The sequence below is a fragment of the Pseudobacter sp. genome (assembly GCF_051955275.1).
Lineage (GTDB): Bacteria > Bacteroidota > Bacteroidia > Chitinophagales > Chitinophagaceae > Pseudobacter.
In genome coordinates this window covers 1-45,252 of the sequence record NZ_JBQCGW010000107.1, presented here as the reverse complement: position 1 = coordinate 45,252, position 45,252 = coordinate 1, and the positions used below count along the sequence as shown (strand labels likewise).

Annotated in this window: 45 protein-coding genes; 29 read left to right on the top strand and 16 right to left on the bottom strand. The window is 49.3% G+C overall.

The window, feature by feature from the left end; translation table 11 throughout:
• The 20 genes from hisD to ACTHMC_RS09015 all read left to right on the top strand — a co-directional run.
• On the top strand, nt 1-1,081 hold a 1,081-nt coding region (hisD, locus tag ACTHMC_RS09110; protein WP_440412741.1), incomplete at its 5' end, for a histidinol dehydrogenase.
• A 24-nt stretch (nt 1,082-1,105) separates the two neighbouring features.
• Nucleotides 1,106-2,158: a histidinol-phosphate transaminase gene (gene hisC / locus ACTHMC_RS09105; protein WP_440412740.1), complete on the top strand. Its 1,053-nt coding sequence runs from the start codon at nt 1,106-1,108 to the stop codon at nt 2,156-2,158.
• A 60-nt stretch (nt 2,159-2,218) separates the two neighbouring features.
• Entirely contained in the window at nt 2,219-3,496 is a 1,278-nt protein-coding gene (locus ACTHMC_RS09100) for a PQQ-dependent sugar dehydrogenase (protein WP_440412738.1), read from the top strand.
• Nucleotides 3,497-3,506: 10 nt separating this feature from the next.
• A complete protein-coding gene (locus ACTHMC_RS09095) occupies nt 3,507-3,974 on the top strand; it encodes a c-type cytochrome (protein WP_440412736.1) in 468 nt (155 codons plus the stop codon).
• Between the two features lie 17 nt (nt 3,975-3,991).
• A complete protein-coding gene (gene hisB, locus ACTHMC_RS09090) occupies nt 3,992-5,131 on the top strand; it encodes a bifunctional histidinol-phosphatase/imidazoleglycerol-phosphate dehydratase HisB (protein WP_440412735.1) in 1,140 nt (379 codons plus the stop codon).
• Nucleotides 5,132-5,361: 230 nt separating this feature from the next.
• Nucleotides 5,362-6,780: an anthranilate synthase component I family protein gene (locus ACTHMC_RS09085; RefSeq protein WP_440412734.1), complete on the top strand. Its 1,419-nt coding sequence runs from the start codon at nt 5,362-5,364 to the stop codon at nt 6,778-6,780.
• A 22-nt stretch (nt 6,781-6,802) separates the two neighbouring features.
• Nucleotides 6,803-7,375 carry an anthranilate synthase component II gene (locus tag ACTHMC_RS09080; protein WP_440412733.1) on the top strand — a complete coding sequence of 191 codons (573 nt, stop codon included), beginning with the start codon at nt 6,803-6,805 and terminating at the stop codon, nt 7,373-7,375.
• A 41-nt stretch (nt 7,376-7,416) separates the two neighbouring features.
• On the top strand, nt 7,417-8,409 hold the full coding sequence (gene trpD / locus ACTHMC_RS09075) for an anthranilate phosphoribosyltransferase (protein WP_440412731.1): 993 nt from the start codon (nt 7,417-7,419) through the stop codon (nt 8,407-8,409).
• A 10-nt stretch (nt 8,410-8,419) separates the two neighbouring features.
• Nucleotides 8,420-9,211, top strand: a complete 792-nt coding sequence (gene trpC / locus ACTHMC_RS09070; RefSeq protein WP_440412730.1) for an indole-3-glycerol phosphate synthase TrpC — start codon at nt 8,420-8,422, stop codon at nt 9,209-9,211.
• Nucleotides 9,212-9,258: 47 nt separating this feature from the next.
• Nucleotides 9,259-9,888 carry a phosphoribosylanthranilate isomerase gene (locus ACTHMC_RS09065; protein WP_440412729.1) on the top strand — a complete coding sequence of 210 codons (630 nt, stop codon included), beginning with the start codon at nt 9,259-9,261 and terminating at the stop codon, nt 9,886-9,888.
• Between the two features lie 30 nt (nt 9,889-9,918).
• Nucleotides 9,919-11,112: a tryptophan synthase subunit beta gene (gene trpB / locus ACTHMC_RS09060; protein ID WP_440412728.1), complete on the top strand. Its 1,194-nt coding sequence runs from the start codon at nt 9,919-9,921 to the stop codon at nt 11,110-11,112.
• Between the two features lie 82 nt (nt 11,113-11,194).
• Nucleotides 11,195-11,962, top strand: a complete 768-nt coding sequence (trpA, locus tag ACTHMC_RS09055; RefSeq protein ID WP_440412727.1) for a tryptophan synthase subunit alpha — start codon at nt 11,195-11,197, stop codon at nt 11,960-11,962.
• A 34-nt stretch (nt 11,963-11,996) separates the two neighbouring features.
• Nucleotides 11,997-12,596 carry an imidazole glycerol phosphate synthase subunit HisH gene (gene hisH / locus ACTHMC_RS09050; protein ID WP_440412725.1) on the top strand — a complete coding sequence of 200 codons (600 nt, stop codon included), beginning with the start codon at nt 11,997-11,999 and terminating at the stop codon, nt 12,594-12,596.
• An 8-nt stretch (nt 12,597-12,604) separates the two neighbouring features.
• A complete protein-coding gene (gene hisA / locus ACTHMC_RS09045) occupies nt 12,605-13,330 on the top strand; it encodes a 1-(5-phosphoribosyl)-5-[(5-phosphoribosylamino)methylideneamino]imidazole-4-carboxamide isomerase (RefSeq protein WP_440412724.1) in 726 nt (241 codons plus the stop codon).
• A 47-nt stretch (nt 13,331-13,377) separates the two neighbouring features.
• A complete protein-coding gene (gene hisF, locus ACTHMC_RS09040; protein ID WP_440412723.1) occupies nt 13,378-14,139 on the top strand; it encodes an imidazole glycerol phosphate synthase subunit HisF in 762 nt (253 codons plus the stop codon).
• 38 nt (nt 14,140-14,177) lie between these two features.
• Nucleotides 14,178-14,348, top strand: a complete 171-nt coding sequence (locus ACTHMC_RS09035; protein WP_440412722.1) for a hypothetical protein — start codon at nt 14,178-14,180, stop codon at nt 14,346-14,348.
• A gap of 11 nt (nt 14,349-14,359) precedes the next feature.
• A complete protein-coding gene (gene hisIE / locus ACTHMC_RS09030) occupies nt 14,360-14,956 on the top strand; it encodes a bifunctional phosphoribosyl-AMP cyclohydrolase/phosphoribosyl-ATP diphosphatase HisIE (RefSeq protein WP_440412721.1) in 597 nt (198 codons plus the stop codon).
• Between the two features lie 2 nt (nt 14,957-14,958).
• The gene (locus ACTHMC_RS09025; RefSeq protein WP_440412720.1) at nt 14,959-16,047 is read left to right on the top strand and encodes a redoxin domain-containing protein; all 1,089 of its coding nucleotides are present in this window, start codon (nt 14,959-14,961) and stop codon (nt 16,045-16,047) included.
• 4 nt (nt 16,048-16,051) lie between these two features.
• Nucleotides 16,052-16,954: an SDR family oxidoreductase gene (locus ACTHMC_RS09020; RefSeq protein WP_440412719.1), complete on the top strand. Its 903-nt coding sequence runs from the start codon at nt 16,052-16,054 to the stop codon at nt 16,952-16,954.
• A 62-nt stretch (nt 16,955-17,016) separates the two neighbouring features.
• On the top strand, nt 17,017-17,724 hold the full coding sequence (locus ACTHMC_RS09015; protein ID WP_440412718.1) for a hypothetical protein: 708 nt from the start codon (nt 17,017-17,019) through the stop codon (nt 17,722-17,724).
• Here the strand turns inward: ACTHMC_RS09015 and ACTHMC_RS09010 are convergent, their stop codons facing one another.
• Nucleotides 17,725-18,672, bottom strand: coding sequence for an arginase (locus tag ACTHMC_RS09010; protein ID WP_440412717.1), 948 nt, complete (start codon nt 18,670-18,672; stop codon nt 17,725-17,727).
• Nucleotides 18,673-18,953: 281 nt separating this feature from the next.
• On the opposite strand from ACTHMC_RS09010, the gene ACTHMC_RS09005 reads away from it, so the two are divergent.
• The 3 genes from ACTHMC_RS09005 (at nt 18,954) to ACTHMC_RS08995 (ending at nt 22,788) form a co-directional block, all read left to right on the top strand.
• Nucleotides 18,954-20,108 (top strand): acyl-CoA dehydrogenase, encoded by a 1,155-nt coding sequence (locus ACTHMC_RS09005; RefSeq protein WP_440412716.1) that lies wholly within the window; start codon nt 18,954-18,956, stop codon nt 20,106-20,108.
• Between the two features lie 87 nt (nt 20,109-20,195).
• Nucleotides 20,196-20,861, top strand: coding sequence for a YggS family pyridoxal phosphate-dependent enzyme (locus tag ACTHMC_RS09000; RefSeq protein WP_440412715.1), 666 nt, complete (start codon nt 20,196-20,198; stop codon nt 20,859-20,861).
• Between the two features lie 247 nt (nt 20,862-21,108).
• The gene (locus ACTHMC_RS08995) at nt 21,109-22,788 is read left to right on the top strand and encodes a glutamine--tRNA ligase/YqeY domain fusion protein (protein WP_440412714.1); all 1,680 of its coding nucleotides are present in this window, start codon (nt 21,109-21,111) and stop codon (nt 22,786-22,788) included.
• Nucleotides 22,789-22,963: 175 nt separating this feature from the next.
• On the opposite strand, the gene ACTHMC_RS08990 is transcribed toward ACTHMC_RS08995, so the two are convergent.
• The 5 genes from ACTHMC_RS08990 to ACTHMC_RS08970 are packed head-to-tail and all read right to left on the bottom strand — an operon-like array spanning nt 22,964 to nt 27,687.
• A complete protein-coding gene (locus tag ACTHMC_RS08990) occupies nt 22,964-24,280 on the bottom strand; it encodes an amidohydrolase (protein WP_440412713.1) in 1,317 nt (438 codons plus the stop codon).
• A 43-nt stretch (nt 24,281-24,323) separates the two neighbouring features.
• Nucleotides 24,324-24,878, bottom strand: coding sequence for a GNAT family N-acetyltransferase (locus ACTHMC_RS08985; protein WP_440412712.1), 555 nt, complete (start codon nt 24,876-24,878; stop codon nt 24,324-24,326).
• A gap of 49 nt (nt 24,879-24,927) precedes the next feature.
• Complete coding sequence (locus ACTHMC_RS08980) at nt 24,928-25,503, bottom strand: hypothetical protein (RefSeq protein ID WP_440412711.1); 576 nt, start codon at nt 25,501-25,503, stop codon at nt 24,928-24,930.
• A 60-nt stretch (nt 25,504-25,563) separates the two neighbouring features.
• Nucleotides 25,564-27,120: an acyl-CoA mutase large subunit family protein gene (locus tag ACTHMC_RS08975; protein WP_440412710.1), complete on the bottom strand. Its 1,557-nt coding sequence runs from the start codon at nt 27,118-27,120 to the stop codon at nt 25,564-25,566.
• A gap of 21 nt (nt 27,121-27,141) precedes the next feature.
• On the bottom strand, nt 27,142-27,687 hold the full coding sequence (locus ACTHMC_RS08970) for a DUF7935 family protein (protein WP_440412709.1): 546 nt from the start codon (nt 27,685-27,687) through the stop codon (nt 27,142-27,144).
• Between the two features lie 63 nt (nt 27,688-27,750).
• On the opposite strand from ACTHMC_RS08970, the gene ACTHMC_RS08965 reads away from it, so the two are divergent.
• Complete coding sequence (locus ACTHMC_RS08965) at nt 27,751-28,095, top strand: HesB/IscA family protein (RefSeq protein WP_440412708.1); 345 nt, start codon at nt 27,751-27,753, stop codon at nt 28,093-28,095.
• Between the two features lie 6 nt (nt 28,096-28,101).
• Here the strand turns inward: ACTHMC_RS08965 and ACTHMC_RS08960 are convergent, their stop codons facing one another.
• The 3 genes from ACTHMC_RS08960 to ACTHMC_RS08950 all read right to left on the bottom strand — a co-directional run bounded on the left by ACTHMC_RS08960 (nt 28,102) and on the right by ACTHMC_RS08950 (nt 30,858).
• Nucleotides 28,102-28,812, bottom strand: a complete 711-nt coding sequence (locus ACTHMC_RS08960; RefSeq protein WP_440412706.1) for a DNA alkylation repair protein — start codon at nt 28,810-28,812, stop codon at nt 28,102-28,104.
• Nucleotides 28,813-28,885: 73 nt separating this feature from the next.
• On the bottom strand, nt 28,886-29,584 hold the full coding sequence (locus ACTHMC_RS08955) for a response regulator transcription factor (RefSeq protein ID WP_440412705.1): 699 nt from the start codon (nt 29,582-29,584) through the stop codon (nt 28,886-28,888).
• Nucleotides 29,585-29,595: 11 nt separating this feature from the next.
• Nucleotides 29,596-30,858, bottom strand: a complete 1,263-nt coding sequence (locus ACTHMC_RS08950) for a sensor histidine kinase (protein WP_440412703.1) — start codon at nt 30,856-30,858, stop codon at nt 29,596-29,598.
• Nucleotides 30,859-31,148: 290 nt separating this feature from the next.
• Between ACTHMC_RS08950 and ACTHMC_RS08945 the strand changes: the two genes are divergently transcribed.
• Entirely contained in the window at nt 31,149-31,475 is a 327-nt protein-coding gene (locus ACTHMC_RS08945) for a hypothetical protein (RefSeq protein WP_440412702.1), read from the top strand.
• Nucleotides 31,476-31,492: 17 nt separating this feature from the next.
• On the opposite strand, the gene ACTHMC_RS08940 is transcribed toward ACTHMC_RS08945, so the two are convergent.
• Nucleotides 31,493-32,098, bottom strand: a complete 606-nt coding sequence (locus tag ACTHMC_RS08940) for a DUF1003 domain-containing protein (protein WP_440412701.1) — start codon at nt 32,096-32,098, stop codon at nt 31,493-31,495.
• Between the two features lie 184 nt (nt 32,099-32,282).
• Here ACTHMC_RS08940 and ACTHMC_RS08935 point away from each other — a divergent pair, with 184 nt between their 5' ends.
• Nucleotides 32,283-32,447 (top strand): hypothetical protein, encoded by a 165-nt coding sequence (locus ACTHMC_RS08935; RefSeq protein ID WP_440412699.1) that lies wholly within the window; start codon nt 32,283-32,285, stop codon nt 32,445-32,447.
• An 872-nt stretch (nt 32,448-33,319) separates the two neighbouring features.
• Here the strand turns inward: ACTHMC_RS08935 and secDF are convergent.
• Nucleotides 33,320-36,385 (bottom strand): protein translocase subunit SecDF, encoded by a 3,066-nt coding sequence (secDF, locus tag ACTHMC_RS08930; RefSeq protein ID WP_440412698.1) that lies wholly within the window; start codon nt 36,383-36,385, stop codon nt 33,320-33,322.
• 19 nt (nt 36,386-36,404) lie between these two features.
• Nucleotides 36,405-36,629: a hypothetical protein gene (locus ACTHMC_RS08925; RefSeq protein ID WP_440412697.1), complete on the bottom strand. Its 225-nt coding sequence runs from the start codon at nt 36,627-36,629 to the stop codon at nt 36,405-36,407.
• Between ACTHMC_RS08925 and ACTHMC_RS08920 the strand changes: the two genes are divergently transcribed.
• The 3 genes from ACTHMC_RS08920 to ACTHMC_RS08910 all read left to right on the top strand — a co-directional run bounded on the left by ACTHMC_RS08920 (nt 36,623) and on the right by ACTHMC_RS08910 (nt 40,315).
• Nucleotides 36,623-37,909: a serine hydrolase gene (locus ACTHMC_RS08920; protein WP_440412696.1), complete on the top strand. Its 1,287-nt coding sequence runs from the start codon at nt 36,623-36,625 to the stop codon at nt 37,907-37,909. The two genes, ACTHMC_RS08925 and ACTHMC_RS08920, sit on opposite strands and share 7 nt — an antisense overlap.
• A 72-nt stretch (nt 37,910-37,981) precedes the next feature.
• A complete protein-coding gene (locus ACTHMC_RS08915) occupies nt 37,982-39,172 on the top strand; it encodes a pyridoxal phosphate-dependent aminotransferase (protein WP_440412695.1) in 1,191 nt (396 codons plus the stop codon).
• 129 nt (nt 39,173-39,301) lie between these two features.
• The gene (locus tag ACTHMC_RS08910; protein WP_440412693.1) at nt 39,302-40,315 is read left to right on the top strand and encodes a type IV toxin-antitoxin system AbiEi family antitoxin; all 1,014 of its coding nucleotides are present in this window, start codon (nt 39,302-39,304) and stop codon (nt 40,313-40,315) included.
• 23 nt (nt 40,316-40,338) lie between these two features.
• Here the strand turns inward: ACTHMC_RS08910 and ACTHMC_RS08905 are convergent, their stop codons facing one another.
• The 4 genes from ACTHMC_RS08905 to coaE all read right to left on the bottom strand — a co-directional run bounded on the left by ACTHMC_RS08905 (nt 40,339) and on the right by coaE (nt 45,022).
• Complete coding sequence (locus ACTHMC_RS08905; protein ID WP_440412692.1) at nt 40,339-40,929, bottom strand: hypothetical protein; 591 nt, start codon at nt 40,927-40,929, stop codon at nt 40,339-40,341.
• Nucleotides 40,930-40,945: 16 nt separating this feature from the next.
• Nucleotides 40,946-42,694, bottom strand: a complete 1,749-nt coding sequence (locus ACTHMC_RS08900; RefSeq protein ID WP_440412691.1) for a M14 family metallopeptidase — start codon at nt 42,692-42,694, stop codon at nt 40,946-40,948.
• A gap of 22 nt (nt 42,695-42,716) precedes the next feature.
• A complete protein-coding gene (locus tag ACTHMC_RS08895) occupies nt 42,717-44,357 on the bottom strand; it encodes a M14 family metallopeptidase (RefSeq protein ID WP_440412689.1) in 1,641 nt (546 codons plus the stop codon).
• Nucleotides 44,358-44,425: 68 nt separating this feature from the next.
• A complete protein-coding gene (gene coaE / locus ACTHMC_RS08890; protein ID WP_440412688.1) occupies nt 44,426-45,022 on the bottom strand; it encodes a dephospho-CoA kinase in 597 nt (198 codons plus the stop codon).
• Nucleotides 45,023-45,252: the final 230 nt, after the last annotated feature.

Sequence of the window (45,252 nt, the reverse complement as noted above, 5' to 3'; positions counted from 1 at the left end):
TGATTTTGAAGAAGCGGAGAATTTATTGCCCGCAGAACTGAAGCAGGCCATCCACACTGCCAGAGAAAATATCACCCGCTTTCACGAAAAGCAATTATCCGCTCCCGAGATCATCGAAACCATGCCCGGCATCCGCTGCTGGCGCAAAAGTGTGGGTATCGAGAAGGTGGGACTTTATATTCCCGGTGGCTCCGCGCCGCTCTTCTCTACCATCCTGATGCTGGGAGTACCTGCTTCGCTGGCAGGTTGCCGTGAGATCGTCCTTTGTTCTCCTCCCGATGCAAAGGGAAAACTGCATCCTGCCATCCTGTTCGCTGCAAAATCTGTAGGCGTTACAAAAGTATTCCGCATCGGCGGGGTACAGGCCATCGGCGCCATGACCTACGGTACCGCGTCCGTTCCCAAAGTGTACAAAATCTTTGGTCCGGGTAACCAGTACGTCACCTGCGCCAAACAACTGGTACAGCAGGAAGGATTGGCCATCGATATGCCTGCGGGCCCCAGCGAAGTGGCCGTTTACGCCGATGAAACAGCGCCACCCGCTTATATTGCAGCCGATCTGCTCAGCCAGGCTGAACACGGCGCAGACAGCCAGGTATTGCTGGTGACCTGCTCTGATAAAGTATTGAAAGATGTGGAAGCGGCCGTGGCCGAACAACTGGCTGCACTGCCCCGCAAAGACATAGCAGCAAAAGCACTGGAGAACAGCAAGTTGATCCTCATGCGTAATGAATCGGACGCTATGGACCTGCTTAATGAATATGCTGCTGAGCACCTGATCCTCAGTTGCGAAAATGCAGAAGCACTGTCCACACAGGTTATCAATGCAGGTTCCGTGTTCATCGGCAACTATTCCCCCGAAAGTGTTGGAGATTATGCCAGCGGCACCAATCACACCCTGCCAACCAATGGCTACGCAAGGGCTTACAGCGGAGTGAGTGTAGACAGCTTTGTACGCAAGATCACTTTCCAGCAATTGACCAGTGAAGGCCTGCATCGCATAGGCAATACCGTTATAGAGATGGCAGAAGCAGAAGGCCTGCAGGCCCACGCCAATGCCGTACGCGTTCGATTATCATAAATTTCAGCTCCTCAATTTTAATATATGAGTTTCAATCTCGATGATCTGTTAAGACCGAATATAAAGAACCTGGTGCCTTATTCATCCGCCCGCGATGAGTTTAAAGGCGAAGCCAGCATATTCCTGGACGCCAATGAGAATAGCTACGGTTCTCCGCTTACCAAATGGTACAACCGCTACCCGGACCCGTTGCAGCATAAAGTGAAAGACAAGCTCAGTGAAGTGAAAGGCGTTCCTGCTTCCAATATCTTTATCGGTAACGGCAGTGATGAATGTATCGATATCCTCATCCGCGCTTTCTGCGAGCCGGGGAAAGACAATATCATTATTTGTCCGCCTACCTACGGTATGTACGAAGTAAGCGCCAATATCAACGACGTTTACATCAAGAAAGTGCCGCTCACTGCCGAGTTCCAGCTCGATCTTCCTGCTATCGAAGAAGCGGTGGACGATAATACCAAGATCATTTTTATCTGTTCTCCCAATAACCCTACCGGCAACACGCTCAACCGCGAAGACGTTGAAGTGGTGCTCAACAATTACTGGGGCATTGTGGCTATTGATGAAGCCTATATCAATTTCTCGCGCTTCCGTTCATTCACACAGGAAATGGAGGATTATCCCAACCTGGTGGTGATGCAGACCCTGAGCAAAGCCTGGGGACTGGCGGCCCTCCGCATCGGACTGGGCTTCGCTTCCGAAGCCATCATCAATGTGATGAACAAAGTAAAGCCACCGTACAATATCAACCAGGCATCGCAGGATCTGGCGCTGAAAGCGCTGGAAGAAGTGGGCATGGTGAACGATATGATCAAAGAGATAGTAGCACAGCGTGGCATGCTGGAAGCTGAACTGGCAAAGCTGCCTGTTGTGCAGAAGATCTATCCGTCAGATGCCAATTTCCTGCTGGTGCGCGTAACGGATGCCAAAGCGATTTACAACTACCTGCTGGGTAAGGGAGTAGTGGTGAGAGACAGAAGTTCGGTAACTCTTTGCGAAGGCTGTCTGCGTATTACCGTAGGTACCGAAGCAGAAAATAAAGCTGTATTGGCATATTTACAAAGCTATCTGGCATAAATCGTGTTGTCTGGCCAAAACATTTAATTTTAAGACATTCAATCAATAAAGTCTCAACAAATGAATGCGATCTTAAAAATGCTGCCGGTAGCCCTGCTGATTTCCGTGCAGGTTTTGGCCAGCGACTCCACCCGCGTAAAACGTAAAACGGCACGGGAAGAGAATGGGGGCATCACTTTACCCAAAGGCTTTAAAGCCGTGGTGGTGGCCGATAACCTCGGAACTGTCCGTCATATCGTTGCACAAACAAATGGTGATATTTATGCCAAGCTCGACCGTGTGAAGAATGGCAAAGGCATCCTTCGCTTACGTGATACCAATAAAGACGGAATAGCTGATGAGATCACCGGCTGGGGTAACTACAGCGGAACGGGTATCACCATCAATAATGGTTATCTGTATGCATCGTCCAACACAGATGTGTATCGATATAAACTGAATGAGAAAGGAGATGTGATCGATACTTCCAATGCAGAAAATATTGTAACGGGATTGATCAATCGAAGAACGCACAACACCAAATCCATTGTACTGGACAATGATGGAAATATTTATGTGAATATCGGTGCTCCATCCAATGCCTGTCAGATCACTGACCGTACGGTTGGTTCGCCTTCCTCCGATCCCTGTCCTTTGCTGGATTCAACAGGGGGGATCTGGCAGTTCAAAGCTGATCTGTTGGGGCAATCCTATCATAATGGAGTGAAGTATGCAACCGGCATCCGCAATGTGGTGGGGCTGGATTGGAACCAGGCGAACAACCAGCTCTACGCCATGCAGCATGGCAGGGATATGCTGAACACGTTATTCCCTGATATGTACAATGAAGAGCAGAGTGCGGAGCTGCCTGCTGAAGAATTATTGCGCATCAGCAAGGGCGATGACTATGGTTGGCCTTATTGTTACTATGATCAATTTCAGAATAAGCGCGTGCTGGCGCCTGAATATGGAGGTGATGGAAAGAAGCAGGGACGTTGTGAAGATAAGAGCAAACCTGTGTTTGCATTTCCAGGCCACTGGGCCCCGAATGCACTGATGTTCTATACAGGAAATCAATTTCCTGAGCGATATAAAAACGGCGTCTTTGTTGCCTTCCATGGTTCATGGAACAGGGCGCCCAGGCCGCAGACAGGCTATTTTGTAGTTTTCCTGCCCATGAAGAATGGAATGCCTGACGGTAACTATGAGATCTTCGCCGATGGATTTGCCGGAGAAAAGATCGACCCGAAAAATGCACGCTTCCGTCCATGCGGACTGGCACAGGGGCCTGATGGTTCACTGTACATTTCCGACGACAAAAAGGGAAGGATCTGGAAAGTAACATATAACAAAAATTAGATCCGATACCATGAAGAAAGTATTTTTCGCCGCAATAGCGGGCATCGGACTGGTAGTTCTGATGGCCGCGCAAACAAAACCCGCGCAGTCTAAACCCGGGCAGACAAAGCCTGTGGCCAAAGTGGCGCAAACGGGCATCAGCAAGAAAATAATGACGGATGGGAAGAAGGTGTACGATAGTTATTGCCTCGCCTGTCACCAGGCCGATGGCGGCGGCGTACCCCGGCTCAACCCTCCTTTGCAACGCACCGGTTTTGTACTGGGCGATAAAAAGAAACTCATCGAAATAGTGCTGAAAGGGATGAATGAAGAAATAGAGATCGATGGGGAAGTGTATGATAACAATATGTCGGCCCACAGCTTTTTGTCTGATCAGCAGGTGTCCGATGTGCTTACTTACGTACGGAACAGCTTCACCAACAAGGCAAGTGCTGTTACACCTGCCGAAGTAAAGGCTGTACGAAGTAAGCTGAAGTAAGTATTTTTGAATTCGATATGAAAAGGATTTTATTTATAGACCGCGATGGCACGCTCATCAATGAGGCGCCCCCCACTTATCAGCTGGATTCGTTCGATAAACTGACCTTCTACCCCAAAATGTTTGAATACATGGGGAAGATCGCTAAGGAACTGGATTATGAACTGGTGATGGTCACCAACCAGGATGGCCTGGGTACAGCCGCGTTCCCGGAAGATACATTCTGGCCCCTGCACAACCTGGTGATGAAGAGCCTCGAAGGGGAGGGGATCCACTTCAGCGCCGTGCATATCGACCGATCTTTCCCGGCCGACAACCTGCCTACCCGCAAGCCAGGTACTGGGATGCTCACGCAGTACCTCAACAACCCGGCTTATGATATCGAAAATTCTTTCGTGATCGGAGACCGCATCACGGATGTGCAGCTCGCCAAGAACCTGGGCTGCAAAGCCATCTGGTTGAACGGGGACGCCAGTCTGGGTGCCGCCGAGATCAGCGACCAGGTGGCTGCCCTCCAACCGGTGATTGCCCTGGAGAGCATCGACTGGGCGGAGATCTATTCCTTCCTCAAACTGGGACTGCGCCAGGTAGTGCATGAGCGCAATACCAATGAAACGCAGATCAAGATAGAGCTCAATCTCGATGGCAAAGGCAAGAGCCAGATCTTTACGGGACTGGGTTTCTTTGATCATATGCTGGATCAGATCGCCCGCCACGGTAAAATGGACCTGACCATCCGTGCCAACGGGGATCTGCATATCGACGAACATCATACCATCGAGGATACCGGCATTGCGCTGGGAGAGGCTTTTGCCCTGGCCCTGGCAGACAAGCGCGGTATGGAGCGTTATGGTTTTGCATTACCCATGGATGAGGCAGAGGCCAAAGTGCTGATCGATTTCGGTGGCCGCGCATGGACGGTCTGGAATGCTGAATTCAAGCGCGAAAGGATCGGGGAGATGCCCACTGAAATGTTCTTCCATTTCTTCAAATCCTTCTCCGATGCGGCCCGCTGCAACCTGCAGGTGGAGTGTCATGGAGATAATGAGCACCATAAGATCGAGGCTATTTTCAAGGCATTTGCGAAGGCGATCAGGATGGCCGTAAAGCGTGATCCGATGAGCAATCACCTGCCGAGCACAAAGGGAGTGCTGTAAATACTCAGGGTGTGCTGCGAAACTATTGGGCACAGGGAAATAAATTTGGTCAATCCGTTTTTGTACCTATTTTTGTGATTCATGATTAAGCAAATACAAAATATTCAGTGGTGGTGGCATACAAACTCTAAACGGGGATTGTAACTACTACTGTTGTATACTTATAACAATATTAAGGGCCCCGATTTTACATCGGGGCCCTTTCTTTTTTCACTACCGGAAGTCTCAATATGAAACAAATCACAGTACAAACGAAATGCAAGAAAATGCTGGCGGACGTGTTCACGCCGGTGGGGATCTACCTCAGGCTGAGAGACAGGTTCCGTGATACCGTTCTTCTCGAAAGCACGGATCACCATTCCTCTGAGAACAGCTACTCCTTCATTTGTATCAATGCCATCGCAGGCATGGAAATCAGCTCCACCAAAGAGCTGGAACTCAAATGGCCGGGTCAGGCGCCCGAAAAGCAGCCGATCAGAAATGTACAGGATGTACCCAATATTCTCTGGGACTTCATGAAGCGTTTCAAAATGGAAGCCACGGAGATCAAGGAAGCGAAGTATGCACAGGGACTTTACGGTTACACCACTTTCGATGCCGTGCAGTTCTTCGATACCCTGCAGCTGAAGTCGGCTAAACAAACGCCTGCCATTCCCTTCATGCGCTATCGTTTGTACCAGTATGTGATCGCCATCAACCACCACAAGGATGAGCTCTTCCTCTGTGAGAACCAGGTAGAAGGACTGGATAGTGATGTAAACGCAGTGGAATCCCTCATCCGCAGTAAAGATGTGCCGGTATATCCTTTCAAGGCGGTGGGAGAGGAATCCTCCAATATGGATGATGAGACCTACCGTAATATGGTGAAAGAAGGCATCCAGCACTGTTTCCGCGGCGATGTTTTCCAGATTGTGCTCAGCCGCCGTTTTGAACAGCAGTTCACCGGTGATGAATTCAATGTATACCGCGCTCTCCGCTCCATCAACCCTTCTCCCTATCTCTTCTTCTTCGACTACGGTGATTATAAATTGTTAGGCTCTTCTCCCGAATCCCAGATCCTCATTCAGAACGGCAAAGCCATTGTTCATCCCATCGCAGGTACTTTCAAACGTACCGGTGATGATGAAACTGATCAACGCGCTGCCACCGAATTGCTCAAAGACGCCAAAGAGAATGCAGAGCACGTGATGCTGGTTGATCTCGCCAGAAATGACCTCAGCAGGGTTTGTGATGATGTTTCGGTTGTTCATTACCGTCAGGTACAGTATTACAGTCATGTTATCCACCTCGTAAGCGAAGTGAGTGGCATGACCCGCGAACATGCCAATCCTTTCGAGCTCATGGCCAAGACCTTCCCCGCAGGCACCCTTAGCGGAGCACCCAAGTTCAAAGCCATCGAACTGATCGACGGCCTGGAGCCCACAGCCCGCAGCTATTACGGCGGAGCCATCGGTTTCATGGGCTTTGATGGCACCTGCATCCACGCCATCATGATCCGTACTTTCTTCAGCAAGAACAATACCCTCATTTACCAGGCCGGCGCCGGCGTGGTAGCCGCCAGCAAACCTGAAAGCGAATTGCAGGAAGTGAACAACAAACTGGGTGCGCTTAAAAAAGCCATCCTGTTTGCAGAAGAGATCGCCCAATAAAATAACCAGTAAAACATTCCTTGTGAAAATATTAGTGTTCGATAATTACGATTCTTTCACCTACAACCTGGTGCACCTGGTAGAGAAGATCCTGCATCAGCGCGTAGATGTGGTGCGCAACGATCAGCTGCCGCTGGAAAAGGTGAAAGATTATGATAAGATCATCCTGAGCCCCGGCCCTGGTATCCCCGAAGAAGCCGGACTGCTCCTGCCCCTGATCAAAGAATATGCTGCCAGCAAATCCATACTGGGCGTATGTCTTGGTCACCAGGCAATCGGTGAGGCATTTGGCGGAAAACTGGTGAATTTAAGCACCGTGTATCATGGAGTGGCCACGCCGGTGAATATTCTGAAAAGAACCGAAAAGGATCTTTATGAAGGACTGCCGGATACTTTTGAAGTGGGCCGCTACCATAGCTGGGTGATCAGCGAAGAAGGCTTCCCTGAAGATATTACCATCACGGCGCGTGATGCCAGCAATTATATCATGGGACTGCAGCACAACAAGTACGATGTACGGGGCGTGCAGTTCCACCCCGAGAGCGTGCTCACACCACTCGGAGAAACTATACTGAGGAACTGGTTGAAACAGTAATGAACATTCAACCAATTTTTTGAATCAGTAAAATGTTAATTATGAAAAAGATCTTAGAACAATTATTCGCACATAAATCCCTCAACAGGGCTTCTGCCAAAGAAGCACTGGTAGGGATCGGAAAAGGCCTTTACAATGAACATGAAGTGACCGCCTTCATGACCGTTTACCTCATGCGCAGCATTACCATCGAGGAGCTCCAGGGTTTCCGCGATGCCCTGCTGGAGCTCTGTGTACCCATCGATCTCAATGGATATGAAACCATCGATATCGTAGGAACCGGCGGTGATGGAAAGAACACTTTCAATATCTCCACTCTAAGTTGCTTCATTGTAGCTGGTACCGGTCAGAAAGTAGCCAAGCATGGTAACTACGGGGCCAGCAGCATCAGCGGCGCCAGCAACGTGATGGAGCAATTGGGGTACAAATTCAAGAACGATAAGGACAGATTGAAAAAGGAAGTGGAAGACACCAATATCTGCTTCCTGCATGCGCCCATGTTCCACCCTGCACTGAAGACCGTTGGTCCGATCCGCAAGAACCTGGGCATGCGCACTTTCTTCAATATGCTCGGACCCATGGTGAACCCTGCTTCTCCGAAATTCCAGCTGGTAGGGGTATACAACCTGGAGATGGCGCGCGTGTACAATTACCTGCTTCAACAGGGAACCAGCGCTTTCACCATCATTCACAGTCTGGATGGGTATGATGAGATCTCCCTCACCAACGATACCAAAGTGATCACCAACCAGGGTGAGCGCATTATGACCCCGGAACAACTCGGAAAACGCGCCGTAACGCCAGCAGATATCTATGGAGGAAGCTCCGTGGATGAAGCGGCTAAGCTCTTCACTAAGATCTTGAAAGGAGAAGGCAGCTGGGCGCAGAATGCCGTAGTGCTCGCCAATGCCGCCATGGCGCTGCATTGCACAGGAAATCACAAGACCTACGAGCAGGCTTATGCCGCTGCCGTGGAAAGCCTGGAAAGCGGCAAGGCCAATGCTGCCTTTAAAAAACTGATTGCACTGCAATAAAAAGCAATACATGAATATTCTCGATACGATCATTGCGCACAAAAGAACGGATGTGGCGGCACGAAAAGCAGCAATACCTGCTTCAGCGCTGGAGAAAGAGGTGATGTTCAGCAGAAAGGTGCTGAGCCTGAAAGAATTCCTGCTGGATGAAAACCGTACAGGTATCATCGCGGAATTCAAAAGGAGATCGCCCTCAAAAGGACTGATCAATGGAACGGCGGATGTGGTGGAAGTGACTTCGGCCTATGCAAAGCATGCTTCCGGCCTGAGCGTGCTCACCGATGAAAATTTTTTTGGGGGCAGTACGGCCGACCTGAAAGCGGCCCGCGTGAACCAGGTTCCCATACTGCGTAAGGATTTCATCGTGGATGAATACCAGATCATGGAGGCCCGTGCCATGGGCGCCGATGTTATTTTACTCATTGCCGCCTGTTTAACGCCCGCAGAAGTGAAACGGTTGGCTACCTTTGCCACTCAGCTCGGACTTGAAGTGCTGCTGGAACTGCACGACGAGGAAGAACTGGAGCATATCTGCGATGAAACCGTGCTGGTAGGGATCAATAACAGAGACCTCCGCACCTTTAAAGTGGATATTGAAAGGAGCCTGGCCATGGCCCGCAAAATCCCGGATAACAGGATCAGAATTGCCGAAAGCGGTATCAATGCCGTCAACAATATCCTGCTCTTCCGTGATAACGGGTTCAGAGGTTTTCTCATCGGAGAGAATTTCATGAAAGCGGAGAACCCCGCCAAAGCCTTCGAAGACTTTGTGCAGGAGCTCAACGCTGCCAAGGCCCGATGAAAACAGATCGCTTGCCGGATACACTTAACACTTAAAATCTGAAATATATGCGAGTAAAAGTATGCGGCATGACACAGCCAGATCAGGTGACAGCTCTGGCAGACATGGGAGTATCTTTTGCAGGATTCATTTTCTATCCGAAAAGCCCGAGGTATGTGTTCAAACACATGACCACCACCCAGATCAGGAAGGAGAACAATATCAACAAAGTGGGCGTATTTGTAAATGCCTCCATTGAAGAAGTGCTCCACATGGTAGACGAATGCAGGCTTCACCTGGTGCAGCTGCATGGGGATGAAAATCCCAAATACTGCGAGAAGATCGCAGATTACGTGTCGGTTGTAAAAGCCTTCCGGTTAAGCGACAACGATAGCGTGGAATGGATGATTCGTCCTTATATGGACTGCTGCGATATGTTCATGTTCGATACCATGGGGGCAGGGTACGGAGGCACCGGAAAGAAGTTCGACTGGAGCGTGCTCCAGGGAACCGAAGTAGGAAAACCATTCTTCCTCAGTGGAGGAATAGAGCCCGGCGATGAAGACAGACTGCATGAGTTCCAGAAAGAACCCGCAGCCAAAGGACTCTTTGCCGTGGACATCAACAGTAAATTCGAAACCAGTCCGGGTTACAAAGACCTCAACCTGGTGCGCGATTTTGTAGACAAAATGAAATAACAAAACCATCTGACAAAATATTGGTCAATCATGGCAACAACAATCTACCAGAAGCCGGATGCACAGGGTTACTATGGACAGTTCGGCGGCGCTTACATCCCCGAAATGCTCCATCGCAATGTAGAAGAGCTGCGCAACCAGTATAAAGCCATCATCACAGGCAAGGATTTCCGCGATGAATACGACACATTGCTGCGCGATTATGTGGGAAGACCCACGCCGCTGTATCACGCAGCGAGGCTGAGCGCGCAGTTCAATACCAATATCTATCTCAAGCGGGAAGATCTTTGCCATACCGGTTCGCACAAGCTCAATAATGCGCTCGGGCAGATCCTCCTGGCATTGAGGCTGGGCAAAAAGCGCATCATTGCAGAAACCGGCGCTGGTCAGCATGGTGTTGCCACGGCCACGGTATGCGCCCTCAAAGGCATCGAGTGCATCGTGTACATGGGAGAGAAAGATATCCAGCGGCAGGCGCCCAATGTGGCCCGCATGAAGATGCTGGGAGCCACTGTGATCCCCGCCACCAGCGGCAGCAAAACGCTGAAAGACGCTACCAATGAAGCTATCCGCGACTGGATCAATAATCCCAACGACACACATTATATCATAGGCTCCGTAGTTGGCCCGCATCCTTACCCGGATATGGTAGCCAGTTTCCAGAGCGTGATCAGCCAGGAGATTCGTAAACAACTTAAAGACAAGACCGGCAGTGAACTGCCCACGCATGTGTTCGCCTGTGTAGGCGGAGGCAGCAATGCAGCTGGCGCTTTCTATCATTTCACGGAAGAGCAGGCGGTGCAACTGGTGGCAGTGGAAGCGGCAGGTCATGGTGTGGAAAGCGGTCTCAGTGCGGCTACCACCAGGCTGGGAAAACCCGGCGTCCTGCATGGCAGCAAGAGCCTGGTGATGCAGACGGAAGACGGTCAGGTTGTAGAACCACACAGCATTTCAGCCGGACTGGATTATCCCGGTATCGGTCCCATGCATGCGAACCTCTTTGCAAGCGGCCGTGGTACCTTCCTCAGTGCTACAGATGAAGAAGCGGTAAGGGCAGCCTTCAATCTTACACAGCAGGAAGGCATCATTCCGGCACTGGAAAGTTCCCATGCACTCGCAGGCCTGAACCAGGTGCCTTTCAAAAAGGAGGATGTGGTGGTGCTCTGCCTGAGCGGCAGGGGCGACAAGGATATGGCCACTTACATGCAGGCGATGGGCGTATAAATCAGCGTGCTGCCGGTCGCTCGCCTCCCGGCGAGTGACTTCTATTCCGTCGCCTCTGGCGACACACTGAAAAATATTTTACATGAGCAGAATTCAGGAATTATTTAAAGAGAAAAATAAAGAGGTACTCAACGTATACGTAACGGCCGGTTACCCGCAGCTGAACAGTACGCTCACCATCATGCAGTCGCTGGAAAAAAGCGGTGCTGATCTCATCGAACTGGGCATGCCTTACAGTGATCCGCTGGCCGATGGCCCTGTGATCCAGGCCAGCAGCAGCATTGCCCTGCAGAATGGCATGACCATCAAAAAACTGTTTGAACAGCTGAATGGATTCAGGAATACCATTTCCGTTCCCGTGATACTGATGGGATACATGAACCCTATCCTGCAATATGGCTTCGAGAAATTCTGTGCCGATGCAGCCGCTGTGGGAGTGGACGGGTTGATCCTTCCGGACCTTCCTGAATTTGAGTTTGAGAACGAATACGGCCCCATCATCAAAAAACACAAACTGGATTTTGTATTCCTGGTAACTCCGGAAACAACCCCGGAGCGGATCAAAAGACTGGATGCCTTGTCAACCGGTTTCCTCTACGCTGTTTCCTCCAGTTCTACCACAGGCAAGGACCAGAACATGGATGGCGTGAGCGCCTACCTGCAACGCTTGCAGGGCATGGGCTTGAAGAACCCTGTGCTGGTGGGCTTCGGCATAAAGGATAAGGCCAGCTTCCAGGCGGCATCGCAATATGCCAATGGCGCCATCATCGGAACCGCCTTTATCAAGGCGCTGGAAGGCGCTGCCGATGTAGCAGCCAGCACAGAACAGTTCATCAGGTCTGTGAAATGATTTATCTTTCGCGTTTTCAGTAAAAAAAGCAATTGTGGAATTAGCCATCGTAAAATACAATGCAGGAAATATCCAGTCGGTACTCTACGCGCTGGAAAGGATCGGAGCAACAGCAACAGTTACGGATGATCATGAGTTATTGCGTAAAGCAGACAAAGTGATCTTCCCTGGCGTGGGTGAGGCCAGCAGCGCCATGCGTTACCTGCAGGCCCATGGATTGGATACTGTATTGAAGGAATTGCAGCAGCCTGTACTCGGCATCTGCCTGGGTATGCAACTCATGTGCGCTTACAGCGAAGAGAATGATACCAACTGTCTCGGTATCTTTGAAGAGAAGGTAAAACTCTTTCCTGCCGCCACAACTGCCGATGGCCCGATCAAGATCCCGCAGATCGGCTGGAACAATATCTATTCGCTCAAAACTGATCTCTTCAAGGCTGTTCCGGAGAACAGCTATTGTTATTTTGTGCATGGCTATTACGCTTCACTGGGTGAGCATACCATTGCCACCACGGAGTACGGGCAGGCCTACAGTTCCGCCCTGCACACAAAGAATTTCTATGGTGTGCAGTTCCATCCTGAAAAGAGTGCCGCCACCGGAGAGACCATCCTTAAAAATTTCCTGAATATTTAATTGAATACATGCAGATCATCCCGGCCATCGACATCATAGAGGGTAAATGTGTAAGACTTACCCAGGGCGATTACGAACAGAAGAAGATCTATAACGAACATCCGCTGGAAGTAGCGAAGCAATTTGAAGATGCCGGCCTGCAGCGCCTGCACCTGGTTGACCTCGATGGCGCCAAAGCGGGCACCGTGAAGAACTGGAAAGTGCTGGAGACCATTGCCGGCAAAACCAGTCTGGTAGTGGACTTTGGAGGAGGTATCAAGAAGAAGGAAGATGTTGATATCGTTTTCAATTCCGGTGCAGCCCTGGCAACCATTGGCAGTCTGGCAGTGAAAGATGAAACCACATTTGTACAATGGCTCAAAGAATATGGCGCAGCCAGATTCCTGCTGGGTGCTGATGTGAAAAAAGAGAAGATCGCTGTGGCGGGATGGCTGGAAACTACCGATATCTGGATCTACGATTTCATTGAAAAATACCTGGAGCATGGTGTGCAGCAGATCTTCTGCACGGATGTGAGTAAAGATGGATTGCTGCAGGGCCCTTCCACTGAATTATACAAAAGCATCCTTGCTAAATTTTCCGGATTGCATTTCATAGCCAGTGGTGGTGTAAGCGCTGTGGCTGATCTGGATGCACTGCGAAATATCGGTTGTGCCGGTGTGATAGTAGGAAAGGCTTTTTATGAAGGAAGGATCTCGCTGGATGAACTGGTGAGGTTCAATGAAGGAAGATAAAATCTGGAAAACATTTCCGGCATTGCCGGTTCTTATAATTGTCAATCATGCTTTGTAAAAGAATTGTTCCCTGTCTGGATATCAAAGACGGCCGCACCGTGAAAGGCACCAATTTCGTGGATCTCCGCGATGCGGGTGACCCGGTGGAGCTGGGCGCCCTCTACGCCAGGGAAGGCGCAGATGAGCTGGTATTCCTGGATATCACGGCCACTGTTGAAAAAAGAAAAACATTACGCGAGCTGGTGAACCGGATCTCGCACAATATCAATATTCCTTTCACTGTGGGTGGTGGCATCAGCAGTGTGGAAGATGTGTACGCTTTGCTGCAGAATGGCGCTGATAAGATCTCTGTGAATACAGCTGCTTTCAAAAATCCGGGCCTGGTGAATGAACTGGCAAAGGAATTCGGAAGTCAGTGTGTGGTGCTTGCCATCGATACCAAGAAGGAAGAAGACGGCGAATGGTACGTGTACCTCAATGGCGGCCGTGTAAAAACAGACACAAAGTGTACCGACTGGGCGAAACAGGCAGTTGACCTGGGTGCCGGAGAAATTCTGCTGACCAGCATGAACCATGATGGGACCAAGGCAGGCTTTGCCATTGACATCACCAGGGAACTGGCCACTACGCTGCCTGTACCGGTGATTGCCAGTGGTGGCGGCGGCACCATGGAGCATTTTGTGGATGTGTTCAATAATGCCAAAGCAGATGCGGCCCTGGCTGCCAGCATTTTCCATTTCAAGGAGATCGGCATTCCGGAATTAAAAGGATATTTGCAGGAGAAAAAGATTCATATTCGTCCAATATAGGATCAGGATAAAAAACAAAAGAGTAATTCATGGTCTTGATGGTCCTTCTCTTGCTCGCAGCTACCCTCACCCTTGCTATTTACCTCCGTAATAAGCAAGCCGACCGCAGCCGTCATAACCGTGAAAGGTATGAAGACAAACAGGACGAATTACTGGAAATGCTTCGCCGTAAAAAAGAAAAAGAAAATAAAGAGGATAACGTATCCTAAATAAATCAACAATGAAAGTCGATTACTCCAAATACGCAGATGGCCTGGTACCCGCCATTGTTCAGGATTTCAACACACACAAAGTGCTCATGCTCGGCTTCATGAATGAAGAGGCTGTGAACAAAACCCTGGCTGAGGGTAAGGTCACTTTTTACAGCCGCAGCAAGCAGCGTCTCTGGACGAAAGGCGAGGAGAGCGGCAATCACCTGATGGTGAAGGAAGTGCTCAGTGACTGCGACAATGACACCCTGCTCATCAAGGCGTTGCCCCTGGGACCAACCTGCCATACAGGAGCCGACACCTGCTGGAGTGAACGCAATCATTCCGAAGACTTCCTGTACTACCTCCAGGATATCATCAATCTCCGCAAACAGAGCACAGACGGGAAATCCTATGTGCGAGACCTCTTTGGCCGCGGGATCAACAAAATAGCCCAGAAAGTGGGAGAGGAAGCCGTGGAACTGGTGATAGAATCCAAGGACGATAACACCGATCTTTTCCTCAATGAGGCCGCCGATCTCATGTTCCATTATTTGATTTTACTTAACGCAAAAGGGCATAAATTGCAGGATGTCGTGGACATTCTAAAAGCGCGGCACTCCAAATAGATATGAAAAGATTTTTAGCGCTGTTCCTCCTCCTTCCTGCCGGCCTGTTTGCCCAGCAGAAGGGTTTTGTAGTAACAGGAACGCTTACCGGCCTGGCAGATGGATCCGTGGTTACCCTCAGCGATGCGAACAATACGCAGGACACGCTGGCAAGGGCAGTGGTTGCCAAAAATCAGTTTGTACTGAAAGGCAGTGTTGCTGAACCGAATATATTTTTCCTCAACTTTCATGGCCCACAGAAGAAATCATTCATTTTTATCGGCAATGAAAATGTGACGGTAAGTGGTGATGTGGCCCAGCTTACCAATCTGCAGGTGAAGGGTTCCGCCATTCACGATGATTACAATGTCTACGCAAAACAATTCAATCCGCTCTTCGAGCAGCTTACCAATCTCACCAAACAGATCAACAGCAATCCGAATGTGCAGCCTGGCGACAGCCTCCTGCTGAAACATGAGGCCCTGATTGCCCTGTTATCCGGCAAGATCGATTCTTACGTGGAAGCCCGCAGCGGCTCACCCGTAGCTCCCTTTCTGCTGGTGGTTACGGCACAGCTCGATCCGGAAATGGTAAATACGGAAAAAAGATTCTCATTGCTGAAGCCCGCCGTGCAGCAGGGTTTCTATGGCAAGATCATCAAGGACCGCCTGGATAAGAGCAAGATCGGACAGATCGGATCACAGGCCATCGAGTTCTCCCAGGCCGATACTTCCGGTAAAGAAATTGCGCTTGCATCCTTCCGCGGTAAATATGTACTGCTGGATTTCTGGGCAAGCTGGTGCAAGCCCTGCCGTATGGAAAATCCCAATGTGGTGGCCAATTTCAACGAATTCAAATCAAAGAACTTTACGGTGCTGGGTGTATCACTCGACCGCGATAAAGATTCCTGGATCGCAGCAATAAAAGAAGATAAACTCAACTGGACGCATGTGAGCGATCTGCAGTTCTGGAACAATGCCGTTGCCCGACTTTATGGCATTGAAGGCATCCCTGCCAACCTGCTGCTGGATCCGAATGGAAAAATAGTGGGAAAGAACCTGCGCGGGGACCAACTGAAAGCTAAACTCAGCCAATTATTAGGTAGCAATTGATCTTATGAAAGTCCTGATCACCGGAGCCAATGGTTTACTTGGGCAGCACCTCGTTCAGAAGTTGCTGCAACAGCAGTTTTCAGTGGTGGCCACCAGTAAAGGCCCTAATCGCCTGCCTTTTGACGAATCGGAACATTTCAGATACCGTTCCATGGATATCACCGACGAGCTCACTATCGAGCAGGTGATGGAACAGGAGAAGCCTGATGTGGTGGTACATTCCGCCGCCATGACGCAGGTGGACGAATGTGAAAAGAATCCCGAGCTCTGCGAAAAGGTCAACGTATACGGCACCACGCAGTTACTGGTGGATGCCGAAGCACATAGTAAATACATCATTTATCTTTCTACTGATTTCGTCTTCGACGGCCTCAACGGCATGTACCGCGAAGACGATGATCTTCGTCCCATCAATTTTTACGGTTTTACTAAAATGCAGGCAGAGGCCATCATGCATACCAGTGAAATTCCCTGGGCCATTGTGCGCACCTGCCTGGTGTATGGTAATCCTCTCCAGGGTACCCGCTCCAATATCGTGAACTGGGTCCGCGAGAACCTGCAGGAAGGCAAGCCCATCAAAGTAGTGTCTGACCAGCTTCGCACACCCACCTATGTGGGCGACCTGGCGCAGGGTATTGTGGAAATGATCAAACGTACATCCACGGGCATTTTCCATCTCTCCGGAAAAGAGCAATTGACGCCTCTCCAGATGGCGCTCAGGACTGCTGATCATTTCAGCCTGGATAAAAGCCTGATCACGGAAGTGACGGCGGATACCTTTACGCAGCCGGCAAAACGTCCTCCAAAAACCGGCTTCGATATCAGCAAGGCTGAGAAAGAGCTGGATTTTAAGCCCGGAAGTTTTGAAGAAGGACTGGCTGCAATGGGGGAAACGGGCGTAGCGTAATATCCGTCTTCCTTTCCTGCAATAAATTGAGTAACTTTCTCATAAGTCACAACCTTTCACTTATGAGAAAAATCTACCTGCTGCTATGCAGCTTAACCTCCCTGGCTGCTACCTACAGCCAGATCAACAATCAACTCCCTCAACTTCCAAACGGAACCGTTTCCTTTGTTCTTGAAGACCGCCCCATTCACGAACGCATGCATCCGTCCATTGTGGGATCACCACTTCTGCAGAACGACTGGACCGCAGGTGCTGTTACCATGGCCGACGGGCGTCACTTTTACGATGTTCATCTTCTGTACAACCTCTATGATAATATCCTTTATTTCAGGAGAGGAGAAAAAGAAATGTGTGAGTTCGTTGAGCCCGTGCAGGAATTCGTGTTCCGCTATCTGAAAGGCGCTGACTCGGCTACAGCCCTTTACCGGAGCGGCTTTCCGCCTACAGGAAAGAACACTGAAAAGAGTTTTTATGAAGTGATGACAGATGGAAAATTCCAGTTGCTCAACTATCGTTACAAAAGCCTGGTGCGCGTAAAAGGGGATTATGTGAGAAAAGATGAATACAATAAGTTTGAAGACAGGAGTCAGCTCTATCTCTTCGATACTCAACAAAAGAGACTCACCAGGCTCAACACCTATTCTGATCTATCTATAGCAATAGGACCGCAGGCCGATTCCGTGGCGCGCATCATGGGAAAGCCGAAGATCAGACTCAATAATGAAACGGATGTGAAGCTGCTGATAACAGCGCTCAATCACCTGAAATAGCTAGTTCATCATCAGCACGTTCACGCTTCGCTGCAGAATGTTGAAAGCGATCTCGCTCATCAGGTTTTCCCGGTCGAGCGTGGGGTTCACTTCCGTAACTTCGAAGCAGCAGATCTTCCGGTTCTGCATGAACTTGCTGATCAGGTCTTCGGCTTCGCGCTCGCGAAGGCCGTTGCCTACAGGCGTACCGGTGCCTTTGGAAAGGCTGGAATCAAGGCTGTCCACATCAAAACTGATATAAATATCCGTACAGTCGGCCAGGTAGCGGATCACGCTGCGGACTACGTTCTCAGGACCTTTCCGGCGCACTTCACTGGTGGAGATCACCTTCATGCCGTATTTATCGATCAGGTATTTTTCTTCTTTTTCATAATCGCGCAACGAGATGAACACTACATCTTCGGGCAATACTTTGGGAGCGATCTTGCCAATTGTTTTCAGCGCATTCCACTGCTTTTTGGTTTCTTCATCCAGTTCATGCATGGCCATATCATCATTGTCTTCATTGATGCTCAGCGCCATTGGCATGCCATGCATATTCCCGGAAGGAGTTGTGTACGGGGTATGCAGATCGGCATGTGCATCGATCCAGATCACGCCCAGTCTTGATTTGGGCTTTGCCATCCGGATCCCTGCAATGGTGGCCCCGGCCATACTGTGATCCCCACTGAGAACCAGCGGAAAGAAATTATTCCGGATGGTATCATTAACGGCCTTGCTTACGCGATCGTACATGGTGGCAATGCCTTTGATGCGTTTGGCGTAAGGGCTTTCGATGGGTTCGTGCAGCAGCTTGTTCTCGTGGGGGACTTTCTCAGATGGAAAGTGGATGAAAAAATTACTCATGAAATCCAGGGCGGCAATCTTGATGGCATCGATACCCAGACTGGCGCCTCTTGTTCCGGCTCCTATTTCAGATGGCACTTCAATCAGCTTAATATTTTTCATAAATGCGAGCGTTTATTAAACAATCAGGTTGACTGGCTAATTCGGGAAATCAGTAAATTGAGTGGGAGAAACGCTAAACTGGAATGTAGTAGTTCACCGGCAGCAGGAGCTGGGCGAATGGGAGAATCACCTGGGGTTTTCTGGTTTTGGAAGACATGACAGTAGCGTATACTACCTAAAGATAACAAGACTTTCCTGAAAAAAACGAACAATTGTTAGTAGATTAACCCATCTCTACTATATTTGTGCTCCGTCATTAAAAACAAAGACAAAGAGACACTATGCAGTTTCAATTATCAGAAGAGCAACAGATGATCCGTCAGGCTGCGCGTGATTTTGCGCAGCAGGAATGTTTACCCGGCGTTATCGAGCGGGATGAGCACCAGAAATTCCCTTACGATCAGGTTTACAAACTGGCCGAATTAGGTTTTATGGGAATGATGGTTGATCCCAAATACGGTGGTTCCGGTCTGGATACCGTTAGCTATGTACTGGCCATGGAAGAGATCAGTAAGATCGACGCCAGCGTCAGCGTATGTATGAGCGTAAACAACAGCCTGGTATCCTGGGGCCTGGAAGCTTATGGTAATGAAGAGCAGAAACAAAAATACCTCACCCCACTGGCACAGGGCCGTAAAGATGGAAAACTCTATATCGGGGCCTTTCTGCTGAGTGAGCCGGAAGCTGGCAGCGACGCCACTTCACAACGCACTACTGCGGAAGACATGGGGGATCACTATCTTCTCAATGGAACAAAGAACTGGATCACCAACGGTTCTTCTGCATCCGTTTACCTGGTAATGGCGCAGACAGATGTTGCCAAAGGCAGTAAGGGTATCAACTGCTTCATTGTTGAAAAGAACTGGCCCGGCGTTGTGGTAGCAGCCAAAGAAAATAAACTCGGTATCCGCGGAAGCGACACCCATACCATCATGTTCAATGATGTGAAAGTTCCCAAAGAGAACCGCATCGGTGAAGATGGGTTCGGATTCACTTTTGCCATGAAGACATTGTCCGGAGGCCGCATTGGTATTGCCTCCCAGGCTCTTGGTATTGCCAGCGGCGCCTATGAGCTGAGCCTGAAATATGCCAAAGAAAGAAAGGCTTTCGGCAAGGAGATCATGCATCACCAGGCTATCCAGTTCAAGCTCGCCGATATGGCAACCCGTATTGAGGCAGCCAGACTGCTTTGCCTGCGCGCTGCCTGGGATAAGGACCAGCACCAGGGTTATGCACTCAGCTCTTCAATGGCCAAAGTATTTGCCAGTGAAACAGCTATGTGGACCACCGTTGAAGCCGTTCAGATCCATGGTGGCTACGGTTATGTAAAAGAATATCATGTGGAGCGCCTCATGCGCGATGCCAAGATCACCCAGATCTATGAAGGTACTTCTGAAGTACAGCGCATTGTGATCGGTCGTTCTATCCTGAAATAAATCTGTGTGTTTGAAAAGATAAATTGGCCGGCCGCAATGGCTGGCCTTTTTTATTTCCCCTAGCTTTGCTCCTTCAATTCCCGAAAAATGGTGAACACTGCTGCATATCAACAATTAACGGAAGAGCTGAGCCGGAAGAATATTACCCTGGTGGCCGTATCCAAGATCAAACCCGTACCCGATATCAAAAAACTCTATGACCTGGGCCAAAGGGATTTCGGAGAGAACTATGTGCAGGAAGTAGTGGAGAAGCAACCCCTGCTGCCTGCGGATATCCGCTGGCATTTTATCGGGCACCTGCAATCCAACAAGGTAAAATACATTGCGCCTTTTGTACATCTGATCCATGGGGTAGACAGTCAGAAATTGCTGAAAGAGATTGATAAGCAGGCTGCTAAACTGGGCCGGGTGATCCCTGTGCTGTTGCAGGTATATATCGCAAAGGAAGAGAGCAAGTTCGGACTGGATGCTGCGGAACTGGAGGCAGTACTGACTGCTCCGGAAACAGCTTCGTTCAAAAATATCAGGATCGAAGGCCTGATGGGCATGGCTTCTTTTTCCAGCGATCCCGAAGTGGTGCGGGCTGAATTCAGAACTTTAAAGGTACTGGCTGATCGCTGGGCTCCTCATATCACAGAAAATATTCAACTGAAAACACTATCGTTCGGAATGAGCGGGGATTATCCGCTGGCTATCGAAGAAGGGTCCAATATGGTACGTATCGGAAGCCTGCTTTTTGGCGCACGCAACTGATAATCATCGTACAAAAAAATCCATTCAACCGCATTTTGGGGTCAAACGTCGAATAAGTTATGGCTCCTGACAGCCGGATATTACTTTTACTCCTGTAATTAAATAGTGTTTTTCATAGGTTATTGATTAATGGTAAGGAGCTGTTTCTACAGCTCTTTTTGCTTTTGAGGATCAGTCAGTTCCGGCTTTGGTCAGCCCGGCGGGAAAGTGTAAATTCGCAGCATAGCACTTAAAGCAATAAGGGACAATGACAGAGACACTAAAAGAAGCAGAAAAGAGCCGCAATTTCCTGGAGGAGATCATAGAAGAGGACCTGAAATCAGGTAAATACACTTCCATCACCACCCGTTTTCCGCCGGAACCTAACGGCTATTTGCACATCGGGCATGCGAAGAGCATCTGCCTGAATTTCGGTCTTGGCCTCAAATATGGTGGCAAGACCAACCTCCGTTTCGACGATACCAACCCTGTTACAGAGGACACTGAATATGTAGACAGCATCAAAGCTGATGTACAGTGGCTGGGATTCCAGTGGGCCAACGAACTGTACGCATCCGATTATTTCGATAAATTTTACGAGTTCGCTGTGCAGCTTATCAAGGCTGGCCTGGCTTATGTAGACGATTCCACGGCTGAAGAGATCGCTGCACAGAAAGGAACGCCTACTGAACCCGGCGTCCGCAATAAATTCTCCGAAAGAAGCATCCAGGAGAACCTGCAGTTGTTTGAAGAAATGAAAGCAGGTAAATACAAAGACGGAGAGAAAGTATTGCGTGCGAAGATCGATATGGCTTCTTCGAATATGCATTTCCGTGATCCGATCATGTATCGCATCAAACATGCACACCATCACCGTACTGGTGATAAATGGTGCATCTACCCGATGTATGATTTTGCACACGGACAAAGCGATTCCATTGAGCATATCACACATTCTATCTGTACCCTGGAATTCATTCCGCACCGTCCTTTGTATGAATGGTTCATCGAGAAACTGAATATTTTCCCGAGTCATCAGTACGAGTTCGCCCGCCTCAACCTCACTTACAATGTGATGAGCAAGCGCAAGCTCAAACAACTGGTAGCTGAAAAATATGTGACTGGCTGGGACGATCCCCGCATGATCACCATTGCCGGTCTGCGCCGCAGAGGCTACACGCCGGAATCCATCCGTGAGCTCTGCGATAAGATCGGAGTGGTGAAGCGCGACAGCCTCATTGAGATGAGCCTGCTGGAATTCTGTATCCGTGAGCACCTGAACAAGATCGCACTGCGCCGGATGGTGGTGTTCGATCCGCTGAAAGTGGTGATCACCAATTATCCGGAAGGTCAGTCTGAAGTGGTGATGAGCGAAGACAATCCTGAAGATCCAACGGCAGGCAGCCGTGAGATCCCTTTCAGCCGTGAACTGTATATCGAAAAGGAAGATTTCATGGAAGTGGCTCCGAAAAAGTTCTTCCGGTTGGCTCCTGGTCAGATGGTGCGCCTGAAAAGCGCTTACATCATCAAATGTGATGAAGTGATCAAGGATGCTGAAGGCAATATCACTGAGCTCAGGTGTTCTTATATCCCCGAGAGCAAGAGTGGTTCCGACACATCCGGTATCAACGTGAAGGGAACCCTGCACTGGGTAAGCGTTCCCACAGCTATCAGCTGCGAGCTGCGCCTGTACGACCGCCTGTTCAAGGTGGAAGACATGCTGAGCGATGATAAGCCGTATACCGAGAGCATCAATCCTGATTCACTGGTTACTATCGGTGCCGCTTATGCGGAGCCGGCGTTGATGAAAGCGAAATTCGATGACCGTTACCAGTTCCTGCGTAAAGGGTATTTCTGTCTGGATAAAGATACCAGTGAGGACAGGATGGTGTTCAACAGAACAGTGACGCTGAAGGATGGATGGGCGAAAGAACAGAAAAAAGGATAAGTAAGCGCTTATAAAAATACAATGGCCGCTTCCGGAGGGAGCGGCTTTTTTTGTTTTCTCCAGATTTCAGCCTGGTTTGCCATTCCTGTTTTGTTTGCTGCATATGATTAGGTTTTATCGTTGGTATGGCCCACGGTCAGTTTATTACAGTTTGCATTGTTAAACGATTCCCATTTCATTTGGATGCAGCCTGTAGTCTGGCATAGTCGAACACCAGCTGGCAGAAGGTTTTTACACCGAGGTCAAGCTGGCTGTCATCGATATAAAAATCAGGAGTATGGTGTGGCGGTGCTTTTGATTTATCGCTGCCTTTGGGCATGCCTCCGATGTAAAAGAAGAAAGCGGGAGCCTTCGTTCCATAAAAAGAGAAATCTTCTGCTCCTGTTACCCATTCTCTTTCACTTACATTGTCTTTGCCTGCGGCAGTTTCCAGGGAAGGCAGCATCTTTTTCACCAAAGCGGGATCGTTATAGGTTACCAGTGTTTTGGTATCGATATGTACATCGGCTGAAGCACCATAAGTAGCGGCAATGCCGGTTGCCATCTTGCGGATGCGATCATGTGTTTCCTGCTGCATCTTACTGTCGAGAGTTCTGATGGTACCTTCCAGTAATGCTTCTTCGGGCATGATATTCGGGCGCACGCCGCTGTTGAATTTTCCTACAGTAATAACTACGGGAGCTTTTGTGAGCTCGGACTGGCGGCTGACGATGGTTTGCAGGCCATTGATGATGGCAGTGGCTGCCACAATAGGATCGACGCCTTTCCAGGGTTGTGAGCCATGTGATTGTTTGCCTTTCACCTGGATAGTGAACCAGTCTGAGGATGCCATGAATGCGCCGGGCTTATATTGCAGTTTGCCTACTTCAATATCGGATTGGATATGCATACCGAAAACCGCGTCTACTTTCGGGTTGTCCATTACGCCCTCTTTTACCATCAGGGGCGCACCGCCTTCTTCATCACCGGGAGGGCCTTCTTCTGCGGGTTGGAAAATGAACTTCACGGTACCTGGAATATCTTTCTTCATACCGGACAGGATCTGTGCAGCACCCAACAACATGGAGATATGGCTGTCGTGCCCACAGGCATGCATTACGGGAACGGTTTGTCCCAGGTAATCTGCTGTAACGGTGGATTTGAATGGTATATCAACTCTTTCTTTCACTGGCAATGCATCCATATCTGCTCTCAAAGCCACTACAGGACCGGGTCTGCCGCCTTTGAGAATAGCTACCACGCCGGTTTTAGCAATGCCGGTCTGTACTTCCAGTCCAAATGAACGAAGGATCTGAGCTATATATTCTGCAGTCTTTACTTCACGGTTGCTGAGCTCGGGGTGCTGATGAATATGCCTTCTCCATTCAATGAGTTGAGGCTTTAAAGCTTCTGCTTTGGAATGTATGCCGGCTGTTATCGGTTGTGCATCAACGTTAGTGATGAACGGGATCAGCAAGAGCAGGAGGGAAGCTACCGGTACAATTTTCTGCATGTGCATTCAGATTTTGGTATGCTGAATGTACTCAAAAATTTCTTTAGCTCCAATCCCAGAGCACAACGGCCCATTCGTCCAATTCATCCTGGTGGATATGGATGGTTTTGAAACCCACACGCTCGTGGGCGCGCATGGAGCGAAGGTTGCGGGTGGCTATCTCAGTGACGATGCAGTCGAAATCCTTGCTGTAACTTGTTTTATGCTGCTGGTAGAGGGCGTCAAAAACTCCCTGTCCTCGCCAGGCTTCAGCCACGCAGATCTGTCCCATTACATAAAACCGGAACTCACTGAGGGGGCGGCCATTCCAGGGCGTTTGATCGAAGGAGCTGAACATGGGCTCCAGATCAGGTACGATGGTGCGGCATTCCCGGGGCATGGTGAGGGCATAACCTGCCAGTTGATCCCGGTCGAGGGCAATCACGCTGGGAGCGATATTGTGCATTTGTTTTAATACAGGCAGTGAGTGTTCCAGGGAAACAAAGCCCTGTTCCTGCTGGGTTTCAGCGGAGATATTCGTGCGCAGGTTTTCCTGCTGAAGTTGCAGGATCAGTTGTAACTGCTGTTCTGTGCTAACGGTTGTGGTATGGTAAGGCATATGGAAATTTACAAAAAAGAAAAGACCTAAAAAGAGAGAGAAGGTTCTGTTACCCCAGTTTGGGGCCTTCCACAGCAATTTTCCGGTTCAGCAATAATAGGAAGCCCAGGATGTAGTTCTGGTCAAGCCCTTCAGAACAGCGAATGACACCTTTGAATGCTGAGCTGCCAAAATTCTTTTTGAACCAGCCGCCTTCAGCAGGGAAAGGCTTGTAATCTATTTCGCAGAATACATCTCCTCCGATATAAAACTCAGCAGTCATCCGGTACTTGCTGTGGGAGTACGGGTTACGTCGTTCACTTAAATTGAAAGTGATTTGCTGGTCTGCGAACCTGATAAAATATTCATTAGAGTCATTGTCTGTTTCTCCACTGGCAAAGGATTGCCCGACATCATCAATCATTTCGAATTTATAGGGACTTGAGAAGAATGACCTTTTCTTTGATATGAATGTTTTACCAGCTCTGAACAGACCAATTACCATGCTATCATCGTCAATCAATGTTCCTGTTAATACGCCATTCTCATAAATATCGAACTTCTCTCCATCCTGAACAGAGATGCCAAGGTCGTTGAAATACATACCTTTTACGCGGTACCTGGAGAACGTAAATTCGGAAGGCATACAGTAAAATAGTAAAAATATGGAAATCTGAGCCTGGTGTAGGAATAAACCAAATTGTTATTACCCCCTGTACTCTCCAAACACTTCCCTCAGCGTATCTGCAATCTCGCCCAGCGTGCAAAGATGCTCTACGGCCTCCAGCACGGCAGGCATGATATTCTCGCCACTGGAAGCGGCATCGGAAAGCAGTTGCAGTTTCTGATCAACCTGGGCATTGTCCCTGCGTTTGCGGAGGCTGGCCAGTTTTTCGGACTGCAGGTGCCTGATGGAGTCGTCTATTTTGAATACGGGGATGGAATCTGTTTCTTTCACCTGGAACTTGTTCACGCCCACGATGATCTTCTCACCTTTCTCGATATCGCGCTGGTAATTATAAGCGCTGCGTGCAATCTCATCCTGGATGAAACCCTGCTCGATGGCGCTCACGCTGCCACCCATTGCATCGATGCGGTGGATGAGCTTCCAGGCCTCTTCTTCCACCTCATTTGTGAGGGCTTCCACATAATAGGAACCTGCGAGAGGGTCCACTGTATCGGCCAGGCCGCTTTCGAAGGCCACTACCTGTTGGGTGCGGAGGGCAATGCGCGCTGCCTCTTCTGTAGGCAGGCTCAATGCTTCATCGTACCCGTTGGTGTGAAGGGATTGAGTGCCGCCCAGTACAGCCGACATGGTCTGTACGGTTACACGGGCAATATTGTTGAGCGGCTGCTGCGCGGTGAGCGTGCTGCCGCCTGTCTGCGTATGGAAGCGAAGCATCTGTGCACGCGGATCGGTTGCGCCCAGTTCCTTCATCATGGTAGCCCACATCCGGCGTGCAGCGCGGAATTTGGCCACTTCTTCAAAAAGATTATTGTGTGCGTTGAAGAAAAAGGATAACCGTTTTCCAAATACATTGATGTCCAAACCTTTTTCCAAAGCCGCTTTCACATAGGCACGACCGTTAGACAGGGTGAATGCGATCTCCTGTACGGCTGTGCTGCCGGCCTCACGGATATGGTAACCCGAAATGGAGATAGTGTTCCATTTTGGAACTTCCTGGCTGCACCACTCGAAAATATCGGTGATGATGCGCATGCTCGGCTTGGGTGGATAGATATAGGTACCGCGCGCAGCGTATTCTTTGAGGATATCGTTCTGAATGGTGCCTGAGATCTTCTTCAGGTCTGCACCCTGCTGTTTGGCCAGTGCCACATAAAATGCCAGCAGGATGAAGCCGGTGGCGTTGATGGTCATGGAGGTGGAAACATCTTCCAGTTTGATCCCTTTGAAAAGGATCTGCATGTCTTCCAGGCTGTCGATGGCCACCCCCACTTTTCCTACTTCTCCTTCTGCGAGCGCATGGTCACTGTCGTACCCGATCTGTGTGGGCAGGTCAAAGGCCACGCTGAGGCCCATCACGCCCTGTGAGAGCAGGTAATGGTATCTTTTATTACTTTCTTCGGCGGTGCTGAAACCGGCATACTGGCGCATGGTCCAGAGTTTGCCGCGGTACATGTCCGGTTGAACGCCGCGGGTGAAAGGAAACTCTCCGGGCTGTTCGTTCATCGGCACCGGATTGGTGTATAGTCTCTTTATTTCAATCCCACTGTCTGTAAGCACTTTTTTTTCTTCTGACATAGCAATCGTTGTTATTTCTCCTTAGTTCATCAGTTTCTTCGCCTCGAAGCTGAGCACATCCGATACCACATTGTGGAGGGTGGCTTTGGGGTTCTGCATGAGCATTTCCAGGAGGGCGCGGTTGAGGTCCTGCCCACTGGCGTCTGCCGGCAGGAAACTGGCCACCTGATTGATGATAAGGATATTCTGATCTTTCAGGTTACGCACGGCATCCCATGATTCGGCGGAAACATAGATCTGCTGGGTAACATTATGTTCAAATTCCTGTTTGATATTGAGGGTAAGGACCTGCTGCATGGTGCGGGCATCGATGCCGGGCTGGTTCACCCGGTTGATCAGGTTGGGAAGGGCAATACGGTCTGTAAGCAGGATCAGTCGCTCATAAGCTGCCAGTTGCATGGCCTGTACATTGGCCGCCTGCTTGTCATCTTCCGCTTTTCCGGCTCTTTTCTTCTCTATCAGCGCTTTCATTTCCTTTCTTTGTTTCCAGAACATAAAGGCCAGGGTGCCGCCCAGGCCAAATGCAATCACCAGCGAAAGGAACAATTCCGTGTTCGATAAAGTCATTCAGGGTCGTTTTTTAGGTGCAACAAATGTAATAAAATAAAGGGTAGTCGTATTTTTGTATTTATGGAAACGAAAAATGCTTCTCCTGTGTTGTTCACCCCCGGTGCAATTGCTGAAATCAGGCGCCTGATGGCCGATCCCGGATTTGATGGTAACCTGATGCTGCGGGTAGGTGTGAAGGGTGGCGGTTGCTCCGGATTCAGCTACCTGCTTGGGTTCGACCAGATGATGGAAGGCGACGCCCTGTACGATTTCGAGGGATTTACCTTTATCATGAACCCTTCACACGGGCTGTATCTGACGGGGATGCAGATCGATTGGGAAAATGGACTGAATGCGAGAGGGTTTGTTTTCGAGAATCCGAATGCCAGCAAGACCTGCGGCTGCGGAAGTTCATTCTCCGTTTAGATATTCCTAGCACTTTATCGTTTTCTTCTTTTTACCGATGGAGCCCCGGTCTTTGACCTTCAGGATATAATCCGGGGCAAAGGGCACTTTGCAGGCAGTGCCATTCATGTTGATGGTAATTACCCCGATCTTCCTGGCCAGCAGCAGGGCTTCAGCCGTCAGCGCTTCCACATAGGACCCTGCTGAAATAATGAAGCCATTCATGGTATAACGTACACGGTCAGGTGCTGCCTGGATATTGTCTTTCACTCTTTCCATCAATTGCCTGATGACAGCGAGATCCAGCTGTTCATCCGCTTTCAGCGATAATAATCCTGCAAGCGTGTTCCATCCGGCAGCGGCTGTCCTTTCCTTTTTCGAATCGATCCATTTCATGGCAATGGCCCAGGCATCCGGATGTTCCGATGTAACCCAGGGAACGGTGTATTCGCTGAGGGCAGGAGAGTTGGCATTATTCACCCAGTGCTGCAGGTCCTTCTCAGACATCTTTGCTCCGTTTGCCATCAGCCCTGCGAGATACATGGCGTCTGCATTGCCCGTATCATACAGCTCCAGGGCAATAGACTGTATATCTCCTTTGATCTGTTTCTGCAATTTTTTGATGTCTTCCACTTTCACTCCGAATAAAGGTTCCCGGGCCCCATGTTTCAGGAGGATCTTTTTGATCTGGGGTGTACCCAGTTCTTCGAGCTGAGTGAGGATCTGTGTTACGGTCATGGCAATAAATTGAGGGGCAGCAGAAGGGCTGCAACATCAAGTTACGGAATTTTGCACATGCGGGAAAGGCTGATCAGCCAAGGTTGGCATTGAAGCGGAAGCCCACCCCATGGATGGTTTCCAGCACTACAGTGGGGTCTGCTTTGAAGTATTTGCGGAGTTTGGTCATGAATACGTCCATACTCCGGCCGAGGAAATAATCGTCCTTGCCCCAGACATTCAGCAGAACTTCTTCTCTTTTGAGAATGCGGTTGGCATGTTCACAGAGGAACTTGAGCAGGTCGGCTTCTTTCTGTGTGAGGGTATGCTCTTCCACGGGTGAATAAAGTCTGAGATCTGTATAAGAAAAACGGAGGTTTCCGAATTGGTATTCCTGTACCTGGTCTGCATGCAGTTTGCGGGTGCGGCGGATAAATACATCCATGCGTAGCAGCAGTTCCTGCATACTGAAAGGTTTTACAATATAATCGTCTGCTCCGGTAAGAAATCCCTTTATCCGGTCTTCTTCCATGGATTTTGCGGTGATGAAGAGGATGGGTACCACATCGCTCTGCTGTCGGATCTTCTTGGCCACGGTGAATCCATCTTTAAAAGGCATCATCACATCCAGCAGACAGATATCCACTTCTGCCTTATCAAAGCTGTCGATAGCAGACTGCCCATCTGCATATAGTTTCACATCATATCCTGCTTCTGTAAGATTGTCCTTGATCACATAACCCAGTGAGAGGTCATCTTCAGCCAGCAGTACTTGTATTTTTTTTGATTGCATAGACCAGTTTTTTAATGAGCGGGCAGGAGCAGTTTGAATTCGGTCCCGATGCCCGGGATACTATTGATGGTGATTTCGCCATGGTGTGCATCGATGATGCGTTTCACGAAGCTCAGCCCTAATCCGAAACCTTTCACATTGTGAACGTCGCCGGTAGGCACGCGGTAGAATTTCTCGAATAGTCTCTTATGGTATTTCTTGTCGATGCCGATACCATTGTCCTTCACCGAAATAAATATATGATCATTTTCCTTACCTGCGCTGACAATAATCCTTGGGTCCGGCGCATATTTCAGGGCGTTTTCCAGCAGGTTCACCACCGCCAGTTCCAGGTGGGCGCGGTCTGCCTGCACTTCCGTTTCCTGTTCCGGCAGTTCCAGTTCCAGCACGGCCTTTTTTTCCTGGGCAAGTGGCTGGATCTTGGCGATGGCCTCCTGCACCATTTCGTTCAGTTCCACCGTTCTTTTCTGGATCGGTAGTTCCCTGCGCTCTGTAGTAGCCACCTGTAACAGCCGCTCCACCTGCTTCTGCAGGTGCATGGTCTGGTTCTGGATGATCATGGCATATTGGTGCAGGCGCTCCGGTTGTTGCAGGATCTTTTCCTGCAGCAGCACATCGGAAGATATCTTCATTACTGCCAGCGGTGTTTTGAATTCATGGGTGAAATTATTCACAAAGTCTTTCTGGATCTCCGCCAGGAATTTCTGGCGGTAGAAATAGAAGAGGCTTACGGCAAGGCCGATGAGCACAATAAAAAGGATGGCGCTGCTGATGAACCAGAAATTCATCTGGCTGAGCACATACCTGTTGCGATGAGGAAAATAGATAAGTACGTAATTATGTGGTCTTTCATACTGTGGGAACGGATTGATCACGGGATCATACCTGGCGGCAGGAGCGGGTATGTATTCCCGTGAGCTGAAGCTTTTGGTGCCGGCATTGTAGAAGCCTACATGCGCATCTGTGAGCACATCAAAATCATTGAGCTCATCTTTGAGATACCAGATCAGGGAGTCTTTCTCATAACTGGATCCTGTCCGGAACAGGAAATAGTCCGGTGAAGGATGTTCAATGAAGTCCTGTAAATGATTGACCTGCGAATCAATGAGGTTCACATCTTCATAAAGTCCCCGGATACTCTTCACCACATTGATGTTGAAAGTCTTTTGTTCGAGGGAGTATATCTTATTTAGCCAGAACAACTGAACGCCTACGATCACAATGATGAGCAGCGTAGCGGTCAGCACCAGCCATTTGAGGGTTTTTGAACGCATACCGTCTAAATATGTACCAAAGGCAAATTTGCTGCTCATTATGGATATTTCATTTTTTTAAGGTTCAAACAACATCTGCTTAACACCTGTTAAGTCCCGGTTAAGGGGGCCTGAAAAACAAAAAAAGACAATTTCAATGAATAGATTTATATAGTCATTTCAATGGTAATAAACAGTCATGTGTTAGTTAGAACCAGGTTGATTTGTCTGCCGCCCTCTCCGGGGGGCGGCTTTTTAAAAAATACTTATTATTTTGTCAGTTCATTCTCAATCCTTAAAATAGTGTAACTATGAAAAAGCTCATGTTGGCCTTCGCAATGCTCTTAACAATTTCAACAGTTTCATTTGCGCAGACCAGGCAGTCAGGCAAAAAGAAGGACAATACCGCAACGGCTCCTGTCGCCAAGTCGTCCAGGCAGGCCAAGCAGGAATCTACCGGAACAACAGCGCCCGAAGTGGCGAAGCCGGCACCATCACAAAAGGCAGGTCCTGCAAAGAAAGACGGAACGCCCGACAAGCGTTACAAGGCTAATAAGGTGGCTGCTGATACCACAGTGCATAAGAAAAAGGACGGTACTCCTGACAAACGTTTTAAAGAAAATAAGAAAAAGAACTAAGGTTGGTTTTAACAGCGTCATGCTGCGCCGTCCTCTGCGGGCGGCGCTTTTTTTATGTTCCCTGTCTGCATATTCTTTTTGTATTCCTCCTTGAGCAGCGACTGCAGCAATTTGATCTGGTCTGCCTGCGCCTCCATCAGTTTCTTGAACTGTTCTTCCAGTAACAGATCCATTTTCTGGTGCAGGGTACGTATTTCTATCTCCGCCTTCAGGTTCACGATATAGTCATTCTCATTCCTTTTGCGGTCCTTCTCCTCCGTTCTGTTCTGGCTCATCATGATCACCGGCGCCTGCACTGCAGCCAGGCAACTTAATACCAGGTTCAGCAGAATGAAAGGATAGGGGTCAAACCTTTTCTCCACGGGCAGGTTGAGGTTGTAAATGATCCACAGCAGCAATATCCCCATGAAGGTCAGGATGAATTTCCAGCTACCTCCGAACCGGGCCACCTTGTCTGCGATACGCTGACCGGTAGTCAGTTTTTCCGCAACGGGCTTCTCTATTTTCTCCAGTATAAGTTTCTCCTGCTCCACAGCCTGGCAAACTATTTCATGCAGTTTCTTCAGGTGATCATTTTCCGTATCGAGAAGGTTATGGATATACTTCGTTTTTTCCGGTTTCATAGCTGTTCAATTTATTATGAAGTTACTGTTTCAGCGCCACAAGTGAACAGCCCTGAAATGTTCTGTTAGCCAGCCGTTAACACTCGTTAAGCCCCGGTTAAGCAGGCCGTAAAAACGTTGCACGGAAATAATAATGGATAGCTTTATGGTGTCATCAATTCATTCATATTAAATCGTACAGAAGATGAAAAAGTTTTTGATTGCAGCAGGTTTAGTATTAGCAATGACAGGATTGGCCACAGCCCAGACCACACCTGCCACTACACAGAAAAAGGCAAAGACAGAAAAAACGGCAAAGCATTCACATCACAAAAAACATCAACAGGCGGCGAAGCCAGCAGGTAAATAGCATAAAGAAGGTTTGTATTAGGGGTTTTTTAGAACGTCGTACAGGGATAAGTACGGCGTTTTTTTATTTGCAGGAAGGGCGGGGAGAAGGTGTTTTTTTCGGTTGATTGGGTTGATTGGGTTGATTGGGTTGATTGGGTTGATGGGGTTGATGGGGTTGATGGGGCTGATGGGGTTGATGGGGTTGATGGGGTTGATGGGCTGTAGGCTGCAGGGGAATATGCAGGGGCGGTTGTAAAACATACCCACACCTTTGTGTTCTTTGATTGAGCTGTGGTGGGGTATGTTGGGGCTGTGGTGCTGGGCCGGGCGTAGGGATCGTATGTTTTGAAGACCGCTCCTGCATATCCCACTGCAGCCCTCCCCGGAGGTGCGGCAGTGTCAATGTATCACCCGACGTTGTGCCCCTACTGCATTGGGGGGAGGAGAGAGGGGAAGAGTGCGTCACCCGGAGTAAATATTACAGTGGATCTATGAGTTTCGGTTTTTACAGTAATGGAAGGGGGGGCCTCCAGGAGATCAGTGCTGCAAGTCCGGCTATGGATAAATGCGCTGGCATGGGAGGCGATGATCTATACCCATCTCTCCGGGGTGATTGCAGGTGATCCGTTTTATAACGTTGATGCATACGTGGAGACCGGGGCTGACGCTGGGGAGCGGGTATGGGAAGAGCGGCCTCGAAAACATACGTTGCTCATGCCCGGCATTGCACCACAGCCTAGACATTCCCCACTAAAGCTCAATCAAAGAACACAAAGGTGTGGGTATGTTTTCCAGCCGCGTTTCCATACCCCTCACCAGCAAAAGCCCCAAAAACAACAAAAAAGCCCCGGAGTGATTCCCCGGGGCGATATAGATCAGTAAGTTATGGTCTTAGGCTTTCCTTGCAACAGGCGCTTTCGGTTTTACCGGAGCAGCTGTTGTATTGGCCTTGGGAACTTCACCGAGTGGTTTGTCTTTAGCAAAGTCAACCAGGATCGGCGCAGATACAAAGATGGAAGAATATACACCAGTGAGCACACCTACCAGCATCGCGAAGGCAAAGCCCTTGGTTACTTCACCACCTACCAGGAACAGGATGAGGATAGTGAGGAATACCGTGAAGCTCGTCATGATGGTACGGCTCAGTGTATCATTGATGGCTTTATTGATGATGGTGGTCTTGTCTGCACCGATCATCTCGCGGCTGTATTCGCGGATACGGTCAAACACAATCACCTTGTCGTTCATGGAAAAACCAATCACCGTCAGGATCGCAGCAATGAAGTGCTGGTCAACTTCCAGGGAGAACGGCATCACATCTTTCAGGAAGGAGAATACGATCAGGGTTACCAGTACGTCGTGCAACAGACCTACGATGGTACCGAGTGAATACCTCCAGTCGCGGAAGCGGAGCAGGATATACGCTGCAATGATGAACAGACTCCAGAAAGTGGCCCACTGTGCGCCTTTCTTAAGGTCATCGGAGATGGTGGCATCTACGCGTTTGAAGCCCTGTACATATTTGGAAGCGAATTCTTCTTTGGTGGTACCTGGTTTCAGGAATGGCTGGAGACCTTCGTACAGTTTGTTCTGAACGGCAGAGTCACCAATAGTACCGGCCTGGTTGATCAGGTAGTCGGTGGTGATGTCAAGCTGGTTGGTAGCACCGTAGGTTTTCACTACAGGGGTAGCCTGGAAGGCTTGCTCCAGCGCGTGACGAACAGGCTCAGGGCTGGTTGGCTTATCGAATTTTACCACGTAGCTGCGGCCACCGGAGAATTCAACACCATATTTGAAACCGTTGATCAGCGCACCGATACCAAGAGCCAGGATCACGAAGGAAACGATATATGTTTTCTTGCGCAGCTCGATGAACTTGTAGGCGGCATGCTTGAATACCTTGCGGCTCAGCGGCGTGAAATAGTTGAAGTGACGGTTCTTTCTTGTCCAGAAATCGCTGATCAGCCTTGATACCAGGATACCGCAGAAGAGCGACAGGATGATACCGATGATCTGAGTGGTAGCGAAACCGAGTACAGGACCGAGACCGAAGTAGAACAGGATGATAGCGGTCAGCAGGTTGGTGATGTGGGCATCGAACACAGGCGCCATGGAGCGCTTGTAACCGTCGATCACAGCCTGTTGATAGCTCTTACCCTTGGTAAGTTCTTCCTTGATACGTTCGAAGATCAGTACGTTGGTGTCAACCGCAATACCGATGGTGAGTACCAGACCTGCGATACCCGGAGCGGTGAGCGTGGCACCCATGGCGCTGAGCACACCCACGGTGAAGAGCAGGTTGAGGATAAGGGCGATATTAGCCACCCAGCCGCCGGTGTTATAATACACCACCATCAGGATGAAGATAACAGCGAAAGAGATGGCGAAAGAGAGCATACCACCTTTAACGGCAGCCTGACCGAGGGTAGGACCTACCACCTGCTCCTGAACGATCTTGGCAGGCGCTTCGAGCTTACCGGATTTCAGGATGTTGGCGATGTCCTGTGCTTCTTCGATCACCAGGTTACGGTTCTGAGTACCGCGGCCCATGGTGATACGTGAGTTACCACCGTCGATCTTCTGCTGTACGTTCGGTGCTGTATAAACGATATCGTCGAGCACAATAGCGATTGGCTTTCCGATATTCTTTTCAGTCATACGTGCCCATGTGCTGGAGCCTGCAGGCGTCATAGCCATGGTAACGGTTACTTCGTTGGTCACAGGATCGAATTCCTGTTTGGCATCTTCGATAGCATTTCCTTCCAGTTCTGCGCCTTCTTTACCAGGGATGGTTTTGATAGCGTAGAGGTTGAGGGCAGGAACCAGGGTGCCATTGGCATTCCTTTCCTGTTTGCCCCACAGGAATTTCACGTTACCGGGGAAGTTATTGCGAACTGCGGGGATGCTGAGGTAGCTGTTCACTACGCCGGTATCCTGCAGACGTGATGTTCCGATAAAGCTGTAATAAGATACGCGGCCAGACTGTGGATCAGGCTGAGGCTGAGCAGGGAACAGTTTCTGGAAGAGCGGGTTCATTTTGGAGGAATCCACTTTTGAAGAAGCTGATGTGTCTGCGATGATGTTACCGAGTGAGTCCACTTTGTTGCCACCGGCGAGGTAGCCTTCGAGTGTTTTGTCGGCAGCCTGCAGTGAACCAGCGATCTGCTCCAGGGTGTAGATCTCCCAGAATTGCAGGTTAGCGGTTGATTGCAGGTATTTCCTTACTCTTTCAGGATCGCTGGCGCCGGCCAGTTCCACCGTGATGATTCCTTTGGTTTCATCCAGGCTGATGGTAGGCTGGGCAACACCGAATTTATCGATACGCTTTCTCAGAACCTGGTAGGTCTGGGCCATGGCATTGTTAGCCTGCTCGTTGATGAAATTGATAACCTGGTTATCGCTCGCAGTGGAAGAGAGTTTATTATTGGGGTTGGCGAAGTGTGTGGCCAGGCGGGAGCCGGCATTCACTTTTTTGAAGGCTTCACCAAAGAGCGTGATATAGTTCTGGTCACTGGTCAGCTTCAGTCTGTTGGCTTCTTCAATAGCCTTTACGATCTGAGGATCTTTTGGGTTATTGGCCAGTCCCTTGATCAGTCCGTCCAGTGCGATATCCATCGTTACGTTGATACCACCCTGAAGATCGAGACCAAGCAGGAGTTCGCTTTCTTTAGCTTTCTGGTAAGTCTGTCCCCACCATGTGATCTTGGTGTCGGCAGTGCTGTCGAGCAGCTCCTGCTTACGGATTCTCAGCAGTTGGTCCAGAGTGTCCTGGTAAATTGCAGCAGCTTCTTTGTCGCCCGGGTACTTCGTTGTGGCTGTTGGGTAGGCTCTTTTGATCTGCTGCAAGGCTTTCTCACCCATGGCCTTTTCGTGCTTGTTGACGAACCAGGTAAAAGAAAGCTGGTACAGCGAGATGCCTATTAAAAGGGCAGTAAAAATGCTAACCAGTGCTCTCATTTCAGTGTTGTTTATTTTTTTAGGAGTTGGCAAAGATAGGGTTTTCAGGCAGAATCGGAAATACGAAAATCAGGCTGCCTGAGGGGTATAAAACTCCTGTACGAACGGGCTTTCCGGCCGCTTCAGAACCAATTTCAATATGACCTGCAACTGTTATCAAACTTTGCGTGGATTTTGTAATTTTCGGCAATGAAAATACGTGTTCTGGCTCTGATTTGCTTATCCTCTTATCTTTTTTTGTCATGCAAGCACCAGAAAGAGATAAAACAGCTATCGGAAAAGCGCATCGAAGAAGCCGCTGTAACCCAGCCCCCGCCTGTAATTCCGGCCGAAGTGCCCATTGGCAAGACAGACTCCCTGCTGCTTTCCATTTTACGGCAATACCCGCAGTATTTCGACTCCATCCTGCGTAAACCCGATGAATTCAGGGTGCAGATCATCTATACCCAGATCAACCGCGGCCCGAATAATATGCCGGTTTTCACTCCATATTATTATCAGACAGACCCCAACCGGTACTTTTATCCCGCCAGCACGGTTAAAATGCCCACCGCCCTCCTGGCCCTCCAGCGCCTCCGCGAACTGAAGGTCAACGGGCTGGATAAGTATACCACCATGATCACAGACAGTGCTTACCACAAGCAGACCCCTGTGTTAAATGACCCCACCACACCGGACGGAAAGCCCAATATCGCCCAGTACATCAGGAAGATATTCATGGTAAGTGATAATGATGCGTACAACCGGCTTTATGAATTCCTGGGCCAGCAGTACCTCAATGAAGAGCTCCGGAAGAAAGGATATACCTCCGCCGAGATCATCCACCACCTGGAAGTGGTGATGAACCAGGACGAGAACCGGCATACCAATCCCGTTACCTTCCTGGGTCCCCGAGGGGACACCCTGCTGCACCAGCCCATGCAGGTAAGCACCCTGGCGCCTCTTCAGCGCCACGACCTGCTGGGGAAAGGATTTGAAAGGAATGGCCGCATTGTCAATGAGCCGTTCGACTTCAGCCGGAAGAACCGCATCAGCCTGGAAGACCTGACCGGTATCCTCAAAGCCGTGCTCTTTCCCCAGGCAGTGGGCGAGCAGCAGCGCTTCAATATTGAAGCGGATGATTACCGCTTTGTATGGAAATACATGAGCCAGTATCCCCAGGAGAGCCTGTATCCATCATATGATGGAAATTTCCAGGACGCTTTCTGCAAATTCCTGTTCTATGGAGGAGAGAAGGGAAGCCTGCCCAAACAGTTCCGCATCTTCAACAAGATCGGCGATGCATACGGTTTTCTGGTGGATGTGGCCTACTTTGCCGACTTTGAAAAGAATATCGAATTCATGTTGTCTGCAACCATCCTCAGCAACCAGGATGGCGTGTTCAACGACAGTAAATATGATTATGAGACCATCGGTTTTCCCTTCATGAAGAACCTCGGACGTGTTATTTATGAATATGAATCAAAAAGAGAGCGGAAAATAACGCCTGATTTGAATGAGTTCAAATTGTTGTATGATAAGTAAGGATTTGAAAGTGCGATTACGGGTTATGCATTACTTTTGCGGTTCACGTAAAGCAAGCAACAGACAAACATTATGCAACTATCATCCCGTTTGAACCTTTTCAACGAACCAGAAACGTTGAAAATGGCAAAGCTCGGCCGCGAACTGCGCGCCAAAGGCTTCGATGTAATTGACCTGAGTTTGGGCGAACCCGATTTCGACACTCCTGAGCACATCAAAGAGGCTGCCAAGAAAGCAATTGACGACAACTACAGCCATTACACACCAGTGGCCGGTTACCCTGATCTGCGTGAAGCAGTTTGTTTCAAGCTGAAGCGCGACAATAACCTGGATTACAAAGCTGAGAACATCATTGTTTCTACCGGTGCCAAGCAGAGCCTGGCCAACGTAGTGTTCGCCACCGTGAGTAAGGGTGATGAAGTAGTGATCCCCACTCCCTACTGGGTTACCTATTCCGAGATCGTTAAGCTCGGAGAAGGTGTATGCAAACTGGTTCCCACTTCTTTTGAGAACAAATACAAGATCACACCTGCTCAACTCGAAGCAGCGCTTACTGATAAAACAAGACTGTTCATCTTCTCCTCTCCCTGTAACCCCAGTGGTTCCGTGTACAGCAAAGCTGAACTGGAAGGGCTGGCAGAAGTGTTCCGCAAATTCCCCAATGTATTCATCCTCTCTGATGAGATCTATGAGTACATCAACTTCGTGGGCAAGCACGAGAGCATCGCTCAGTTTGAAGACCTGAAAGACCGAGTGATCATCATCAACGGTCTGAGTAAAGGTTTCGCCATGACCGGCTACCGCCTCGGTTTCATTGCCGCTCACCCCGATGTGGTGAAAGCCTGTGAAAAACTGCAGGGCCAGTTCACCAGCGGCACCAACAGTATCACACAGCGTGCTGCTATCGTGGCGCTCACTACCGATCTCCGTCCTACACAGGAAATGGTGGAAGAGTTCGGAAGAAGAAAGAAGAGGGTGCTCGAGATCATCGCTGCTATCCCCGGCCTGCAACTGGCCGAGCCCGATGGAGCATTCTATGTATTCCCCATTGTAAGTTCTTACTTCGGAAAGAGCGATGGCAATGAAACCATCAAGGATGCAGACGATCTCTGTATGTACCTGCTCAACAATGCGCATGTATCTACAGTAACAGGCCGCGCATTCGGTGAGCCCAGCTGTATCCGTATCTCTTTTGCCAACAGCATGCAGAAGATCGAAGAAGGATGGAAGCGCATCAGCGAAGCACTTGCAAAACTGAAATAATCAGCTGAATGATATTGATACAAACCCCGGAAACTCCGGGGTTTTTTTGTGCAGTACGGAGATGTTCAATAAATTTAGCCGTTCATGAATCATGAACATCCCTAAAAACTGAACAACTGACCCCGGTTTATGAAAGATAATGATGTATTGCAGGTTGCGATTCAGCACCTTACCCTGCAATCTGGACTTAAAGTACAGAAGCTGCCCGCTTCAGCGGCAGCCGGCAGAAAGAAACCAGCCACTGTACAGGGAATTTCCATCAATATTGAAGGAGGCACTACCTATGAGCTGCAGACGGAGATAAAGAACGAGATCCGCGGTGAATACGTTGGTGTATTCTTAAGCAGGAATGCTACCCGGTCACGTGGACGTATACTCGTTTCCCAATATATCAGCAAACCCAACCGCGCACTGCTCAAACAGAATGGCGTGAACTACCTGGATGCCTCCGGAAATTGTTTCATCAAATACAGGTCATTACTATTATATATAAACGATAATCCGGTAACAGCCCAGCGATTGCCGGACCGGGGCAAGCTCTGGAAAACAGCCGGACTGAAACTGGTATTTGCCATCCTGGCCAAACCAGGTCTGCTCAATCAATCGTACCGGAGCATCGGACAGCACAGTACCATTGCCCTGGGCATGGTGGGGCCCTTGCTGAAAGAAATGGAAAGTGAAGGATTCATCAAAAAGACGGAAAGCGGGCTTGTGCTGGAAAACCGGGATATATTACTGAGCCGGTGGATCGGGAATTTCCAGAGCCACCTTCGTCCGAAGATCTCCTACGGCAGATTCCGGTTTGAAGAATCGCCGCAGGGCGGAGTCCGGCCTGCAAAAGATATGCGGCAGGCCAGGTGGAGTGGGGAAACGGCCGCCTATATCCTTACCGGCTTTCTGCAACCTGAGAACTTCACTATTTACAGTTCACTGCCTGTGCAGGAACTGGTAAAGCAATTCCATATCATGCCCGACCCACAAGGTGAACTGGAAATACTCAGTCCATTCTGGAATGAAGAACAGATTGTGTCCAGCCAGCAGCAATGTGTACCGGAATTGCTGGTGTATGCGGAATTAGCGGCCAGTCTGCAAAGCCGGACGAGGGAAGCGGCGTTGCATTTGAAGAATATGTATCATTTTTAGTGTAAAGCCGGTATGCGATTTTTTTAAGCTGATTCTTCCATCAGTATTGGTCTGACTTTTCCTGATGGATTTTTTCCAAGAATGATGATGGAGTCGAAGCCATCCTGTTTAACGGCATCGAATGCCAGTTTCCGGCCGTCAGGCAATTCAATCATCCCATCTTCGTCTACGTCATCTCCCATTTCCTCATCGTATTTGAAATTGAATTTGAGTTTCATGTGTAACTCGAATAAATCATTTCCTTCTTCGTCTTTGTATATTGAATCTATCGGACGATTGCTAACCTGCTCCTGCGTAAACTCCTCAGCGAAGAGCGCATTATATCCATGTTTGCATCCATCATACAGTGTAAAGCCTATTCCTGATACTGGCTCAGTGGCGATTAACAAGGCTGGAGCAAATGAGGTCCCTGTGATCAGGTTAGTGTGCCTTTCGTGAAGCTGTCCATAATAAGTAATTCTGAAAAGTGTTTTCTCGTTTATTACAAATTGCCCCATCCATTCTCTCCGGTTAAGAAACTGGTTGCGATATACTGCATCTGGTATTACCAGGGGAGCATTTATAAACTCATCCTTTGACTTGAGTAGTGATTTGAACTTTGATAAAATTCCCATCTTTCTATAATTAAAATCAGCTTTTCTTCCTGTTTACCGTACCGCCTTTCTTACTATCCACTGTTACCGTGTACCCGCTGTTTCCTTTCACCAGCCACCTCACGGTAACCGTACTCATCCCCGCAATATTCGGCACTTCAATCACTGCCGGGTTCTGGGTTTGCTCTTTTGTTATGTTAAGGTCCATATTCTCCACGATCATGCCTGCCAGTACAGTAGCGCCTGTCAGCGAAATTTTATCCGGTACTTCGATCTTATACTTCAGATCCTGGCTGGCATGGGTTGGGATCATGCGCTGATTGGAAACAATGGCAGTTATTTCTTTCATCCCGTCTCCCAGGTCTTTTTCCATAATTGAATCTATGCTGAGTTTGGGTGTCTGATAGCAATGAAACACGCTGAAGCTCATATTGCGGTGGGCATCGGCCTCCAGCAGGAAGCCCGGGTGCATGCGACCGAAATTTTTCTTGAAGCCACCGATCTCGATCTTCCCATATTGCGGATGATCAAAAGGTTTCCACTCCACGAATGCATCTTTGAAGAGCAGGTAACGGTCAAATGTATACGAAGGGTCGGCAGAAGGAGGGGCGTCGTCGCTGCCCTTGTTGAACATCAGGTAGCCCGTCCAGAGCTCGTTGGAGAAGGTGTAAATACCGCGGCCGCCATAGAACCAGTCCAGTTCCCCGCCATACACGGAGTACATATCTTTATACACTACCAGGTAGCGGTATCCGGGCATGAGGCTTTCTCCTTTTTTAGCCAGGAAATCATAGATGGCGATATCTGCTGCATTGTAGGTACCGATGTCTTCTGCTGCACCAGGACCGCGAAGGATCATGCCACCGGCGTTGTGATAGGATTGGGCTGCCGCGATATTGGGATGCTTCATCACAAACTCCATCACAGCACGGTTCTCGGGCAGTGAGAAAGGATATTTGTAAGCGCCACCCTGGATGGGATTGGGCTGCCAGTTCCAGCCCCAGTCGCGGTTAGGATCATACTGATGCGTGGGCGCATCTTCATTCACCAAGCCGTCTCCATCATTGTCGATGCCTTCCGGTCCGAGGATATCATATTCTCCTTTTTCTTCGGGGCCTGGCTGTATCATTTTCCTTGGGTCTTGCGGATCCTGTTTCCAGCGGCCATTGGGATTTTTGCGGCGCATCATGGTGATGCTGCCATCTTTGTCAAGATCATCATAAGGATCTTCATCTATGCTGCCATCACGATCGTTATCGATGGGGATGAGACCGGAACGTGGGGAGTGGGCTGTATTGGGCTCATGGAAGAAATAATCCCGGGCATCCGGGTTGATGGTGGGAACAATGTAAAATGTTTTATCGGCCAGGAGTTCCTGGATGAAAGTATTGTCAGCAAAGGATTCCAGCAGGTACCAGGCTGTGTACATGGCAAATTCGCTGCCCTGCACCTCATTCGAGTGGATATTTCCATCGATGTACATTGCCGGTTTGCGGTTGGGGTCTCCTTTTTTGAAATCGGAGATGGTGAGGCACCAGAGCTCTTTTCCCTGGAATGATTTGCCGAGGGATTCAATGCGGCAGAGACCGGGATGTGCTGCCGCCAGTTTTTTGCAGATCTCGGTGATGGCTGCATAATCATTGTACCGGTTCCAGCTGACGGGTACTTTGGGGTTCACCGGTGTGCCGGATGCCTTGAAAACCTGGTTGGGTTGCTGTGCCTGTACACAAAGGCCCAGGGCCAGTGTTACAGGAAACAGGAATGCGGTCTTTATATTGAATGTCATGATTCAGAATTTGTGGATGATACTACAGGTTGATATTGCTGCTTATGTTTCCGGTGGTAGGGCAGTTCACATCGATGGTGATTTTGCCACTGCCTTTGATCAGCCAGCTGAGTTGCGTGCTGCCATTACCTTCCAGCGATCCGAGCAGTTGGTTCTTACGGCCGCTGATCACCTGCTGATTGGGATTGGTATTCACCTTCACCTGAATGCGTTTGGTGAAATAGTTGCGCTCTCCCAGTTTGGTATGCGAGGCCAGTAATCCTTTATTAGCCACATCCACCGTAATGCGGGTGAGACCTGCCGCCACTTTTTCCGTTTTAATGTTCAGCAGTTCCAGTGTTGGTTGCAGGGCAGCCAGTTTCACCAGGAAGTTCGTATGTTGCTGCACGATAGCAGGTACCAGTTTGTATGGAGGATTGAGAAGTACATAAGGATTGAGCCCACCCACTTCCACTTTCTGTTGCGGGAAATCAGGATGGCTGACTGTTTTCCATTCTGTAAAAGTATTGCTGATACCCTGCTGGGCAGCCCAGCGCAGGTAATTGGCAGCAGCGTCATCTACGGATAGTGCTTTCTCTTTTTTAGCAGTGTCCGGTTTTACTTTCGGTACTGCCCAACCCGGTGTGCTGAAGCTATAACGAGCATAGTGATAATAAGCCCAGCTGAGGAAATCGCCGCCAGCCGGACTGGTTTTTGGCGCATCTTTTAAAACGACCGTTTTATTGTAGAGGTCGGATACGGTTCCATTGACCTTTACATCGGCTTCCTGCCAGCCATTTACGATCTTCTGAGTGGCGGCAGCGGCATTATAAGTAACAGGGGAGGAGAGGTTGTTATTGGTACCGAAACTCACCACTGCATACACATTGAAGAGCTCGTAGAGCTGATCCAGCAGCGCACGCGTTTCAATTTCCGATACGGCAAACTCACCGGAGCCGGGAATGAAGGGGGGATAATTATGTGTGAAGTTCCTGTTGAACCATACGCCACCTTCACCGTCTTCGTTGAACCGTCCGTCTTTGTCGTTATCCGTTCCTTCGGTGTAGAGCAGGTAGATCCCTTTTTCTCCTTTTAACGGATCGGCTTTGATGAGCACACGTGCATCATCGGGATGTGGCTTGTAATCACCGATAGGAGATTCCACGCGCATGAGTGTGATCTTTCCATTATTATCGAGGTCGTCAAAAGCATCTTCGTTGAGCCTGCCGTCCCTGTCGTCATCCGTAGCGGTGGCATTCCCCTGACGTTCGTACTTCAGTTTAGCGAAGTATTGTTCGGAGGCGTCCGGGCTCATATTCGGGAAAACGTAAAAGGTAGTGCGGGCAAGCAATTGCCGGATGGAATCCGTGCTGCTGCCTGCGAGCAGGTTTTCTGCAAATCCCAGGGCCAGTTCGGAGCCCAGCAGGTGGTGGCCTTCCACGCCGCCCACTACGGCAATGGCCGGTTTGGCAGCAGCGGGAGCAGTTCCGATGGTGATCATCCAGATATCTTTGCCTCCAGTTGTTCTGGTTATGGATTTCAGATTCACCAGGTTGGGGTAAGCTGTCTGAAGAGATTGTATCCGCCGGGATTGTTGCTGATGATTGGAATAATCAGCAGGAGACTGCGCTGCCAGCAATAGAGGCAGGCTGCACAGCGTGAGGGCTGTCAGGGCTTTTCTCATGCAGTAAAATTTGAGATTAAATATAACGGTAAAAGCTACAGGCTGCAAATGGAAATGATGAAAGGCAATCAGCGTTTCTGAGCCGCCATTTCGATCAGTTGTTTATGCAGGGAAAGTACCTGGGGAAGAACGGCCTGCTGTTCATCGTTCACTATAACGTAGTCGCACAAGCGCATCTTTATCTCTTCCTGGATCTGCCTGTTCATGCGTTCCTGCACGGCTTCACGGGTGATATTGTCGCGCTGCATGGCCCGATGAATGCGGAGTGCCGCAGGGGCGTACACGCCAATGATCAGGTCCAGTCCGGCATGCGAGCCGCTCTCGAAAAAGATGGCTGCTTCCTTGATGGCGTAGGGAGTGGTTTGGGAGCGCATCCAGTTCTCGCCATTGCGGATGGTAGCGGGGTGCACGAGGGCATTGAGTTGCTCCAGTTTTTCCTTGTCATTGAAAACGATGGAAGAAAGCACGCTCCGGTTGAGAATGCCGTTGGTATAGGTTTCCGGTCCGAAGGCAGCGATGATGGCTTCGCGCAGCGAGGCATCTTCATTCATGAGGCGTTTGGCGGCATCATCGGCATAATACACGGGAATGCCCAGCACTTCGAAGATGCGCGCAACAGTGCTTTTGCCTGAGCCGATACCGCCGGTGATGCCAACGCTTAACATGGTCTGCAATTTAATGGAAATGTAAATAATGATCAACAACAATGCACCGGAGATGATTATAAACTAAGGTTATTGGGTATGTGGTGCAATAATTAACCGGAATTACTGTCAGAATAAGAATTTAATAAATATTTTGGCGGCGATCAGCCCATATTATTACTCTCTAAACCTGTATCATGTTAACAATGAAAAGTTATCTCTGCTCGCTCGGACTTCTCGGAATTCTATTT

Bases quoted from the DNA above. Each gene is read 5' to 3' on its own strand.
- hisC (WP_440412740.1), top strand. From the start codon at position 1,106: ATGAGTTTCAATCTCGATGATCTGTTAAGACCGAATATAAAGAACCTG.
- ACTHMC_RS09100 (WP_440412738.1), top strand. From the start codon at position 2,219: ATGAATGCGATCTTAAAAATGCTGCCGGTAGCCCTGCTGATTTCCGTG.
- ACTHMC_RS09095 (WP_440412736.1), top strand. From the start codon at position 3,507: ATGAAGAAAGTATTTTTCGCCGCAATAGCGGGCATCGGACTGGTAGTT.
- hisB (WP_440412735.1), top strand. From the start codon at position 3,992: ATGAAAAGGATTTTATTTATAGACCGCGATGGCACGCTCATCAATGAG.
- ACTHMC_RS09085 (WP_440412734.1), top strand. From the start codon at position 5,362: ATGAAACAAATCACAGTACAAACGAAATGCAAGAAAATGCTGGCGGAC.
- trpD (WP_440412731.1), top strand. From the start codon at position 7,417: ATGAAAAAGATCTTAGAACAATTATTCGCACATAAATCCCTCAACAGG.
- trpC (WP_440412730.1), top strand. From the start codon at position 8,420: ATGAATATTCTCGATACGATCATTGCGCACAAAAGAACGGATGTGGCG.
- ACTHMC_RS09065 (WP_440412729.1), top strand. From the start codon at position 9,259: ATGCGAGTAAAAGTATGCGGCATGACACAGCCAGATCAGGTGACAGCT.
- trpB (WP_440412728.1), top strand. From the start codon at position 9,919: ATGGCAACAACAATCTACCAGAAGCCGGATGCACAGGGTTACTATGGA.
- trpA (WP_440412727.1), top strand. From the start codon at position 11,195: ATGAGCAGAATTCAGGAATTATTTAAAGAGAAAAATAAAGAGGTACTC.
- hisA (WP_440412724.1), top strand. From the start codon at position 12,605: ATGCAGATCATCCCGGCCATCGACATCATAGAGGGTAAATGTGTAAGA.
- hisF (WP_440412723.1), top strand. From the start codon at position 13,378: ATGCTTTGTAAAAGAATTGTTCCCTGTCTGGATATCAAAGACGGCCGC.
- ACTHMC_RS09035 (WP_440412722.1), top strand. From the start codon at position 14,178: ATGGTCCTTCTCTTGCTCGCAGCTACCCTCACCCTTGCTATTTACCTC.
- hisIE (WP_440412721.1), top strand. From the start codon at position 14,360: ATGAAAGTCGATTACTCCAAATACGCAGATGGCCTGGTACCCGCCATT.
- ACTHMC_RS09025 (WP_440412720.1), top strand. From the start codon at position 14,959: ATGAAAAGATTTTTAGCGCTGTTCCTCCTCCTTCCTGCCGGCCTGTTT.
- ACTHMC_RS09020 (WP_440412719.1), top strand. From the start codon at position 16,052: ATGAAAGTCCTGATCACCGGAGCCAATGGTTTACTTGGGCAGCACCTC.
- ACTHMC_RS09015 (WP_440412718.1), top strand. From the start codon at position 17,017: ATGAGAAAAATCTACCTGCTGCTATGCAGCTTAACCTCCCTGGCTGCT.
- ACTHMC_RS09010 (WP_440412717.1), bottom strand. From the start codon at position 18,672: ATGAAAAATATTAAGCTGATTGAAGTGCCATCTGAAATAGGAGCCGGA.
- ACTHMC_RS09005 (WP_440412716.1), top strand. From the start codon at position 18,954: ATGCAGTTTCAATTATCAGAAGAGCAACAGATGATCCGTCAGGCTGCG.
- ACTHMC_RS09000 (WP_440412715.1), top strand. From the start codon at position 20,196: ATGGTGAACACTGCTGCATATCAACAATTAACGGAAGAGCTGAGCCGG.
- ACTHMC_RS08995 (WP_440412714.1), top strand. From the start codon at position 21,109: ATGACAGAGACACTAAAAGAAGCAGAAAAGAGCCGCAATTTCCTGGAG.
- ACTHMC_RS08990 (WP_440412713.1), bottom strand. From the start codon at position 24,280: ATGCAGAAAATTGTACCGGTAGCTTCCCTCCTGCTCTTGCTGATCCCG.
- ACTHMC_RS08985 (WP_440412712.1), bottom strand. From the start codon at position 24,878: ATGCCTTACCATACCACAACCGTTAGCACAGAACAGCAGTTACAACTG.
- ACTHMC_RS08980 (WP_440412711.1), bottom strand. From the start codon at position 25,503: ATGCCTTCCGAATTTACGTTCTCCAGGTACCGCGTAAAAGGTATGTAT.
- ACTHMC_RS08975 (WP_440412710.1), bottom strand. From the start codon at position 27,120: ATGTCAGAAGAAAAAAAAGTGCTTACAGACAGTGGGATTGAAATAAAG.
- ACTHMC_RS08970 (WP_440412709.1), bottom strand. From the start codon at position 27,687: ATGACTTTATCGAACACGGAATTGTTCCTTTCGCTGGTGATTGCATTT.
- ACTHMC_RS08965 (WP_440412708.1), top strand. From the start codon at position 27,751: ATGGAAACGAAAAATGCTTCTCCTGTGTTGTTCACCCCCGGTGCAATT.
- ACTHMC_RS08960 (WP_440412706.1), bottom strand. From the start codon at position 28,812: ATGACCGTAACACAGATCCTCACTCAGCTCGAAGAACTGGGTACACCC.
- ACTHMC_RS08955 (WP_440412705.1), bottom strand. From the start codon at position 29,584: ATGCAATCAAAAAAAATACAAGTACTGCTGGCTGAAGATGACCTCTCA.
- ACTHMC_RS08950 (WP_440412703.1), bottom strand. From the start codon at position 30,858: ATGCGTTCAAAAACCCTCAAATGGCTGGTGCTGACCGCTACGCTGCTC.
- ACTHMC_RS08945 (WP_440412702.1), top strand. From the start codon at position 31,149: ATGAAAAAGCTCATGTTGGCCTTCGCAATGCTCTTAACAATTTCAACA.
- ACTHMC_RS08940 (WP_440412701.1), bottom strand. From the start codon at position 32,098: ATGAAACCGGAAAAAACGAAGTATATCCATAACCTTCTCGATACGGAA.
- ACTHMC_RS08935 (WP_440412699.1), top strand. From the start codon at position 32,283: ATGAAAAAGTTTTTGATTGCAGCAGGTTTAGTATTAGCAATGACAGGA.
- secDF (WP_440412698.1), bottom strand. From the start codon at position 36,385: ATGAGAGCACTGGTTAGCATTTTTACTGCCCTTTTAATAGGCATCTCG.
- ACTHMC_RS08925 (WP_440412697.1), bottom strand. From the start codon at position 36,629: ATGACAAAAAAAGATAAGAGGATAAGCAAATCAGAGCCAGAACACGTA.
- ACTHMC_RS08915 (WP_440412695.1), top strand. From the start codon at position 37,982: ATGCAACTATCATCCCGTTTGAACCTTTTCAACGAACCAGAAACGTTG.
- ACTHMC_RS08910 (WP_440412693.1), top strand. From the start codon at position 39,302: ATGAAAGATAATGATGTATTGCAGGTTGCGATTCAGCACCTTACCCTG.
- ACTHMC_RS08905 (WP_440412692.1), bottom strand. From the start codon at position 40,929: ATGGGAATTTTATCAAAGTTCAAATCACTACTCAAGTCAAAGGATGAG.
- ACTHMC_RS08900 (WP_440412691.1), bottom strand. From the start codon at position 42,694: ATGACATTCAATATAAAGACCGCATTCCTGTTTCCTGTAACACTGGCC.
- ACTHMC_RS08895 (WP_440412689.1), bottom strand. From the start codon at position 44,357: ATGAGAAAAGCCCTGACAGCCCTCACGCTGTGCAGCCTGCCTCTATTG.
- coaE (WP_440412688.1), bottom strand. From the start codon at position 45,022: ATGTTAAGCGTTGGCATCACCGGCGGTATCGGCTCAGGCAAAAGCACT.